The organism is Pseudomonas sp. V88_4 (assembly GCF_029967985.1).
GTDB lineage: Bacteria > Pseudomonadota > Gammaproteobacteria > Pseudomonadales > Pseudomonadaceae > Aquipseudomonas > Aquipseudomonas glycinae.
Window position 1 is genome coordinate 517,403 of sequence record NZ_JASCAF010000001.1, and the last position, 47,439, is coordinate 564,841.

42 protein-coding genes and 1 other RNA gene (1 of these 43 running past the window's edge) are annotated in these 47,439 nt (G+C 60.3%); 12 read left to right on the top strand and 31 right to left on the bottom strand.

Annotated elements, in window-relative coordinates:
- The 4 genes from QLG12_RS02330 to QLG12_RS02345 all read left to right on the top strand — a co-directional run.
- Window positions 1–375, top strand: the final stretch of a protein-coding gene (locus QLG12_RS02330) for a heavy metal sensor histidine kinase (protein ID WP_282473808.1). 990 nt of this gene lie to the left of the window's left edge; only the last 375 of its 1,365 coding nucleotides appear in the window; its start codon lies beyond the left edge, outside the window; the stop codon is at window positions 373–375.
- Between the two features lie 121 nt (window positions 376–496).
- Entirely contained in the window at window positions 497–718 is a 222-nt protein-coding gene (locus QLG12_RS02335; RefSeq protein WP_041475427.1) for a hypothetical protein, read from the top strand.
- A 196-nt stretch (window positions 719–914) separates the two neighbouring features.
- The gene (locus QLG12_RS02340) at window positions 915–2,231 is read left to right on the top strand and encodes an OprD family porin (RefSeq protein ID WP_282473809.1); all 1,317 of its coding nucleotides are present in this window, start codon (window positions 915–917) and stop codon (window positions 2,229–2,231) included.
- Between the two features lie 108 nt (window positions 2,232–2,339).
- Window positions 2,340–3,845, top strand: a complete 1,506-nt coding sequence (locus tag QLG12_RS02345) for a sensor domain-containing diguanylate cyclase (protein ID WP_282473810.1) — start codon at window positions 2,340–2,342, stop codon at window positions 3,843–3,845.
- Window positions 3,846–4,048: 203 nt separating this feature from the next.
- On the opposite strand, the gene lpxC is transcribed toward QLG12_RS02345, so the two are convergent.
- From lpxC to rsmI, 18 genes are all read right to left on the bottom strand, one after another.
- Complete coding sequence (lpxC, locus tag QLG12_RS02350; protein ID WP_007956752.1) at window positions 4,049–4,960, bottom strand: UDP-3-O-acyl-N-acetylglucosamine deacetylase; 912 nt, start codon at window positions 4,958–4,960, stop codon at window positions 4,049–4,051.
- Window positions 4,961–5,072: 112 nt separating this feature from the next.
- On the bottom strand, window positions 5,073–6,269 hold the full coding sequence (gene ftsZ / locus QLG12_RS02355) for a cell division protein FtsZ (protein ID WP_007956754.1): 1,197 nt from the start codon (window positions 6,267–6,269) through the stop codon (window positions 5,073–5,075).
- Between the two features lie 103 nt (window positions 6,270–6,372).
- Complete coding sequence (ftsA, locus tag QLG12_RS02360) at window positions 6,373–7,632, bottom strand: cell division protein FtsA (RefSeq protein ID WP_127799830.1); 1,260 nt, start codon at window positions 7,630–7,632, stop codon at window positions 6,373–6,375.
- A gap of 15 nt (window positions 7,633–7,647) precedes the next feature.
- Window positions 7,648–8,514, bottom strand: a complete 867-nt coding sequence (locus QLG12_RS02365) for a cell division protein FtsQ/DivIB (protein WP_007956757.1) — start codon at window positions 8,512–8,514, stop codon at window positions 7,648–7,650.
- A 4-nt stretch (window positions 8,515–8,518) separates the two neighbouring features.
- Complete coding sequence (locus QLG12_RS02370; protein ID WP_064383956.1) at window positions 8,519–9,493, bottom strand: D-alanine--D-alanine ligase; 975 nt, start codon at window positions 9,491–9,493, stop codon at window positions 8,519–8,521.
- Entirely contained in the window at window positions 9,490–10,950 is a 1,461-nt protein-coding gene (murC, locus tag QLG12_RS02375; protein WP_011335862.1) for a UDP-N-acetylmuramate--L-alanine ligase, read from the bottom strand. Before murC ends, QLG12_RS02370 begins: the two co-directional genes overlap by 4 nt.
- Window positions 10,943–12,013 (bottom strand): undecaprenyldiphospho-muramoylpentapeptide beta-N-acetylglucosaminyltransferase, encoded by a 1,071-nt coding sequence (gene murG, locus QLG12_RS02380; RefSeq protein WP_039766246.1) that lies wholly within the window; start codon window positions 12,011–12,013, stop codon window positions 10,943–10,945. The genes murC and murG overlap by 8 nt, the downstream gene beginning before the upstream one ends.
- A complete protein-coding gene (gene ftsW, locus QLG12_RS02385) occupies window positions 12,003–13,214 on the bottom strand; it encodes a putative lipid II flippase FtsW (RefSeq protein ID WP_197868572.1) in 1,212 nt (403 codons plus the stop codon). Before ftsW ends, murG begins: the two co-directional genes overlap by 11 nt.
- 2 nt (window positions 13,215–13,216) lie before the next feature.
- Window positions 13,217–14,563 carry a UDP-N-acetylmuramoyl-L-alanine--D-glutamate ligase gene (gene murD / locus QLG12_RS02390; RefSeq protein ID WP_282473811.1) on the bottom strand — a complete coding sequence of 449 codons (1,347 nt, stop codon included), beginning with the start codon at window positions 14,561–14,563 and terminating at the stop codon, window positions 13,217–13,219.
- Window positions 14,564–14,568: 5 nt separating this feature from the next.
- A complete protein-coding gene (gene mraY / locus QLG12_RS02395) occupies window positions 14,569–15,651 on the bottom strand; it encodes a phospho-N-acetylmuramoyl-pentapeptide-transferase (RefSeq protein ID WP_015096766.1) in 1,083 nt (360 codons plus the stop codon).
- On the bottom strand, window positions 15,651–17,018 hold the full coding sequence (gene murF / locus QLG12_RS02400; RefSeq protein ID WP_282473812.1) for a UDP-N-acetylmuramoyl-tripeptide--D-alanyl-D-alanine ligase: 1,368 nt from the start codon (window positions 17,016–17,018) through the stop codon (window positions 15,651–15,653). Before murF ends, mraY begins: the two co-directional genes overlap by 1 nt.
- Window positions 17,011–18,474 (bottom strand): UDP-N-acetylmuramoyl-L-alanyl-D-glutamate--2,6-diaminopimelate ligase, encoded by a 1,464-nt coding sequence (locus QLG12_RS02405; protein WP_282473813.1) that lies wholly within the window; start codon window positions 18,472–18,474, stop codon window positions 17,011–17,013. The genes murF and QLG12_RS02405 overlap by 8 nt, the downstream gene beginning before the upstream one ends.
- Window positions 18,474–20,213, bottom strand: coding sequence for a penicillin-binding protein 2 (locus QLG12_RS02410; protein ID WP_197868571.1), 1,740 nt, complete (start codon window positions 20,211–20,213; stop codon window positions 18,474–18,476). Before QLG12_RS02410 ends, QLG12_RS02405 begins: the two co-directional genes overlap by 1 nt.
- Window positions 20,213–20,506, bottom strand: a complete 294-nt coding sequence (gene ftsL / locus QLG12_RS02415; RefSeq protein WP_007956777.1) for a cell division protein FtsL — start codon at window positions 20,504–20,506, stop codon at window positions 20,213–20,215. The genes QLG12_RS02410 and ftsL overlap by 1 nt, the downstream gene beginning before the upstream one ends.
- Window positions 20,503–21,444: a 16S rRNA (cytosine(1402)-N(4))-methyltransferase RsmH gene (rsmH, locus tag QLG12_RS02420; RefSeq protein WP_197868570.1), complete on the bottom strand. Its 942-nt coding sequence runs from the start codon at window positions 21,442–21,444 to the stop codon at window positions 20,503–20,505. Before rsmH ends, ftsL begins: the two co-directional genes overlap by 4 nt.
- Window positions 21,445–21,446: 2 nt before the next feature.
- Window positions 21,447–21,902 carry a division/cell wall cluster transcriptional repressor MraZ gene (gene mraZ, locus QLG12_RS02425; protein WP_007917012.1) on the bottom strand — a complete coding sequence of 152 codons (456 nt, stop codon included), beginning with the start codon at window positions 21,900–21,902 and terminating at the stop codon, window positions 21,447–21,449.
- Between the two features lie 402 nt (window positions 21,903–22,304).
- Window positions 22,305–22,658: RNase P RNA component class A (gene rnpB, locus QLG12_RS02430), an RNA gene on the bottom strand.
- A 73-nt stretch (window positions 22,659–22,731) separates the two neighbouring features.
- On the bottom strand, window positions 22,732–23,637 hold the full coding sequence (gene rsmI / locus QLG12_RS02435; protein ID WP_197868414.1) for a 16S rRNA (cytidine(1402)-2'-O)-methyltransferase: 906 nt from the start codon (window positions 23,635–23,637) through the stop codon (window positions 22,732–22,734).
- Window positions 23,638–23,814: 177 nt separating this feature from the next.
- Between rsmI and QLG12_RS02440 the strand changes: the two genes are divergently transcribed.
- The 4 genes from QLG12_RS02440 to QLG12_RS02455 all read left to right on the top strand — a co-directional run bounded on the left by QLG12_RS02440 (window position 23,815) and on the right by QLG12_RS02455 (window position 27,258).
- On the top strand, window positions 23,815–25,626 hold the full coding sequence (locus QLG12_RS02440; protein ID WP_108563213.1) for a penicillin-binding protein activator: 1,812 nt from the start codon (window positions 23,815–23,817) through the stop codon (window positions 25,624–25,626).
- Window positions 25,626–25,988 (top strand): YraN family protein, encoded by a 363-nt coding sequence (locus tag QLG12_RS02445; protein WP_064383965.1) that lies wholly within the window; start codon window positions 25,626–25,628, stop codon window positions 25,986–25,988. The genes QLG12_RS02440 and QLG12_RS02445 overlap by 1 nt, the downstream gene beginning before the upstream one ends.
- Window positions 25,989–26,089: 101 nt before the next feature.
- Window positions 26,090–26,683, top strand: coding sequence for a phosphoheptose isomerase (locus QLG12_RS02450; protein ID WP_007928463.1), 594 nt, complete (start codon window positions 26,090–26,092; stop codon window positions 26,681–26,683).
- Window positions 26,680–27,258, top strand: coding sequence for a BON domain-containing protein (locus QLG12_RS02455; protein WP_064383967.1), 579 nt, complete (start codon window positions 26,680–26,682; stop codon window positions 27,256–27,258). Before QLG12_RS02450 ends, QLG12_RS02455 begins: the two co-directional genes overlap by 4 nt.
- A gap of 51 nt (window positions 27,259–27,309) precedes the next feature.
- Here QLG12_RS02455 and QLG12_RS02460 read toward each other — a convergent pair whose 3' ends face one another.
- The 7 genes from QLG12_RS02460 to rplM form a co-directional block, all read right to left on the bottom strand.
- Entirely contained in the window at window positions 27,310–27,723 is a 414-nt protein-coding gene (locus tag QLG12_RS02460; protein ID WP_197868412.1) for a ClpXP protease specificity-enhancing factor, read from the bottom strand.
- A 16-nt stretch (window positions 27,724–27,739) separates the two neighbouring features.
- Window positions 27,740–28,357 (bottom strand): glutathione S-transferase N-terminal domain-containing protein, encoded by a 618-nt coding sequence (locus tag QLG12_RS02465; protein WP_011335872.1) that lies wholly within the window; start codon window positions 28,355–28,357, stop codon window positions 27,740–27,742.
- A gap of 148 nt (window positions 28,358–28,505) precedes the next feature.
- Window positions 28,506–29,288: a cytochrome c1 gene (locus tag QLG12_RS02470; RefSeq protein ID WP_064383969.1), complete on the bottom strand. Its 783-nt coding sequence runs from the start codon at window positions 29,286–29,288 to the stop codon at window positions 28,506–28,508.
- Window positions 29,288–30,499: a cytochrome bc complex cytochrome b subunit gene (locus tag QLG12_RS02475; RefSeq protein WP_119427678.1), complete on the bottom strand. Its 1,212-nt coding sequence runs from the start codon at window positions 30,497–30,499 to the stop codon at window positions 29,288–29,290. The genes QLG12_RS02470 and QLG12_RS02475 overlap by 1 nt, the downstream gene beginning before the upstream one ends.
- Window positions 30,499–31,092, bottom strand: a complete 594-nt coding sequence (gene petA, locus QLG12_RS02480; protein WP_007917031.1) for a ubiquinol-cytochrome c reductase iron-sulfur subunit — start codon at window positions 31,090–31,092, stop codon at window positions 30,499–30,501. The genes QLG12_RS02475 and petA overlap by 1 nt, the downstream gene beginning before the upstream one ends.
- A 268-nt stretch (window positions 31,093–31,360) precedes the next feature.
- Window positions 31,361–31,753, bottom strand: coding sequence for a 30S ribosomal protein S9 (rpsI, locus tag QLG12_RS02485; protein WP_007956794.1), 393 nt, complete (start codon window positions 31,751–31,753; stop codon window positions 31,361–31,363).
- Window positions 31,754–31,767: 14 nt separating this feature from the next.
- A complete protein-coding gene (gene rplM, locus QLG12_RS02490; protein WP_003228062.1) occupies window positions 31,768–32,196 on the bottom strand; it encodes a 50S ribosomal protein L13 in 429 nt (142 codons plus the stop codon).
- Window positions 32,197–32,440: 244 nt separating this feature from the next.
- Between rplM and QLG12_RS02495 the strand changes: the two genes are divergently transcribed.
- Window positions 32,441–33,481, top strand: coding sequence for an NADP(H)-dependent aldo-keto reductase (locus QLG12_RS02495; RefSeq protein WP_085655282.1), 1,041 nt, complete (start codon window positions 32,441–32,443; stop codon window positions 33,479–33,481).
- Between the two features lie 105 nt (window positions 33,482–33,586).
- Here QLG12_RS02495 and QLG12_RS02500 read toward each other — a convergent pair whose 3' ends face one another.
- The gene (locus QLG12_RS02500; RefSeq protein ID WP_007956797.1) at window positions 33,587–34,723 is read right to left on the bottom strand and encodes an acyl-CoA dehydrogenase family protein; all 1,137 of its coding nucleotides are present in this window, start codon (window positions 34,721–34,723) and stop codon (window positions 33,587–33,589) included.
- Window positions 34,724–34,969: 246 nt separating this feature from the next.
- On the opposite strand from QLG12_RS02500, the gene QLG12_RS02505 reads away from it, so the two are divergent.
- Complete coding sequence (locus QLG12_RS02505; protein WP_170928984.1) at window positions 34,970–35,866, top strand: GlxA family transcriptional regulator; 897 nt, start codon at window positions 34,970–34,972, stop codon at window positions 35,864–35,866.
- 62 nt (window positions 35,867–35,928) lie between these two features.
- Here the strand turns inward: QLG12_RS02505 and zapE are convergent, their stop codons facing one another.
- The 3 genes from zapE to QLG12_RS02520 all read right to left on the bottom strand — a co-directional run bounded on the left by zapE (window position 35,929) and on the right by QLG12_RS02520 (window position 39,123).
- Window positions 35,929–37,023 (bottom strand): cell division protein ZapE, encoded by a 1,095-nt coding sequence (gene zapE / locus QLG12_RS02510; protein ID WP_011335877.1) that lies wholly within the window; start codon window positions 37,021–37,023, stop codon window positions 35,929–35,931.
- A 90-nt stretch (window positions 37,024–37,113) separates the two neighbouring features.
- Window positions 37,114–38,469, bottom strand: a complete 1,356-nt coding sequence (locus QLG12_RS02515; RefSeq protein WP_282473814.1) for a tryptophan--tRNA ligase — start codon at window positions 38,467–38,469, stop codon at window positions 37,114–37,116.
- 24 nt (window positions 38,470–38,493) lie between these two features.
- On the bottom strand, window positions 38,494–39,123 hold the full coding sequence (locus tag QLG12_RS02520; protein ID WP_197868569.1) for an alpha/beta fold hydrolase: 630 nt from the start codon (window positions 39,121–39,123) through the stop codon (window positions 38,494–38,496).
- 144 nt (window positions 39,124–39,267) lie between these two features.
- Here QLG12_RS02520 and QLG12_RS02525 point away from each other — a divergent pair, with 144 nt between their 5' ends.
- On the top strand, window positions 39,268–39,702 hold the full coding sequence (locus tag QLG12_RS02525; protein ID WP_039766275.1) for a DUF1043 family protein: 435 nt from the start codon (window positions 39,268–39,270) through the stop codon (window positions 39,700–39,702).
- 67 nt (window positions 39,703–39,769) lie between these two features.
- On the opposite strand, the gene QLG12_RS02530 is transcribed toward QLG12_RS02525, so the two are convergent.
- Both QLG12_RS02530 and QLG12_RS02535 read right to left on the bottom strand, forming a co-directional pair.
- On the bottom strand, window positions 39,770–40,501 hold the full coding sequence (locus tag QLG12_RS02530) for an OmpA family lipoprotein (RefSeq protein ID WP_007956806.1): 732 nt from the start codon (window positions 40,499–40,501) through the stop codon (window positions 39,770–39,772).
- Between the two features lie 113 nt (window positions 40,502–40,614).
- Complete coding sequence (locus QLG12_RS02535) at window positions 40,615–41,259, bottom strand: MBL fold metallo-hydrolase (protein WP_236195016.1); 645 nt, start codon at window positions 41,257–41,259, stop codon at window positions 40,615–40,617.
- A 197-nt stretch (window positions 41,260–41,456) separates the two neighbouring features.
- Between QLG12_RS02535 and QLG12_RS02540 the strand changes: the two genes are divergently transcribed.
- Window positions 41,457–47,439, top strand: a 5,983-nt coding sequence (locus QLG12_RS02540; protein ID WP_282473815.1) for a M10 family metallopeptidase, incomplete at its 3' end; no start/stop codon positions are given.

Here is a 47,439-nt window from a genome sequence, read left to right on the forward strand (position 1 = left end):
GCGCAGGTCCAGGTGCGGGTAAGCGGCGACGCGCGGGTACAGATCGAGATCGCCCATCTGCGCCGGGCCTTGATCAATCTGCTGAGCAACGCGGTACAACACACCGCGCCCGGTCAGGTTATCGAAGTGCAGATCGCGGTCGAGGAACATCAGGTCAGCATCGGCGTGGCCAACCCCGGTTCGCCGATTGCCAGCGAGCATTTGCCGCGCTTGTTCGAGCGTTTTTACCGGGTCGATGCGTCGCGCAGCAACAGCGGCAACAATCACGGGTTGGGGCTGGCGATCGTCAAGGCGATCGCGCTGATGCATGGTGGGGATGTGTTTGTGCGCAGTGATCGCGGGATGAACACTTTCGGGATCCACCTTCCGGTCTGAGGTCAGGGATCATTGCCATTCCCGCAACAGTCATTTATGAAAATCACGCTGTTTCCCAACGCCCGGCAACCTTATCTTTGCCCGCACCAAACAGCACTTGCCAAGCAAGAAGGTTTTCAAGATGTCCAACAGTATGGGTATTGCCAGCGCTTTCGTTTTGTCCTCATTGATCCTGTCGCCGCTGGCGATGGCTGAAGAATCGCAGACGTTCGTAGCGCAGAATGCCGCTCGCGCTCACGCATTCGAACAGCATCAGGCAGAAGTGATGGCCAAGGCTCAGGACGCTACGCAAGCCCCACAGGCCGCAACTTCGCAGGCTCAAGCTTCCGAGAAAGACAGCTGAGTCGCGCACCGCGCAACGTTTCCCTCGACGCGGTTGTTTGGCTCTTCCCGTTCAACCGTCGTCCTTGCAGGCCGCTGATATTCAGCGGCCTTTTTTCGTTGTGGTCTGAACGCTGTCTGGTTCGTCTTTAACAACTGGAAACATCCCGCACCTCAAGACATTGAAGTGTCAGTTGACCCAAGGAGCTTTACCGCACGTGCGTTACCCAGTTCGCTTCACCCCGCTGTTCATTGCAATTGCCGCAACGATTGCCCCCACTGCCCACGCCGCCGAATCCGAGAAACAGGGTTTCGTCGAAGGCGCGAGCCTCAACCTCAATGCCCGCAACTACTACATGAACCGCAACCGTCTGCAGCAGACGGACGACAACATCGAGTGGGGCCAGGGTTTCCTCGGCAAATTCGAGTCGGGCTACACCGAAGGTACGGTCGGCTTCGGCCTCGATGCCCACGCCATGCTCGGTCTGAAACTCGACGGCGGTGGCGGCACCGACAACTCCAGCATCCTGCCGGTCAGTGACGGTAGCGGCAAAGCGCCGGGCTCGTTCTCCACGGCGGGCGGCACCCTGAAAATGCGTGCGTTCGATACCGAGCTCAAGGCCGGCGACCTGTTCCTTGCCAACCCGGTGATCGCCGGTGGCGAGACGCGCATGCTGCCGCAGACCTTTCGCGGCCTCAGCCTGACCAACCACAGCTTCGATGGCTGGATGATCGAAGGCGGCCAGGCCAGTTTCACCAAACCCTACAACCAGAGCGGCCACAAACGCATCGGCACCTCTTACGGCACCCTCACCGACGGCGACAAGAGCCAGCACCTGAACTGGGTCGGCGTGGCCTGGAGCGGTGTCGAAGGCCTGACCAGCAGCCTGTACGCGTCCGAGCTGAAGGACATCTGGAACCAGTACTACTACGACCTCGACTACACCTGGGCGCTGAATGATCGGGTGACCCTCAACCCGGGTCTGCACTTCTATCACACCCAGGACACCGGCGACGCGCTGCTGGGCAACATCGACAACAACACCTACAGCCTGCATTTCACCGTGGGTATCGGCAGCCACAGCGTTACCGCCGCGTATCAGCGGGTCAACGGCAATACGCCGTTCGATTACATCAGCCAGGGCGACAGCGTTTACCTCGACAACTCGCAGCAGTATTCGGACTTCAACGGCCCGAACGAGCGTTCGTGGAAACTCAAGTACGCCTACGACTTCGCGGGTGCCGGCCTGCCGGGTCTGACCTCGTCGCTGTCCTACTCGCGCGGCACGCTGGACTTGACCAAGGTCGATCCGCACAGCAAGGGTTACGCTTCGTGGTACAGCGCTGAAGGTCGCAACGCCAAGCACTGGGAACGCGACATCGACCTCAAGTACGTGGTGCAAAGCGGACAGGCCAAAGACCTCGCGGTACGCCTGCAATGGGCGACCAACCGCGGCGGCAACGGTTATGGCGCGCTGGATACGGACACCGATGAATACCGTGTGATCATCGACTACCCGATCAACGTCTTCTAAGATCGCCGCTACAGTAGAAAGGCCAGCCGATGTGCTGGCCTTTTTCTTGCCTGTGCCAGCGAGCGGGTACAACTACGCTTAACAGAATCTCCTACCGAAAAGCGAACCATGATCGCGAGCCGCACCCCCTCCGTTCCCGGCACGACCGGACGCTCCGAGCTGCTGTTGATCTCAGGCAGCCTGCTGAGCGTGATCGCGATTGTGTGCATCGTCACGTTCCTGCTGATCCGTGAACGCGCCAACGCCCAGGAATCGGCGACCCGTAGCGCTACCACCATCGCCCAGTTGATCGATGCCGATGTGCTGCGCACCGTCGAACTGTATGACCTGACGCTGCAAGGGCTGATCGCCGCCGCCCAGCGTGACGACCTGAAAAGCGTGTCGCCGCAGATCCGCCATCTGGCGTTGTTCGATCGCTCCACCACGGCGCGCTTCAAGGGCGACATCCTGTTGCTCGACAAGTATGGCGACGTGATTGCTGACTCCTCGCGGGTCGATCCGCTGCCGGGCAATTTCGCCGACCGCGACTACTTCCTCGCCCATGCCCTCAAGCGCGACACCGGCATGTTCATCAGCCGTCCGTTCAAACCTCGTTGCGATTGCGATGACGCGGACCAGTGGCGGATCAGTTTCAGTCGGCGCATCTCGTCGGTCACCGGCGAGTTCCTCGGTGTGGCCGTGGCGTCGATGAAACTCGATTACTTCGATCAGCTGTTCAACAGCCTCGACATCGGCATCGACAGCACCCTCAACATCATCAATAACGACGGCATCCTGCTGGCACAGAAGCCTTATCTGCAGAGCGATTCGATCGGCAAGAGCTTTGCCGCGCGGCCCAATGTGGTGCGGATCCTGCGCGACAGCAACGGCAATGGCAGTTTCAACAGCATCTCGAGCATGGATCATCAGCAACGGCTGTATACCTACTCGCGGGTCGGCAATCTGCCGCTGACGGTAATCGTTGCCCTGTCCAGCGAGGAAGTGTTCGGCGCGTGGCGACGCACGGCGATCCTGATCAGCGGCGCCACCGGCGTGTTGTGTGCCGGCCTGCTGTGGCTGACCTGGCTGCTCGCCCGGGAGCTGCGCCTGCGGCAACGGGCCGAACACGAACTGGCGCAACTGGCGGCGACCGATGCCCTGACCGGGGTCGCCAACCGGCGGATGCTCGATCAGTCGCTGCGCCACGAGTGGTTCCGCGCCCAACGCTCGGGCCAACCCCTGTCATTGCTGATGATCGATGCGGACCACTTCAAGGCCTTCAATGACCGGCATGGACATCAGGCCGGGGATCAGGCGTTGCGTGAACTGGCCAAGGTAATCACCACCAACGTGCGGCGTCCGGCGGATCTGGTGGCGCGGTATGGGGGTGAGGAGTTTTCGGTGATCCTCGCGGAAACCGACAGTGCCGGGGCGCAACAGATTGCCGAGCATGTGCGGGCTGCGGTCGAGCAATTGCCACGCATGGAGGGCGATGAAATGCCGATGACGGTGAGCATCGGTATCAGCACCTGGACGGTGGCGAGTGAAATCAGTCTGGAACAATTGTTGTTCGCGGCGGACCGGGCGCTGTATCAGGCCAAGGAAGGTGGCCGGAACCGGGTCGTCGTGGCTTGATGGGTGTTTTGGCCTTTCCGGCCTCATCGCTGGCAAGCCAGCTCCCACAAAGTTTTGGGTGTATTGAGGATCTTTAGATAACTGGAGAACCTGTGGGAGCTGGCTTGCCAGCGATGAGGCCGGTACCGCCAATGCAAAAAACCAGCAGGCATAAAAAAAGGCCACCCAAAGGTGGCCTTCAAAAAACTAGAGAGGTTTTTTACTTACACCGCCGCAACCGGGCGCATGTAAGAGATTGGTGCAGTGCTGGCGTCTTCGAACGTCACGACTTCCCAGGCATCTTTCTGCTCAATCAACTTGCGCAGCAGCTGGTTGTTCAGTGCGTGGCCGGACTTGAAGCCCTTGAACTCACCAATCAGGCTGTTGCCCAGCAGGTACAGGTCGCCAATCGCATCGAGGATCTTGTGCTTCACGAATTCGTCTTCATAGCGAAGGCCGTCTTCGTTCAGTACGCCATCGGCATCAACCACGATCGCGTTTTCCACGCTGCCGCCGAGTGCGAGGTTGTGCTTGCGCAGGTACTCGATATCACTCATGAAACCGAAAGTACGGGCGCGGCTGACTTCTTTTACGAACGAAGTGCTGGAAAAATCCACGCTTGCACTTTGGGTGCGGTCCCGGAAAACCGGGTGATCGAAATCGATCTCGAAGCTCACCTTGAACCCTTCGAAAGGGACGAAAGTGGCGCGCTTGTCGCCGTCTTCCACTGTCACTTCACGCAGGATGCGGATGAATTTCTTGGCGGCGTCCTGTTCTTCCAGGCCAGCCGATTGAATCAGGAATACGAAAGGTCCTGCGCTGCCATCCATGATCGGGACTTCAGACGCGGAGAGCTCGACGTAGGCGTTATCGATGCCCAGGCCAGCCATGGCCGAGAGCAAGTGCTCCACCGTGTCTACCTTCACGTCACCGTTGACCAGCGTCGTCGACATGGTTGTCTCGCCGACGTTGGCCGCGCGAGCCGGTATCTCGACAACCGGATCGAGATCGGCACGACGAAAGACGATCCCGGTGTCGACAGGTGCAGGCTTGAGGGTCAGGTAAACCTTCTCCCCGGAGTGCAGACCTACACCGGTGGCACGGATAATATTTTTCAGTGTGCGTTGTTTAATCATGGCATGGGCCGCTTCAGCGCAAATTGCGAACTGGTATCAACAAAGGCTGGCGATGATAGCAGACCGAGCCTTTGCTGAACACCAATCACCTGAATACCCCTGATACATTTCATCAATCGGCCTGACGACGCAGGAAAGCCGGGATGTCCAGGTAGTCCAGATCATCTTGCGGATTCATCTTCGCGGCAGTCGCAGCACCGGCCTGAGCCTGGTTGCGCATGACGGTCGGACGGTCCAGGTCACGGTAGTTAACCGCTGGCTGTTCCTGACGAGCAGGCGCCGGTTGCTGCACCTGAGCAGCCGCCATCGAGGTGTGAACGGTGTTGTCGATGACCTTCACAGGCTTCTCGATTTTCGCACCCAGACCCGTGGCAACCACGGTCACGTGCAGCTCGTCGCGCATGTCCGGATCGATAACGGTACCGACCTTGACCATTGCGTGCTCGGAAGCGAAGGCTTCGATGATCGAACCCACGTCGGAGTACTCACCCAGGGACAGGTCAGGACCGGCAGTGATGTTCACCAGGATGCCGCGTGCGCCTTGCAGGTTCACGTCTTCCAGCAGCGGGTTGCGGATGGCCGCTTCGGTCGCTTCACGTGCACGGTTCGGACCGCTGGCGCAGCCAGTGCCCATCATCGCCATGCCCATTTCGCTCATCACGGTGCGTACGTCGGCGAAGTCGACGTTGATCATGCCCGGACGCTTGATGATGTCGGAGATACCGCGAACGGCACCGGCCAGTACATCGTCAGCCTTGGCGAAAGCCGACAAGAGGCTTGCGTCCTTGCCGAGGATTGTCAGCAGTTTTTCGTTCGGAATGGTGATCAGCGAGTCGACGCTTTCCGAGAGCATGCGGATGCCTTCGTCGGCGATCTGCATACGCTTGCGGCCTTCGAACGGGAACGGACGAGTCACGACCGCAACGGTCAGGATGCCCATTTCCTTGGCCACTTCGGCGATGATCGGCGCAGCACCGGTACCGGTACCGCCGCCCATGCCGGTGGTGATGAACACCATGTTGGTGCCGGCCAGCACTTCAGCGATGCGCTCGCGATCTTCCAGCGCAGCCTGACGGCCGACTTCCGGGTTGGCGCCGGCGCCCAGACCTTTGGTCACACCGGTGCCCAGTTGCAGAATGGTGCGCGCGCCGATGTTTTTCAGCGCTTGAGCATCGGTGTTGGCGCAGATGAATTCCACGCCTTCGATGTTGCTCTTGACCATGTGATTGACAGCGTTGCCGCCGCCACCGCCAACACCGATAACTTTGATTACCGGGCTTGCGGGGATGTTGTCTACGAGTTCGAACATTTTCCCTCTCCTTACATTCTCTAGTTTTTTCGCCTACTGCTGTTTGTTGCGGTGCATCTACTGCTACTGCTTGCCGCTCGAAGCTTGACGCTTCGAACTGCTCTTAAAAGTTGCCTTGAACCCACTTCTTCAAACGGTCCAGCAACGGCGCCTGCGGCTCATCGTTGCTGTAGCTGTCGCGGCTGCCGATGCCCGAGAACGAGATCCCGTCGGACTGCTTCTGCAGGCCGTACATCAACAAGCCAACGCCAGTGGAATAAATCGGGTTGCGTACCACGTCATCCAGACCTTTCACGCCATGCGGCACGCCCAGGCGGACCGGCATGTGGAAGATTTCTTCGGCCAGCTCGGTGGCACCTTCCATCTTCGAGGTACCACCGGTCAGCACGATGCCGGCCGGGATCAGGTCTTCGTAGCCGCTGCGACGCAGCTCGGCCTGGATCAGGGTGAACAGTTCGTCGTAACGCGGCTCGACCACTTCGGCCAGGGCCTGACGCGACAGTTCACGCGGCGGACGGTCGCCGACGCTCGGCACCTTGATGGTCTCGCCGGCACCGGCCAGTTTGGCCAGGGCGCAGGCATAGCGGATCTTGATCTCTTCGGCGTACTGGGTCGGGGTGCGCAACGCCATGGCGATGTCGTTGGTCACCTGATCACCGGCAATCGGGATCACGGCCGTGTGGCGGATGGCGCCTTCGGTGAAGATCGCGATGTCGGTGGTGCCGCCGCCGATGTCGACCAGGCACACGCCCAGCTCTTTTTCGTCATCGGTCAGGACCGAGTAGGCCGAGGCCAGTTGCTCGAGAATGATGTCGTCGATTTCCAGACCGCAGCGACGCACGCATTTTTCAATGTTCTGTGCGGCGTTGACCGCGCAGGTGACCACGTGAACCTTGGCCTCCAGACGCACGCCGGACATGCCCAGCGGCTCGCGCACGCCTTCCTGGTTATCGATCACGTAATCCTGCGGCAGGGTGTGCAGCACACGCTGGTCGGCCGGGATCGCCACGGCCTGGGCGGCATCGAGTACACGCTCCAGGTCCGCCGCGCTGACTTCGCGATCACGGATCGCGACGATGCCGTGGGAGTTCAGGCTGCGGATGTGATTGCCCGCCACGCCGACGAATGCCGAGTGAATGCGGCAGCCCGCCATCAACTGGGCTTCCTCGATCGCACGCTGGATCGACTGCACAGTGGACTCGATGTTGACCACCACGCCTTTTTTCAGGCCGCGGGACGGATGAGTGCCGATCCCGACGATATCGAGCGTGCCGTCGTCCGCAACCTCGCCGACCAGCGCCACCACTTTGGAGGTGCCGATATCGAGACCGACGATCATTTTGCCGCTTTGCACGTTTGCCATGGGTCCTGCCTCTTCTTAATTCTTTGCGACAGCGGGTTGGGCTGTCGTCGGCGCTACTGGTTCCCGCCAGCCAACAGCGAGGCCGTTGGCATAGCGCAGATCGATGCGCGCAATGTTCGTAATCTGTTCTTTGAGCGTCTTGTCATAGATGGCAATGAAGCGGCGCATCTTTTCCACCAGGTTGCCGCGTCCCAGCAGCAGCTCGATCCCGGGGCCGGAACTGCCGGCACCGGTGGTCAGGAACCAGCTGCCACGTTCACGCAGCTCCAGCCGCGCAATCGAGAAGCCCAATGGCCGGAGCATCTGGCTCAGCACCTGGTATTGCTGCATCACTTGCTGCTGGGCCCGCTGCGGACCGAACAGCTGCGGCAGGTGTTCGTAGTTCGCCAGTTCCTTGGGCGTGAACGCCTGGCCCTGGTTATTGAGCAACGACTCGTCGCCCCAGCGGGCCACCGGCAGTTGCTCTTCGAGGCGGATCACCACCTGGTCCGGCCACACCCGACGTACTTCGGCGTGGGCGATCCACGGCATCTGCTCAAGCTCGGTGCGCATGCTCGCCAGGTCGATGGTGAAGAAGCTCGACGCCACGTACGGGGCGATTCGCTGCTGCACCGCCTGCTGGCTGATGTAACTCAGGTCGCCCTGCACCGCGATCTTGGTGATCGGCCGGTCGGCGTACGGCAGCAATCGCTGCGCGCCTTCGTAAGTGCCGAACCCCAGGGCCACCAGCAGCACCGGCCAGAACAGACCTTTCAAAAAGCCGAAGTTGGCTTTTGGCAGGCGCGCGGACATCGGCTCTTTGGCCACCATTCGGCTGGCACCCCGCGGCACCGGCTTGCGGCCGGGTGCGGGTGGCTGATGTCTGAGCTGTGCGCCTTGCATGGTCTTAACCTCGCGCCTCTTTCTTGCCGTCGGCATCGACACTGGCGGCCAGAATGGCCAGGACCAGTTGCTGGAAATCCAGACCGGCCGCTTTCGCCGCCATCGGTACCAGGCTGTGATCGGTCATGCCGGGAGCGGTGTTGACTTCCAGGAACCAGAATTTGCCGTCGGCGTCCTGCATCACGTCCGCCCGGCCCCAACCGGCGATACCCAATGCCTCGCAGGCTTGCGCCGTGAGGTCCATGAGTTCTTTTTCCTTGGCGGCATCGAGCCCGCACGGAATCCGATACTGGGTATCGTTGGCGATGTACTTGGCGTCGTAGTCGTAGAACGTGTGTGGCGTACCCAGGGCGATAGGAGGCAACACCTGGTCACGCAGGGTGGCGATGGTGAACTCGGGACCGTGGATCCATTGCTCGACCAACACTTGCGAATCGTAGGTACTGGCCGCTTTCCATGCGTCGATCAACTCGGACGCGGAAGTCACTTTGGCCATCCCGATACTTGAACCTTCATGCGCCGGTTTGACGATCAAAGGGAAGCCCAGTTCCGTCGCCGCCGAAATACAATCGGCCTCGCTGCGCAGCACGGCGTGACGCGGCGTCGGAATCCCGAGCGTGTGCCAGACCTGCTTGGTGCGCAGCTTGTCCATCGCCAGCGCCGAAGCCAGGATGCCACTGCCGGTGTACGGAATGCCGGCCACTTCGAGCAGGCCTTGCATGCTGCCGTCTTCACCGCCGCGACCGTGGAGGATGATGAACGCACGGTCGATCTTTTCGCTCAGCAGCCGCTGCAGGATATCGGCGCCGACGTCGATGCCGAACGCGTCCACACCCGCGCTTTGCAGCGCGGTGAGCACGGCGTTGCCGGACTTCAGCGAGACTTCACGCTCGGCACTCAGGCCACCGAACAGCACGGCCACCCGGCCGAAGTCCTTCGGGGCAATGGTGGAGAACAGGTTGGCGTAGGCAGCAGTCATTTCAACTTCCCCTCGACCGACGCCGCCACGGCACCGGCGAACAACTCGCTTTTCAACAGTTTCGGTGCGAGGCCGCCGATATCACCGGCGCCCTGGCACAACAGAATGTCGCCGGCGCGCAGCAGCGGCTTGACCAGCGGCGCCAGATCGACGCCGCGCTCGATGTAGATCGGATCGAGCTGACCGCGCTGGCGGATGCTGTTGCACAGTTTGCGGCTGTCGGCCCCCGGGATCGGCTCTTCGCCGGCCGGATAGACTTCCATCAGCAACAGGACGTTGGCATCGGCCAGTACATTGACGAAATCGTCGTACAGGTCGCGGGTGCGGCTGTAACGGTGCGGCTGGTAGACCATCACCAGACGGCGCTCCGGCCAGCCACCACGCACGGCTTTGATGACTGCTGCCACTTCGGTCGGGTGATGACCGTAGTCGTCGACCAGCATCACGTTGCCGCCGTCCACCGGCAGTTCGCCGTAGACCTGGAAACGGCGGCCGACACCCTGGAACCCGGACAGGCCCTGGACGATGGCCTCGTCGCTGACGCCTTCGTCGGTGGCGATGCAGATGGTCGCCAGGGAGTTGAGCACGTTGTGATTGCCCGGCATGTTCACGGACACATCAAGAGGCTCGCGATCAGGGCGCAACACGGTAAAGAAGGTCTGCATGCCCTGCTGACGAACATTGATCGCGCGCACGTCGGCGTCTTCGCTGAAGCCATAGGTCACGGTCGGACGCTTGACCAGCGGCAGGATTTCACGCACCACCGGATCGTCCAGGCACATCACCGCCAGACCGTAGAACGGCAGGTTGTGCAGGAACTCGACGAAGGTTTTCTTCAGTTTGTTGAAGTCACCGTCGTAGGTCGCCATGTGGTCGGCGTCGATGTTGGTGACCACGGCCACCAGCGGTTGCAGATGCAGGAAGCTTGCGTCGCTTTCATCGGCTTCGGCGATCAGGTAACGGCTGGTGCCGAGCTGGGCATTGGTGCCCGCAGCATTCAGACGACCACCGATGACGAAGGTCGGATCCAGGCCACCGGCCGCGAACACCGAAGCGATCAGGCTGGTGGTGGTGGTCTTGCCGTGAGTACCGGCGACGGCGATGCCGTGGCGGTAGCGCATCAGTTCGGCGAGCATTTCGGCACGCGGCACCACCGGGATCCGGCGTTCCAGCGCAGTCGCGACTTCCGGGTTGGACGTGTTGACGGCGCTCGACACCACCAGCACATCGGCGGCAGCGGCGTTCTCGGCACGGTGGCCGATGAAGATCTGCGCACCGAAGGATTCCAGGCGCTCGGTCACCGGCGAAGCTTTCAGGTCCGAACCTGACACTTCATAGCCCAGGTTCAGCAGCACTTCGGCAATACCGCACATGCCCACACCGCCGATGCCGACGAAGTGGATGCGACGGATGCGGCGCATTTCCGGTTGCGGCATGGCTTTCTGATTCTCAACCATGGGCCACCTCCAGACAGGTATCGACCACGCTACGGGTGGCTTCGGGTTTCGCCAGACGGCGGGCCGCTTGGGCCATTTGTTCAAGTCGTTGCGGTTGCATCAAGACCTCTGTCAGGCGCGCGGCAAGGTCCGCGGCGCCAGTCGTTCTTTGCGGCATCAGGAAGGCAGCGCCTTCACGGGCCAAATAATCGGCGTTGCGGGTCTGGTGATCGTCGATCGCGTGGGGCAAGGGCACCAGCATCGAGGGCAGACCGGCGGCGGCCAGTTCGCTGATGGTCAATGCGCCGGCGCGGCACACCACCAGGTCAGCCCAGCCATAGGCCTGGGCCATGTCTTTGATGAACGGCTGCACCTGCGCGTCCACGCCGGCGGCGCGGTAGCGCTCTGCAGTCACTTCATCGTGGTTTCTGCCCGCCTGATGGAACACTTCCGGACGCAAGTCGGCAGCGACTTGTGCCAGGGCTTCAGGCAGCAACTTGTTCAACGGCTCTGCGCCCAGGCTTCCGCCCAGGATCAGCAAACGCGCCTTGCGTCCGGCCAAAGCCGGGCGCGGTGTTTCGAGGAACAGCTCGCTGCGCACCGGGTTACCGGTGGTACGGCGGCTGTCCGACAGGGTAAAGGTGTCGGGGAACGCTTCACACACCCGGGCGGCGAACGGCACCAGCAACCGATTGGCGGTGCCGGCCACGGCGTTCTGCTCATGAACGATCACCGGCACGCCGGCCAGTTTGGCGGCAAGACCACCGGGGCCGGTCACATAGCCGCCGAATCCGACCACGCACACCGGCCGCAAGCGGCGAATGATCGCCCGCGCCTGCCACACCGATTTCAGCAGCATGAACGGCGCCTTGAGCAGCGACAGCTTGCCCTTGCCACGCAGGCCAGTGGCGTTGATGCGGTGCAGTTCAATACCTGCCGCCGGCACCAGATCGTTCTCGATCCCGCGCGGCGTGCCGAGCCAGTGCACGGTGTAGCCGCGCGCCTGGAATTCGCGGGCACAGGCCAGCGCCGGGAACACATGGCCACCGGTGCCGCCGGCCATGATCAATACGTTAGCGCCCATGGTTCGGCTCCTCGGCGAAGTCGCTCTCATGGAATTCCATCTCTTCACTGCCCAGGTGGGTCCGGCTCTCCCACTCGATCCTCAGCAACAGGCCAAGGCAGGCGCAGCAGATCACCAGGGAACTGCCGCCGTAACTGAGGAACGGCAAGGTCAGGCCCTTGGTCGGCAAGAGGCCGACGTTCACGCCGATGTTGATCAGGAACTGGCCGATCCACAGGAACGACAGACCATAGGCAACATAAGCGGCAAAAAACTGTTTGGCTTTCTCGGCCCACAGACCGATGTACATGCCGCGAATACACACGAACACGAACAGCGCCACGGTGCACAGCGAACCCACGGCGCCGAGCTCTTCGGCCAGCACCGAGAACACGAAGTCGGTGTGCGCTTCCGGCAAATAGAACTGCTTCTGCACGCTGTTGCCCAGGCCGACGCCCAGCCACTCGCCGCGACCGAACGCGATCAAGGCTTGCGACAACTGATAACCGGCACCGAACTGGTCGGCCCACGGGTCGGCGAAGTTGGTCAGACGCGCCATCCGGTACGGCTGCATCTGGATCAGTAACACCACCGCCGCCACCGCCAGCACCACCATCAGCGAGAACCGGAACAGCCCGACCCCGCCAAGAAACAGCATTGCCGCCGCCGCGCCCATCATCACGACGGTGGCACCGAAGTCCGGCTCCATCAGCAACAGGCCCGCCATCGGCAACAGCACGATGAACGGCTTGAAGAAGCCCATCCAGCTCTCGCGCACTTCTTTCTGGCGACGCACCAGGTAACCGGCGAGGTAAATCACCACGAACACCTTGGCGATTTCGGACGGCTGCACGTTGAAGAAGCTGAAACCGATCCAGCGCATCGAACCGTTCACCTCACGGCCGATCCCCGGAATGATCACCATCACCAGCAGACCGAACGCACCGATCAGCATCATCCAGCCCAGGCGCTGCCAGGTGGCGATCGGGATCATCATCGTGACGATGCACGCACCCAGGCCGAGCACCACGTAGATCAGGTGACGAATCATGTAATACAGCGGGCTGCCCGACTGCACGGCCGCCACTTCGGTGGAGGCCGAGGCGATCATGATCAGGCCCAGACCGAGCAACGCCAGGCAACCGGCGAGCATCGGGAAGTCGAGGTCGATTCCGCGTCCGGTAATGAGCGGCGACGGGTATGGCTTGATGATGTTTCTCAAGCTCATGCCAGATCCTCCACGGCGCGGACGAACTGGTGACCACGGTCTTCGTAGTTCTTGAACATGTCGAAACTGGCGCAGGCCGGCGACAGCAGCACCACGTCACCCGGTTGGGCAGCGGCGCGGCATTGGGCGACCGCGTCGACCAGCGTAGTGGCGCGAATCAGCGGCACGGCATCGCCAATGGCTTCGCCGATCCTGTCGGAGTCGCGGCCCATCAGGATCACGGCGCGACAATGAGCCGCCACCGGATCGCGCAGGTCCTTGAAGTCGGCACCCTTGCCGTCGCCACCGGCGATCAGCACGACCTTGCCGTTGATGTCCGCGCCCAGGCCTTCGATGGCCGCCAGTGCGGCGCCAACGTTGGTGGCCTTGGAATCGTTGTAGTAACCGACGCCGTCCAGATCACGCACCCATTGGCAACGGTGTTCAAGACCGGCGAACGTGCGCAGGGCCGCGAGCATGGCGTCGAACGGCAGCCCGACCGCGTGGCCGAGCGCCAGCGCCGCCAGGGCGTTGGACTGGTTGTGGGCGCCGCGAATTTTCAGTTCACGCACCGGCATCAGGTTCTGGAATTCGAAGGCCAGGTATTTCTCGCCATTCTCTTCACGCAGGCCGAACGCCTTGAAATCCGGTTGGGTCAGGCCGAAGGTCCAGCACGGCTGGCCCTCGCCCATCAGCGGACGGGTCAATGCGTCCTGACGGTTGACCACGAACTGCTTCGCACCCCGGAAGATCCGGTGCTTGGCCAGGTGGTAGGCCGGCAGACCGCTGTAGCGATCCATGTGGTCTTCGCTGATGTTGAGCACGGTCGCCACTTCGGCGTTGAGCTGGTCGGTGGTTTCCAGCTGGAAGCTCGACAGTTCCATCACGTACAGCTCGACGTCATCGCTGAGCAGATCCAGCGCCGGCGTACCAAGGTTGCCGCCCACCGCCACGCGCTTGCCGGCCGCAGCCGCCATCTCGCCGACCAGGGTGGTGACAGTACTTTTCGCGTTGGAACCGCTGATGGCCACAATCGGCGCCTTCGCGTTACGCGCGAACAGCTCGATGTCGCCGGACAGCTTCACGCCACGGGCCGCGGCGGCTTGCAGGGCCGGGGTCGCCAGCGCCAGGCCGGGGCTCACGTAGAGCTCGTCGGCACGGCACAGGAACTCGACGTCCAGCTCGCCACAACGCACTTCCACGTGCGGATAGTCACGCTGGAGCGTGGCCAGTTCCGGTGGATTTTCCCGCGTGTCGGCCACGGCAAACGCCACGCCCCGGTTCGCCAGGAAGCGAACCAGGGACATGCCGCTCTTGCCGAGGCCGACAACGATGCGGAAGTGGTCAGAAGCGATCAGAGACACTCGTTCTACCTCAGCTTCAGGGTGGCAAGGCCGATCAGCACGAGAATCACGGTGATGATCCAGAAACGGACGATCACGCGCGGCTCGGGCCAGCCCTTGAGTTCAAAGTGGTGGTGAATCGGCGCCATGCGGAACACACGGCGACCGGTCAGCTTAAAGGACGCAACCTGAATGACGACTGACAGGGTTTCCATCACGAACACGCCGCCCATGATGAACAGGACGATTTCCTGACGGACGATCACCGCGATGGTGCCCAGGGCAGCGCCCAGCGCCAGTGCGCCGACGTCACCCATGAAGACTTGCGCCGGGTAGGTGTTGAACCACAGGAAGCCCAGGCCGGCACCGATCAGCGCGCCGCAGAACACGATCAGCTCGCCTGCGCCCGGTACATAAGGGATCAACAGGTACTCAGCGAATTTCACGTTACCCGACAGGTAGCAGAAGATGCCAAGGCCACCACCGACCATCACTGTCGGCATGATCGCCAGGCCATCGAGGCCGTCGGTGAGGTTGACCGCGTTGCTCGAACCGACGATCACAAAGTAGGTCAGCACGATGAAGCCTGCGCCCAGCGGAATGCTGTAGTCCTTGAGCATTGGCAGGATCAGGGTGGTTTCCACCGGAGTGGCAGCAGTCATATAAAGGAAGATCGCCGCACCGAGGCCGAACACCGACTGCCAGAAATATTTCCAGCGGCTCGGCAGACCACGAGAGTTCTTCTCGATGACCTTGCGGTAGTCGTCGACCCAGCCGATGGCGCCGAACAGCAGGGTCACCAGCAGCACGACCCACACGTAGCGGTTGCTCAGGTCAGCCCACAGCAAAGTGCTGACGCCGATGGACGACAGAATCAGCGCGCCACCCATGGTCGGCGTACCGGATTTGGACAGGTGCGATTGCGGGCCGTCGTTACGAACGGACTGGCCGATCTGACGGTTCTGCAGGGTGCGGATCATCCACGGGCCGTAGCACAGCGACAAGACCAGCGCGGTCAGCACACCGAGGATCCCGCGCAGGGTCAGGTACTGGAAGACCGCGAAGCCTTTGTAGAACTGTTGCAGATACTCCGCTAGCAGCAGCAGCATTAATGTTTCTCCAGACTGGTCCCGCACAGGGCCGCAACGATGTTTTCCATCGCTGCGCTGCGCGAACCCTTGATCAAAATGGTGGTGTTTGTGTCCTGCTCGGCGGCGAGGGCCTGGATCAGTTCGGCCTGTGTGCCGAAGTGATGCGCCTCTTTGCCGAATGCGTTCACGGCGTGGACCATGTTCGGCCCGACGGCGTATAGCGCGGAAACCTTGCCCCGGGCGTATTCGCCCACGTCGCGGTGCCCCTGCTCCGCCCAGTCGCCCAACTCGCCGATATCCCCGAGCACCAGAACGGTGCGGCCGGAAAAGCCGGCGAGTATATCAACGGCCGCGCACATCGAGGTGGGGTTCGCGTTGTAAGTGTCATCGATCACGCGCATGCCGTTTTTCGCCAGTTGCGCGACGGTGCGACCCTTGACCGGTTGTACCGCGCCAAGCCCGGTGGCGATGCCGAACAGCGACACGCCCAGAGCGTGGGCGGCAGCGGCGGCGGCCATGGCGTTGGCGACGTTGTGGGTGCCGAGCAGGTTCAGTTGAACCCGTTCCACACCTTCAGGACTGTGCAGGTTGAACGCCGGGCAGCCGCGGGCATCGGTGGCCAGGTCGCTGGCATGGAAGTCCGCCTGAGTGTTGCTCAATGCGAAAGTCAGCACTTTGCGACCGGCAGCGCGGGTCTTCCAGATACCAAACGCCTTGTCATCGAGGTTCAGCACGGCGACGCCATCAGCAGCCAGCCCTTCGATGATTTCGCCCTTGGCTTCGACGATTTTCTCCGGCCCGCCGAACTCACCGACGTGAGCGGTGCCGGCGTTGTTGAGGATCGCTACGTGGGGCTTGGTCAGCCCGACGGTGTAGGCGATTTCACCCAGACGCGAGGCGCCCAGTTCGATCACCGCCGCGCTGTGTTCCGGGGCAAGTTCGAGCAGGGTCAGCGGTACGCCGAGGTCGTTGTTCAGGTTGCCACGGGTCGCGTGCACCGAACCGCGCGTGCGCAGGATGCTCGCAAGCATTTCCTTGACCGTGGTCTTGCCGCTGGAGCCGGTAACGGCCGCGACCGGTTTGGTGAACGCGGCACGGTTCAAGGCACCCAGCTGGCCGAGGGCCTGACGGGTGTCCTTGACCAGCAATTGCGGCAGCGTGCTGTCGGCGACTTCGCGCTCGACCAATGCCGCAACGGCGCCTTTGGCGGCGACTTCATTCAGATAGTCATGACCGTCGAAACGCGGGCCGGTCAGGGCGATAAACAGTTGGCCAGCCTTGATCGCGCGGCTGTCGATGCTCACGCCGTCAAAACTGGCGTCGGCGCTGATCAGACGGGCGTCGAGCGCGTTGGTCAGTTCGCTGAGTTTCAGGGCCTTAAGCATGGGCCACCTCCCACGCGGTCAGGGCGTGATCCGCCTCGACCAGATCAGAGAATGCGTGGCGCTCGCCGTTGATTTCCTGATAGTCCTCGTGACCTTTGCCGGCCAGGACAATCACGTCGTCGGCCGAAGCGCCGGCGATCAGTTGCGCGATGGCCTGGCCACGGCCAGCCACGAACGTCACGTTATCCACAGCCGTGAAGCCGGCGCGGATGTCATCGAAAATCACCGCCGGGTCTTCGGTGCGCGGATTGTCGTCGGTCACCAGCACGCGGTCGGCCAGACGCTCGACCACTTCGGCCATCAGCGGACGCTTGCCGCGATCGCGATCACCGCCGCAGCCGAACAGGCACAGCAGTTGACCTTTGACGTGCGGACGCAACGCGGTCAGCACTTTTTCCAGGGCGTCCGGGGTATGCGCGTAATCGACCACCACCAGCGGCTGAGTGCCGCCGCCGAGACGCTGCATGCGTCCGGCCGGGCCTTCGAGTTTCGGCAATACCTTAAGAATTTCGTCGAGCGCGTAATCGAGACCGAGCAGCGCACCGACGGCGGCCAGCACGTTGCTCAGATTGAAACGACCGAGCAGCGTGCTGCGCAGATGATGCTCGCCCTGCGGCGTGACCAGCGTGGCTCGCACGCCATGGTCATCGAACTGCGCTTCACGCACATAAAGATAGGCGCTGCTGTCAAGCAGACTGTAAGTGATCAGTCGCGACTCACGTTTTTCAGCGGCAAGCTGCCGGCCGAAATCGTCGTCGAGGTTGACCACGCGGCACTTCAAGTCATTCCAGGCAAACAGCTTGGCCTTCGCTTCAGCGTAGGACTCCATGGTGCCGTGATAATCCAGGTGATCGCGGGACAGGTTGGTCATCACTGCGACGTCGAACGCCAGCGCGGTAACCCGTCCCTGATCCAGACCGTGAGACGAAACTTCCATGGCCACGGCTTTGGCGCCGGCCTTTTTCAGGTCGCCCAGGGTCGCTTGCATGGCAATCGGATTCGGCGTGGTATGCAGGCCGCTTTGCAGCGCGCCATGAAAACCGGAGCCGAGGGTGCCGACGATGCCGCAATGCTGGCCGAGCAGATCCAGCGCCTGCGCCACCAGTTGGGTGACGCTGGTCTTGCCGTTGGTGCCGGTCACGCCGATCAGGTTCAGGTGATGACTTGGCTCACCGTAAAAACGCCCGGCGATGTCCGACAGCTGCGCTGCCAGGCCTTTGACCGGAATCAGCGGCACTTCGGTGATCGGCAGCACGGTGGCGCCTTCCACTTCATAGGCCACGGCGGCAGCACCGCGCTGCAAGGCGTCGGCAATGTGCGCACGACCGTCGAACTTGCCGCCCGGCACCGCGAGGAACAGGTCCCCCGCGCGTACATTGCGACTGTCGAGCGCCAGTTCACGGATCAACAGATCGTGGCCGGCGTGGGGGAAAATCTTGTTCAGACTCAGAGACATCAGCCGCGCCCTCCATTGGCTTTCAGCGGAACGGCCGGGGTGGCGTTGGCCTGTTGTGTGGTCGGCAGGTTGTCCGGGGTGACGTTCATCAGGCGCAGGGTGCCCGACATCACACGGCTGAACACCGGCGCCGAGACCAGACCACCGAAGTAACCGGCCTTGGTCGGTTCATCGATCACCACGACGATTGCATAACGTGGATCGCTCATCGGGCCGAAACCGGCGAACAGCGAGCGGTAAGAGTTTTCGGCGTAGCCCTTGGTGCCGACCGACGTTTTACGCGCAGTACCGGACTTGCCGCCCACGTGATACGCCGGCACCTGCGCACGGAACACGCCGCGCGGGGCTTCGATTACTTGTTGCAGCATGCCTTGCATGGTCTTGGCGACGGCTTCCGGCAGCACCTGGGTGGTCTGCGGCGCCTTGTCGGTTTTGATCAGGGTCAGCGGTGCGAGGCGACCGTTGTTGGCAAGCGCCGAGAATGCGTGCACCAACTGGATCGCGGTCACCGAAATACCGTAGCCGTATGACAGCGTTGCAGTCTCGGCCTTGCGCCACTCACGGTAGTTCGGCAGGTTGCCGACACGTTCGCCCGGGAAGCCGAGGCCGGTGTCCTGGCCGAGGCCGACTTTCTGTGCGAGGCGGAAAATGGTTTCGCCGCCGATATCGAACGCGACCTTACTCATGCCGACGTTACTGGAATTGATCAGAATGCCGGTCAGGTCGAGTACCGGACCTTCCGTCTTCGATACGTCCTTGATGGTGTACTTGCCGATCTGCAGGGAGCCCGGGTACACCTCGACGGTGTCGCTCGGTTTCCAGCGGCCGGTTTCGATCGCGGCGCTCATCGAGATCGCTTTCATGGTCGAACCGGGTTCGAACACGTCGATCATCGCGCGGTTACGCATCATCGCCGGTTGCAGGTTGCGACGGTTGTTCGGGTTGTAGGTCGGCTGGTTGACCATGGCGAGGATCTCGCCGGTCTTCACGTCCATGATCACCAGACTGCCGGCTTTCGCGCCGTTCTCGATGATCGCGTTGCGCAGTTCGCGGTTGGCCAGGTATTGCAGACGCAGGTCAATCGACAACGCCAAGGGCTTGCCGGCCTTGGCGTTTTTGGTGACCTGGACATCCTTGATCAGCCGACCGCGCCGATCCTTGATGACTTGCCGCTTGCCGGGCACGCCGGCCAGCCATTCGTCGTAGGCCAGTTCGACACCTTCACGACCGTGGTCATCGATATCGGTGAACCCGACCATGTGCGCTGTCACTTCACCGGCCGGGTAGAACCGGCGGAACTCTTCGATGCCATAGACGCCCGGCACTTTCAGGTCGAGCACGGCCTGGCCCTGCTCGGGGGTCAGCCCGCGCACCAGATAAATGAATTCCTTGTTGGCCTGGGCTTCGAGACGTTCGGCCAGGGCTTTCGGATCCTGCCCCAGCGCGGCGGCCAGTGCCGGCCACTTCTCTTTGGCGGCCTGCATTTCCTTGGCGTTGGCCCACAGGGTGGTCACCGGCGTACTGACGGCCAGCGGCTCGCCATTACGGTCGGTGATCAGGCCACGGTGCGCCGGAATAGGAATATGACGAACGCTGCGCGCATCGCCCTGGCCTTTAAGGAAGTCGCGGTCCACCACTTGCAGGTCGATGATGCGCCAGCAGATCGCGGCCACCATCATGCCCAGCAGACCAACCACCAGACGGAAGCGCCACGGGAAGAGTGCCCCTTCGAGTTTCATCATGGCGCCACCATCTTCACGTCAGCCGCGCCGGGGATGTGCATCTTCAGTTGTTCGGTGGCCAGCACTTCAATCCGGCTGTGGGCGGTCCAGGTACTTTGCTCGAGGATCAGGCGCCCCCATTCGGCCTGCGCCTTGTCGCGCACGCTCAGTTCGTTGTACAGGGTGTTGAGCAACTGCCGATTCCAGTGGGCGCTGTAAGACACGCCGATGGCCGACACGAGCACGCCAATGAACAGGAGCAGCATGAAAAAGCTGCCGCCGGGCAATGGCTTGGCGAAAAGCTTGCTCACCGCAACTTCTCCGCGACACGCATGACGGCGCTACGAGAACGTGGGTTGGCTTTGAGTTCGGCGTCGGAGGCCGTCTGCGCTTTGCCATGGACTTTGATTTTCGGTTCAAACGCAACGTGGCGAACCGGCAGATTGCGCGGCAGGTTGTCGGCTTCGCCTTTCACCAGCTTGCGCATGAACAGTTTGACAATACGGTCTTCCAGCGAGTGGAAGCTGATCACGACCAGACGGCCGCCCACTTCCAGGCATTCGAGCGCGGCTTCAAGCCCTGCTTCCAGGTCGCCCAACTCATTGTTGACATGAATGCGCAGCCCCTGGAAAGCGCGGGTTGCCGGGTTCTTACCCTTTTCCCACGCCGGGTTGGCCACTTTCAGGACTTCGGCCAGATCGGCGGTGCGCTCGAACGGCGTGACATCACGGCGCTCGACAACGGCACGGGCCATGCGACCGGAGAAACGTTCTTCGCCGTACTCTTTGAAGACACGGGCAATTTCTTCCACCGACGCGGTGTTGACGAACTCGGCTGCGCTGATGCCACGGGACGGGTCCATGCGCATGTCCAGCGGGCCGTCGTTGAGGAAACTGAAGCCGCGCTCGGCGTCATCGAGCTGCGGCGAAGACACGCCCAGATCCAGCAGAATGCCGCTGACCTTGCCTGTCAGCCCCTGTTCGGCAACCACCGAACCAAGCTCGGCAAAGCTGCGCTGTACAACGACAAAGCGGCCGTCTTCGGCCGCTAGCGTTTGCCCGGTGGCAATCGCTTGAGGATCCTTGTCGAATCCGATGAGCCGACCGTCCGGCCCGAGCTTGCTCAGGATCAACCGGCTATGCCCGCCGCGTCCGAACGTGCCGTCCAGATAGCAACCATCAGGACGTACGGCGAGAGCCTCGACGGCTTCGTCAAGCAGTACGGTGATGTGGTTAAAGCCGCTATCAATAGTCACAGGATCAGATCACGCAGTTCGTCAGGCATGGCGCCCGGTTGTTGTATGGCAGCCAGGTCAGCGGCAGAAACCGCGTTCCAGGCATCTTCGTCCCACAGCTGGAACTTGTTCAGTTGGCCCACCAGCATCGCGCGCTTGTCGAGCTTCGCGTATTCGCGCAGACGTGGCGGCACCAGGAAACGCCCACTGCCGTCGAGCTCGAGGTCAACGGCATTACCAATCAATAAGCGTTGCAGACGACGGTTCTCTTCGCGAAGCGAAGGAAGCGCGCGCAACTTGGTTTCAATAATTTCCCACTCATCGAGCGGGTAGACACACAAACACGGATCAACGGCATCAATGGTCACGATCAACTGGCCGGAACTGCGCGAATCGAGCTCGTCACGGTACCGGCTCGGCATGGCGAGACGGCCCTTTGCGTCGAGACTGATAGCGTTAGCTCCGCGAAACACGTTTGCGTTTCTCCAATTTTTATCGTTTTGAGCTCAAAAAACCCACTTCATGCCACTTTCCGCCACTTGCGCACACTATAGGAATGCGCCCACCACACCGTCAAGGCGCGGATTAAAGGAAAACCCTTACAGAACGGAGATTTAGGAGCATAAAAGGAGGAGTAACGAGAATCTGGCGGATGCTTTTATCCAATAACTTGAAGCAGCACTGAAAGCTGCGCTCGAAAGTTAAAGTGATTTGTTAAGAGTAAGATTTTTTCGGTATTACAAAAGCGCTTCTGCTGTTGATTGAAGCAAGGTGGGAAATGGCTATTACTGCGCTTGCCGCTGCCGGTTTCCAGCGCAGGCCTGCTGATAATAAACAGCCCTGTCGCCTTTAATTCAAGCAGGGAAAAGAAAAAGGTGGAGAGTCGATCTGTAAGCCGGGTTCTGTCTTGAACAGTCATTCGTCTACGATGGCCATCACTGGACATCTTTAGCAACCTACCCGGTCCCAGCGCGGGCCACGCCTTGGGACCCTATTTGGTCTTGCTCCAAGTGGGGTTTACCTAGCCACGAACTGTTGCCAGACGTGCGGTGCGCTCTTACCGCACCTTTTCACCCTTACCGGCGCCGAAGCGCTTAGGCGGTTATTTTCTGTGGCACTTTCCGTAGGCTCACGCCTCCCAGGCATTACCTGGCACTTCGCCCTATGGAGCCCGGACTTTCCTCCCCCCCCTAATTTTCATAGAGGGCAGCGACTGTCCGATCGACTCTCCGCCGCGCAGGTTAACGGCAGAGCGGCCGAAGAACAAGCGCTAATAGCCCGCAAACCGGTCTGCGCGACGGGTTACGCGTCTTTTTGCTGATCCAGCGCAACCTGATACAGCACGTTTTTGCGCTCACCGGTGATTTGCGCCGCCAGAGCCGCCGCGCGCTTGAGCGGCATCTCTTCCAGCAACAGGTTGAGGATGCGCATCGCCTCGCCGCTGACAGCGTCTTCGGATTCCGGCGCAGTCCAGCCCGCCACCACCACAACGCATTCGCCGCGCTGTTGATTGCTGTCGGCCTCGACGAATGCCCGCAATTCACTCAGCGGTAATCCCTTGAGGGTTTCAAAAGTCTTGGTGATTTCACGAGCGAGCAATGCCGGACGATCAGCACCGAACACTGCCTCCATATCCTGCAGGCATTCCAGAATGCGATGCGGCGCCTCGTAGAAAATCAGCGTGCGCGGCTCTTCCTTGATCGCTTCCAGACGCGCCTTGCGCCCCACGGCCTTGGCCGGCAGAAAGCCTTCGAAGATAAAACGGTCGGATGGCAAACCGGCAGCCGACAACGCCGCGATCAATGCGCACGCACCTGGCACCGGCACCACATTGATCCCGGCGGCACGCGCCTGACGCACCAGGTGATAACCGGGATCGGAAATCAGCGGCGTGCCGGCATCGGAAATCAGCGCGACGTTGTCACCTGCCAAAAGACGGGTAATGAAGCGACTGCCTTCATCCCGCTCGTTGTGTTCATGACAGGCCGCCAGCGGTGTGGAGATGCCGAAGTGCTGCATCAGGCGCTGTGAGTGGCGCGTATCTTCGGCGGCGATCAGCGCCACCTCGCGCAGGATCTTCAACGCCCGCGCGCTGATGTCATCCAGGTTGCCGATGGGCGTCGCCACCACATAAAGCGAGCCCGCAGCGGAATTCAAAGGACCTGGAGCAGTCAAAGCGCACACCTCATGATCGGTAAAAGCCGCCATTGTAGCGCGTCGCGCGGCGGACGATGCGTCCGGGTCGGACACGGTTTGTCGCACCATTGTGAGGCTGCGCACTCTTTGTATCAGCTAAATTGACGGTTTCACGCCAGTAACATCGCGCCCCGGCCAGTGCTTGGGTACAATTCGACGCTAATTTGATCGAGTATCAGGAACACTTACATGATCGCTTGCCTGCGGCTGTTCACTGCCCTCTGCCTCGCTGCCTTGCTGGCGGCTTGCGCCAGCTCCCCTTCCTCCAGCCTTGGCGAACTTCCACGGACCCCGGATGCCACCATCGAGCAATTGCTCGAACAGGCTGCCCAGGCCAAATCGCCGGATAAGGCTGCACTGCTGCGCTTGAGTGCGGCAGACATGGCGTACCGCCAGGGCAATGCCGGACAGTCCGCGCAAATCCTGCAGCAAGTGCCGATGGAACAACTCCAGCCGGGCCAGCAGGCATTCGCCAGCACCCTGTCTGCCGAACTGGCCATGACCCGCAACCAGCCGAAAGCCGCGCTGACTGCCTTGAGCCATCCAAGCCTGCAACGCCTGAGCGAACTGTCCGTACCGCTGCAAGTTCGCGCCGGCACCGTTCACGCCCGCGCCCTTGAAGCCGACGGCCAGACCCTGGCCGCCGCCCGCGAGCGCATCTTCATCGCGCCGATGCTGGAAGGCGAAGCAGCCAGCAAGAACCACGAAGCGATCTGGACCCTGATTGCGTCGCTGCCGGCCGATCAACTGCAAGCGAACACCACCGATGACCTCGGCGGCTGGATGAGCCTGGCCCTGGCGGTGAAAACCGCTGGCACCCTGGAACAGCAGCAAGCCGCCATCGACAACTGGCGCAACCAGCATCCGAAGCACCCAGCCGCGATCAACCTGCCGCTGCCCCTGACCAAACTCAAGGAGCTGGCCAGTCAGCCCCTAAGCAAGATCGCCCTGCTGCTGCCACAGGACGGCCAGTTGGCCTCGGTCGGCAAGGCCCTGCGTGACGGCTTCATGGCCGCGCACTATCAGGCCCAGCAAGCCGGCCAGAAACCGCCGGCGATCGAGTTCTACGACAGCTCGAAACTGACCAATCTCGACGAGTTCTATCGCAAGGCCCAGGCCGATGGCGTGCAACTGGTCGTCGGCCCGCTGGAGAAGCCACTGGTCAAACAACTGAGCACTCGCCCGCAACTGCCGATCACCACCCTCGCTCTGAACTACAGCGAAGGCGATCAAGGTCCGGCACAGTTGTTCCAGTTCGGTCTGGCCGCTGAAGACGAAGCCCGCGAAGTCTCCCGCCGCGCCCGTGCAGACGGCCTGCATCGCGCCGCCATCATGGTGCCGAAAGGCGAATGGGGCGACCGCGTCCTGCGCGCCTTCAGCCAGGACTGGCAAGCGAATGGCGGCAGCATCGTCGCCACCGAACGCGTTGACCAGCCAGTACAACTGGCCCAGCAAATCGCCGACATGTTCCAACTGCGTCAGAGCGAAGCCCGTGCCAAGAGTCTGCAGAACGCCGTCGGCACCAACGTTGCCGCTCAGCCTTCGCGTCGCCAGGACATCGAATTCATCTTCCTCGCCGCGACACCGCAACAGGCGCAGCAGATCAAGCCGACCCTGAACTTCCAGTACGCCGGTGACGTGCCGGTTTACGCGACCTCCCACGTGTTCAGCGCCAGTGGCGACGTCAACCAGTACAACGACATGAACGGTGTGCGCTTCTGCGAAACCCCGTGGCTGCTGGAAACCAGTGATCCGCTGCGTCAGCAGGTCACCGCGCAATGGCCCCAAGCCGCCGGCAGCCTGGGTCGCCTGTACGCGATGGGTGTCGATGCCTACCGCCTGGCACCACGCCTGGACCAGCTCAAGGCACTGCCGGACAGCCGCATCGAAGGTCAGTCGGGCAGCCTGGGCATGACCCAGTCCCAGCGCGTGGTGCGTCAATTGCCGTGGGCGCAGTTCGTCAGCGGTCAGATCCAGCGCCTGCCGGACACTCCACGCTGATGCCCGACAGGTCACACCTGCAAAGCGGCAAGAATGCCGAGCGCCAGGCGCTCGAGCATCTGCAACACCAGGGTCTGCGCCTGCTGGCGCAGAACTGGTTATGCAAACGCGGTGAGCTTGATCTGGTCATGCTTGATGGCGATACAGTAGTATTCGTCGAAGTCCGCTACCGAAAGAACACTCAATGGGGTGGCGCACTCGACAGCATCGATGGGCGCAAACGGCAGAAACTGATTTTCGCCGCACAGTATTTTCTTCAGCGTGAATCACGTTGGGCCAATTCCCCCTGTCGCTTCGACGTGGTGGCTATCGACAGCCACCAGGGTCAGTTGAACTGGTTGCAGAATGCGTTCGACAGCTGACGCCTGCTCCGCCCCGGACACTTTCACTCAATACTTTTGCTCTTTGCTTTGCGGGCTGCACACTCATGTGCCGGACAGCCGCGCTAATTAAGGTCACACAGATGGACATGCAATCCCGAATTCGCCAGCTTTTCCAGGCCAGCATCGACACCAAGCAACAGGCGATGGACGTACTTGCACCGCACATCGAGCAAGCCAGCCAGGTGATGGTCAACGCCCTGCTCAACGAGGGGAAAATGCTTTCGTGCGGCAACGGCGGCTCAGCCGGCGATGCCCAGCACTTTTCCTCGGAACTGCTCAACCGTTTCGAGCGCGAGCGCCCGAGCCTGCCGGCGATAGCGCTGACCACCGATAGCTCGACGATCACCTCGATCGCCAACGACTACAGCTATAACGAAGTGTTCTCCAAGCAGATTCGCGCACTCGGTCAGCCGGGTGACGTGTTGCTGGCCATTTCGACCAGCGGCAACTCGGCGAACATTATTCAGGCGATCCAGGCCGCACATGATCGCGAAATGATTGTCGTAGCATTGACCGGACGCGATGGTGGCGGCATGGCTTCGCTGCTGTTGCCCGAAGATGTCGAGATTCGCGTACCGGCCAACGTCACCGCACGTATTCAGGAAGTCCACTTGCTGGCGATCCATTGCCTTTGCGATCTGATCGACAGCCAACTGTTCGGGAGTGAAGAATGACCCCTCATCGCCTTGGCCTTCTGGCCTTGACCCTGTGCCTCGGCATCAGCGGCTGCACCTCCGTGGTGAATGCCAGCCGTGAAGCGCCGATCGAAGACGACCGCGGCACCCGCACGTTCGGCAGCAAGATCGATGACTCGCTGATCGAAACCAAAGTTGGCGTTAACGTGGCCAAGGCCGATCCGGCCCTGGACAACGACTCGCACATCGTCGTCACCAGCTTCAATGGCGTAGTGCTGCTGGCCGGCCAGACCCCGCGCGCAGACCTCAAGGAGAAGGCCGAACAGGCCGCCTCCAATGTGCAACGCGTGAAGAAGGTTCACAACGAACTGCAAGTGTTGCAGCCCTCCTCCCTGCTGGCCCGCCAGAACGATGCCTGGCTGACCACCAAGATCAAGACCCAGATGCTCACCGATGCCAGCATTCCCGGCTCGCGCATCAAGGTCGTGACCGAGAACGGCATCGTTTACCTGCTGGGCCTGCTGACCAAACAGGAAGCGGCCCAGGCGACCAACCTTGTTCAAGGTGTTTCCGGTGTGCAGAAAATTGTGAAGCTGTTCGAGTACATCGACTGACCGCAAAATGCAGGCACAAAAAAAGGCGATCCAACCGGATCGCCTTTTTTATTACTTCACCACTTTCAGGCTCGGCCGACCGCTTGGGCGCGGTGGCTCACTGTCCGGTGGCGGAACGTCGTCGTCCTGCTCGATCTCGTCCTCGTCATCCATCGGCGAATCGAGATCGAACACCATTCCCTGACCGTTTTCCCGGGCGTAGATACCCAGGATTGCAGCAATCGGCACGTACAGACTGTGCGGGACGCCACCGAAGCGCCCTTCGAAGGTCACCACGTCGTTGTCCATGTGCAAGTGCCGCACGGCACTTGGCGAAATGTTCAGGACGATCTGCCCGTCACTGGCAAATCCCTGTGGCACCTGCACTGCCGGGTACTCGGAATTGACCAGCATGTGCGGGGTGCAATCGTTATCCACAATCCACTCGTAGAGCGCGCGGACCAGATAAGGTCGACTGGAGTTCATAGCGGCTCCTTAAGCCTTAGCGCATGTCGCGTTCGACACCAGACAGACTCGCCTGGAATGCCTCACGCGCAAACTGGCGCTCCATATAATCAAGCAGCGGCTTGGCGGGCCGCGGCAGTTCTATACCCAGAATCGGCAAACGCCAGAGTATTGGCAATAGGCAGCAATCCACCAGACTTTGTTCCTCACTGAGGAAAAACGGCTTGTCGGCAAACAGCGGCGACACGCCTGTCAGGCTTTCACGCAATTCCTTGCGCGCCACCGCACGCGCCGCTTCCTTGGTGCGCGAATCCAGAATCAGATCCACCAGACCACACCAGTCACGCTGAATGCGATGAATCAGCAGACGGCTGTTGGCACGCGCCACCGGGTACACAGGCATCAATGGCGGGTGCGGGTAACGCTCATCCAGGTACTCCATCACCACGGTCGACTCCCACAACGCCAGGTCACGATCAACCAGCGTCGGCAGACTGCCGTAAGGGTTCACCTCAATCAGTTTAGGTGGCTGACGACCAGCCTCCACAAAAATGATTTCGGCGCTGACACCCTTCTCTGCAAGCACGATGCGCACTCGGTGGGAATAGTGGTCGGCGGGGTCGGAGTAACAGGCCAACCGATTGGTCACGCCCATGGCGATCCTCCTCGCTTGTTGAAATAGTCGGAGCCGGAAAAACGCGCGCGCCCAGAGGGCGCCTCCCGCAACCGCTGGCGAACCAGACGTTGCGTTTTCAGAGGCGCCCTTGGGCGCGCGCGATTAACAGCAATTGCTTGAAGCGTTATCAGTGCACGTCTTTCCAGTATTCACGCTTGAGCAGGTAGGCGAACACAAAGAAGAACGCCAGGTACAGCAAGACGTAAGTACCGATGCGCTGATGTTGCAGCTTAACCGGGTTAGCCGAGTAAGCCAGGAAGGTTACCAGATTCTTGACCTTCTCATCGAACTGCTCTTCGTTGAGAGTTCCGGTTTTCGGCACGATGGTCAACTGATCGCACGCCTCATGAGTCAGAGGCGTACCGGTCAGCGGGTCATATTGCTTCTTGCCGTCCTCGACGATCTGTACCTGCTTGCAACCCACGACCTGACGACCTTGCAGGCCGACCAGCACGTTAGGCATGCCGACGTTCGGGAAGACCTTGTTGTTCACACCCCATGGCCGCGCAGGATCCTCGTAGAACGATCTGAGGTAACCGTAGAGCCAGTCGGTGCCGCGAACACGAGCCACCAGCGTCAGGTCCGGCGGCGCCGCACCAAACCAGGTCTTGGCGTCGGCCGGTTGCATGCCGATGTTCATGTGATCGCCGATCTTGGCGCCAGTGAACACCAGCTTCTCCAGCATCATTTCGTGCGGAACGCCGAGGTCATCAGCCACACGCTCGTAACGCTGGAACTTGGCACTGTGGCAGCCCATGCAATAGTTGGCGAAAGTACGCGCACCATCCTGCAGGGCAGCCTTGTCGGAAACGTCGATGTCGACCTTTTCCAGTTCCGGACCACCGTGTTCAGCGGCGAAAGACAGCACTGGCAGAGCAGCAAAAATCAGAGCAAAAAATAACTTTTTCATCAGCCAGTCACCCTTTCCGGAACCGGTTTGGTCTTCTCGAGCCTGGTATAGAACGGCATCAGAATGAAGTAGGCGAAGTACAGGAAGGTGCAGATCTGCGATACCAGCGTGCGCTCCGGCGTCGGGGCCAGAACACCCAGAATGCCGAGGATCACGAACGAAATGCAGAACACCACCAGCCAGATTTTGCTCATCCAGCCTTTGTAGCGCATCGACTTGACCGGGCTGCGGTCGAGCCACGGCAGGACGAACAGCACCGCAATGGCCGCCCCCATGGCGATAACGCCCATGAGCTTGTCAGGGACCGCACGCAGGATTGCGTAGAACGGAGTGAAGTACCAGACCGGTGCAATGTGCTCTGGGGTCTTGAACGGGTTGGCCTGCTCGAAGTTAGGCTTTTCGAGGAAGTAACCGCCCATTTCCGGGAAGAAGAACACAATGAAGCAGAAGATGAACAGGAACACCACGACGCCGACGATATCTTTCACGGTGTAGTACGGGTGGAAGGCGATGCCGTCCAGCGGGATTCCGTTTTCGTCTTTGTGCTTCTTGATGTCCACGCCGTCCGGGTTGTTCGAACCGACTTCGTGCAGCGCCAGGATGTGCAGCACCACCAGACCGAGAATCACGATCGGCAGCGCAACCACGTGCAGGGCGAAGAAGCGGTTCAGGGTAATCCCGGAAATCAGGTAGTCACCGCGGATCCACTGGGTCAGGTCGTTGCCGATGACCGGGATCGCGCCGAACAGCGAGATGATCACCTGGGCGCCCCAGTAGGACATCTGGCCCCATGGCAGCAGGTATCCCATGAAGGCTTCAGCCATCAGCGCCAGGTAGATCAGCATGCCGAAGACCCACACCAGCTCACGCGGCTTCTGGTACGAACCGTAGAGCAAGCCACGGAACATGTGCAGATAGACCACGATGAAGAACGCCGAAGCGCCGGTGGAGTGCAGCAGGCGCAGGATCGAACCGTACTCGACGTCGCGCATGATGTATTCGACGGAAGCGAACGCTTCTTCCGCCGACGGGGTGTAGCTCATCGTCAGCCAGACGCCAGTGACGATCTGGTTGACCAGAACGAGCAGCGCCAGCGAGCCGAAGAAATAGAAGAAGTTGAAGTTTTTTGGAGCGTAATACTTGCTGAGATGGTCTTCCCACATCTTGGTGGCGGGGAAGCGTGCATCAACCCAATCCATGAACTTGCTCATCACGCTTTCTCCGTATCGACGCCAATGACAATCAGGTCATCGGTCTCATAGGAATGCGGGGGTACTGGCAGGTTCAAAGGCGCAGGTTGCGACTTGTAGACGCGGCCAGCCAGATCGTAGTGGGAACCGTGGCAAGGGCAGAAGTAACCGCCTACCCAGTCTTTGCCCAGATCCGCGGGTGCCACTTCGGGACGGAAGGTCGGTGAGCAACCCAGGTGAGTGCAGATCCCGATCAGCAGCAGGATTTCCGGCTTGATCGAACGCACTTCAGGGTCGACATAAGTGGGTTGCGTGGAGTTTTTGGAGGTCGGATCGGAGAGCTGGCCCTCGATCTTCTTGAGATTCCCCAGGATTTCCTCGGTACGGCGGACAATGAACACCGGCTGGCCGCGCCATTCAGCAATCATCTGCTGCCCTGGCTCGATTTTGCTGACATTCACTTTCACCGGTGCTCCGGCAGCCTTCGCCTTGGCACTGGGAAACCATGACCCCACGAACGGGACCGCAGCCCCCACCGCTCCTGCAGCACCCACCACGGATGTGGCTGCTACCAAGAAGCGACGCCGGCCTGCATTCACGCCGTCATTGCTCATTCAGTCCTCTCCCATCAGCTTTGTGGCCTGTTAAATCAGGCGTCTACTAAATTGAAACTATGTACTTATAAAAATTTTGCCGAATGGTAATGAAAACCCCCAATTCTGACAAGGTAATTACCCGGAGGGCTGGCCCTCAAGCCTTGTAGTATAGGGGGTCTACGAATGTGGCAAGTTGTCACAGCGCAATTATTCAAGAAATCGCACGCATAAAAAAACGCCCGGTTCCGTGAGGAATCGGGCGTTCTTTTTGAACGTGGAAGCGAAATTAACGCTTCGAGTACTGCGGACGCTTACGCGCTTTACGCAGACCAACTTTCTTACGTTCAACTTCACGGGCGTCGCGAGTAACGAAGCCAGCTTTGCGCAGAGCGCTACGCAGGGTTTCGTCGTAGTCCATCAGAGCGCGAGTGATGCCGTGGCGGATTGCGCCAGCCTGACCACTTACACCACCACCGATGACGGTGACGTAGATGTCGAACTTCTCGACAGTCTCAGTCAGTTCCAGCGGCTGACGAACTACCATGCGGGCAGTTTCGCGACCGAAGAACGTGTCCAGGGAGCGGTTGTTGATGGAGATGTTACCAGTACCCGGACGCAGGAAAACGCGTGCGGTTGCGGTCTTGCGACGGCCAGTGCCGTAATTTTGAGTCGCCGACATAATGAACTATTCCGTTAAATCTTCAGTTCTTGGGGCTGCTGAGCAGTATGAGGGTGTGCAGCGCCCGCATAGACTTTCAGCTTACGGTACATGTCGCGACCCAGTGGGTTTTTAGGCAGCATGCCTTTAACCGCGGTCTCGATCACGCGCTCAGGGGCCTTGGCAATCAGCTTTTCAAAGTTGATCGACTTGATACCGCCCGGGAAACCGGAGTGGGAGTAGTACATTTTGTCAGTGGTTTTAGCGCCGGTAACACGGATCTGCTCGGCGTTGATTACGACGATGTAGTCGCCGGTGTCAACGTGAGGAGTGTACTCAGGCTTGTGCTTGCCACGCAGACGGCTCGCGATTTCGGTGGCCAGACGACCCAGGGTCTGACCAGCAGCGTCGACGACAAACCAGTCGCGCTTTACTGTTTCCGGTTTAGCAGTAAAAGTTTTCATTCTTTATAGCCTCAGGGGCCGCCTGTAAATAAGACGGCGGATCTTACTGAATAGTGCGTACTTTGACAAGTCAAAGGCAGCCGGATACAGACGCTTTCGGGGGCTCGGGTCGGCGCGTCCGTTCAACGGCAAGATTCTTCGGCGGCGGGGCATCACTTCCACTGCAGAAAGAGGTCGGCAATTATGCAGATTGCGAAAAAAATTTCAACCTGCTTTTATGCTTGTTTTGCCCAAGGAGCACCCGATGGACTATCGCCAGCTAGGCCGTACCGACCTGAACGTGAGTGCAATCTGCCTCGGCACCATGACCTGGGGCGAGCAAAACACTGAAGCTGAAGCCTTCGCCCAGATCGAACGGGCAAAAGAGGCTGGGATCAATTTCCTCGACACTGCCGAAATGTACCCGGTGCCGCCAAAAGCCGACACCTACGCCACCACCGAGCGCTACATCGGCAATTACTTCAAGAGCCGTGGCGACCGCGCCGACTGGATTCTCGCCAGCAAGATCGCCGGCCCCGGCAACACCATCGACTACATCCGCGACAAGAACCTGCGCCACAACCGCCAGCACATCACCGAGGCCGTGGACGCCAGCCTCAAGCGTCTGCAGACCGACTACATCGACCTCTACCAATTGCACTGGCCGGAGCGCAGCACCAACTTTTTCGGACAGCTGGGCTACAAGCACCAGACCGAAGCCAATCTGACTCCGCTTGAAGACACCCTCGAAGCACTCGATGAGCAAGTGAAGGCCGGCAAGATCCGCCACATCGGCCTGTCCAACGAGACGCCATGGGGCACCATGCGTTTTCTCGCCCTGGCCGAAGCCCGTGGCTGGCCGCGCGCCGTATCAATCCAGAACCCGTACAACCTGCTCAACCGCAGTTTCGAGATCGGCCTGGCGGAAATCGCCATCCGTGAACAGTGCGGCCTGCTCGCCTATTCACCGCTGGCTTTCGGTTTCCTGTCCGGCAAGTACGAAGGTGGAGCGCGCCCGCCAAAAGGCCGCCTGAGCCTCTACAGCCGCTTCAGCCGCTATTTCAACCCGCAATCGGAAGCGGCCTGCAGCCGTTATGTGGCACTTGCCCGTGAACATGGCCTGGATCCGGCGCAAATGGCCCTGGCCTTTGTGAACCAGCAACCTTTTGTCACCAGCAACATCATCGGGGCGACGACACTGGAGCAACTGGACAGCAATATCGCCAGTTACGAGCTGAAACTGTCGAAGGAAGTGCTGGAAGGAATCGAAGCGATTCACAAGGATCATCCGAACCCGGCGCCGTAATCCACGCCGGTGATCGCTCCCACGCTCTGTGGACTGCCCCCAAAGCGGACGCAGAGCGTCCAATTTGTCGGGGTCAGTCCAGAGCGTGGGAACGATCACGCTGCATTACAGCGACCGCGCAATAATCTCCTTCATGATTTCATTGGTGCCGGCATAGATCCGCTGCACCCGCGCATCCGCCCAGGCCCGGGCCACCGGGTATTCCCACATGAAACCGTAGCCGCCATGCAGTTGCACGCACTCGTCGAGCACCTTGCATTGCAGGTCGGTGCCCCAATACTTGGCCATCGCCGCCGTCGGCACGTCGAGTTTGCCTTGCAGATGCAGCTCCAGGCAGCGGTCGACAAACACCCGGCCGATCTGAATCTCGGTGGCCATTTCCGCCAGTTTGAAGCGGGTATTCTGGAAGTCGGCAATCGACTTGCCGAACGCCTTGCGCTCGCGGGTGTAATCCAGCGTCCATTGCAGCGCCGCCTCGGCTGAAGCCAGGCCGCCAATCGCCACGGTCAGACGTTCCTGCGGCAGTTCCTGCATCAGATAGGCAAACCCCGCCCCGGCCTGACCCAAGAGATTTTCCTTCGGCACGCGCACGTCCTGGAAGAACAATTCCGACGTGTCCTGAGCCTTCATTCCGACCTTCTCCAGGCGTTTGCCCTTGTCGAAGCCCGGTGTGTTCGCCTCCACCAGAAACAGGCTGGTGCCCTTGGCACCGGCCTTGGGATCGGTCTTGGCGACGACAATTACCAGATCTGCCAGGAAGCCATTGGTGATAAAGGTTTTCGAACCGTTGATCACATATTCGTCGCCATCCAGTACCGCCGTGGTCTTGACCCCTTGCAGATCGGAACCGGCGCCGGGCTCGGTCATGGCAATCGCGGTAACCATCTCGCCAGACACCAGTTTCGGCAGGTATTTCTGCTTCAGCGCCTCGCTGCCGTAATGCAGGATGTACGGCGCGACGATGTCCGAATGCAGTGAGAAGCCAATGCCGGTCAGACCCAGCCGCCCCACTTCCTCGATGACCACCGCACTGTAGAGAAAGTCCGCCCCCAACCCGCCGTATTCCTCCGGCAGGTGCGAGCACAGCATCCCCGCCTCCCCTGCCTTGTTCCACAGTTTGCGGTCGATGTAGCCTTGTTTTTCCCATTGCCCATGGAACGGCACGGCCTCTTTTTCGAGGAATGTTCGTACGCTGTCGCGGAACAATTCGTGCTCGGAGCTGAACAAGGTTCTGGGAATCATGCGTCACCTTTTCTTTGTTGTTGGAGGGATCAGACCTTCTGAGACTAAGCCTCGCTTCCGATACAGGACACTGGACACATCCGACAAAAAATAAGACGATCCAGCCGTCTGGTGACCACTTTCCCTTATAAAAACAAAAGTTGAATTATGTCCAAGCAAGTCTCCACGCCCTTGCGGCGCGTCAGCATCCTGGCGATCGACCGGGTTTTCGCTTCCACCCTCATGCAAGCCAAGGATTTCTTCCATCTGGCCAGCCTGCGTTACGGCAAACAACTGGGCCACGGCCTGACTCCGGCGTTCGAAACCCGCCTGGTCAGCCCTGACGGCAAACCGGTGAACAGCTTCAGTGACGTGATCATGCCGGTGGACGGCGGCCTGGAAAACGCCGACGTCATCATCCTTCCAGCCTTCTGGGACGATTTCGATACGCTGTGTCGGCGTTATCCACAGATCCTGCCGTGGCTACGCGAACAACACGCCCGTGGCGCAGTACTCTGCGGCGAGGCTACCGGGGTGTTCTGGCTGGCCGAAGCCGGCCTGCTCAACGGCAAGGAAGCGACCACCTACTGGCGCTTCTTCAACGCCTTCGCCGAGCGTTTCCCGCAGGTCTATCTCAATCAGGACAAGCACCTGACCGACGCCGACAACCTGTATTGCGCCGGCGGTACAACCTCGGCCTGCGATCTCTACATCTACCTGATCGAGCGCTTCTGCGGCGCCAACGTGGCTCAGGCTGTGGCCCGCGACATTCTCTACGAAGTCCAACGCAGCTACGCACCGGGACGCATCGGTTTCGGCGGCCAGAAGCTGCATCAGGACGTGATCATCCTGCAGATCCAGCACTGGCTCGAAGAGCATTTCGCCGACAAGTTCCGCTTCGAAGACGTGGCCCGCGAGCACGGCATGAGCATCCGCAACTTCATGCGCCGCTTCCAGACCGCCACCGGCGACAAACCGCTGCACTACCTGCAACGGCTGCGCATCGAGACCGCCAAGGGCTTGCTCTCAGGCAGTCGCAAGAGCATCAAGACCATCAGCTACGAAGTCGGCTACGACGATGCGAGCTTCTTCGCACGGCTGTTCCGCCAGCACACCGAACTGTCGCCGAACCAGTACCGGCAGCAGTTCCAGCAAGCGGCCTGACGATTCGACCAGACACAAAAAAGGGCCTGCATCTGCAGGCCCTTTTTGTTTGCTGAATCCGCTTAAGGCTTGTGCGCCCGGGACAGGAATTCGTGGGATTGCATCTCCAGCAGACGGCTGAGGGTACGCTGGAACTCGAACGTCAGACGCCCGCCGGTGTACAGGTCTTTCAATTCGACTTCGGCAGAAATGATCAGTTTGACGTTACGGTCATAGAACTCGTCGACCATGTTGATAAAGCGTCGGGCGATGTCGTCGGTGGTGACGCTCATCTGCTCCACGCCACTGAGCAGTACGGCGTGGAAGATCTTGCCCAGCTCGATGTAGTCGTTCTGGCTGCGCGGGCCGTCGCACAGTTCGCGGAAATCGAACCAGGCCACGTCATCGCAAGTACGCAAGGCACGGATTTCGCGGTTCTCGATGATCAGCACATCGTTTTCCACCGCCGCCGTGCACTCAGGCGTCAGCGCGCGGAAGCTTTTGCGCAGGCTTTCGTGGGCGGCTTCGTCCAGCGGATAGTGGAACAGCTCCGCTTGTTCGAGGTGGCGCAGACGGTAGTCGACGCCGCTGTCGACGTTGACGATCTCGGTGTTCTGCTTGATCAGCGCGATGGCCGGCAGGAAGCGCGCACGTTGCAGGCCGTCCTTGTACAGGCCGTCCGGCACGATGTTCGACGTGGCGACCAGGGTCACGCCGTTCTTGAACAGCTCTTCCATCAGCGTGCCGAGGATCATGGCATCGGTGATGTCGGAAACGAAAAATTCATCGAAGCAGATGACCCGCGATTCAGTCGCAAAACGCTTGGCGATGATGGTCAGCGGGTTTTTCTCGCCGCCGAGGGTTTTCATCTCTTCGTGCACGCGCTTCATGAAGCGGTGGAAGTGAGTGCGGGTCTTTTCCTTGAATGGCAGCGCTTCGAAGAAGGTGTCCACCAGGTAAGTCTTGCCGCGACCCACGCCGCCCCAGAAGTACAGGCCCTTGACCGGCGTCTGATCCTTTTTGCCAAACAGCTTGCCCAGCAAACCCGGCTTGTTCTGCTCGGCCGCGATCAGATCGTCGTACAGGCGTTGCAGATGACGCACGGCAGTTTCCTGCGCCGCATCATGGAAGAAGTCCGGGCGTTTCAGATCAGCTTGATATCGTTCTAGGGGCGTCATAATTCGTTAGCAAGGCAACAAAAACGGGCCGTCACTGTAGCGATGGCCCGTGGGAATGGCAATCGGCCCTTGGTCGGGCCGAGCCGTTGATTATTCCTGAACCGGTGTCAGAGCGATCCGCAAGGCCTCGACAGCCGCATCCCGCGCAGCCACGTCGGCGAACGCCGGGCTGTCGCCGACGCACTCGCCTTCCAGCCAGACGCTGAAACTCAGGTCTTCGCTGCGCACATCCAGCGCCTGACCCGATTGCAGTTGCTTGGTCACCTGACCGGCGGTTTTACCGTCGGCGAAGTTGCGCGACAGCAACAGTTGCTCGCCATCGGCCGCCAGCAGACGGAAGCGGAAGCTGCCGTCGTCTTCACGGAAGCTGACGAAACGTGCGGCTTTCGCGGCTTTCTTCTTGGTGGTCGCGGCCACCTGAACCTGATTGACGAACGAACGCAGGCCGACCGCTTCGCGCAGCTCGTTGAGGAACGGCGTCGCCACCGCACGGGCCTTCTTGGCGCCGTGTTGCAGGATGTCTTCCAGATCTGCCGGACGCTCGATCAACTGGTGATAACGCTCGCGGGATTCGCCCAGTTCGTTGTCGAGCAACTGGAACAGACGGCTCTTCGCCTCGCCCCAACCCAGACCGCCCAGCAGCTCGCTGCGGAACTCGTCGGCCTGCGCCGGTGTGGCGAACGCCTGGAACAGGGTGAACAGGTGCGAGTTGTCCGGATCTTTCGCTTCGCCCGGCGCTTTGGAGTCGGTAACGATCCGCGAGATCGCGTCCTTCATGTCCTTGGCGCTGGTGAACAGCGGGATGGTGTTGTCGTAGCTCTTGGACATCTTGCGACCGTCCAGGCCCGGCAACGTGGCCACGCTCTCCTCGATCAGCGCTTCGGGCATGGTGAAGAACTCCTTGCCCTGGCCGAACAGGTGGTTGAAGCGCTGGCCGATGTCACGGGCCATTTCCACGTGCTGGATCTGGTCGCGACCGACCGGCACCTTATGCGCGTTGAACATCAGAATGTCCGCCGCCATCAGCACCGGGTAGCTGTACAGGCCCATGGTGATGCCGGCATCCGGGTCTTCGCCGGTCTCGAGGTTCTTGTCCACCGAAGCCTTGTAGGCGTGGGCGCGGTTGAGCAGGCCCTTGGCGGCAACGCAGGTCAGCAGCCAGGTCAGCTCGGGGATTTCCGGGATGTCGGACTGACGGTAGAACGTCACGCGATCCACATCCAGGCCACCGGCCAGCCAGGTCGCGGCGATTTCCAGACGCGAGCGCTGGATGCGCAGCGGGTCATCGCACTTGATCAGGGCGTGATAGTCGGCCAGGAAGTAGAACGAGTCGGCGTTGCTGTCGCGGCTGGCGAGAATCGCCGGGCGGATGGCGCCGGCGTAGTTGCCCAGGTGCGGGGTGCCGGTGGTGGTGATGCCGGTGAGGATGCGGGTACGGTTCGTCATGGGTAATCGCTTGTCAGACTGCAATCAATTCGAGAGACGCGGCAGGATCAGATCCTTGAGATCGGTCAGCTTGCCATGAAAAAAGTGTCCGCATTCTGCCACTTTCAGCAGCTCATGGGGGCGCTGGAGTTTGTCAGACCAGTCGTAGACCAGCTGCGGATCGATCACTTCGTCGGTTTCCGGCTGGATCACGGTCAACTCGCCCTGCTGCGGCAGTTGATCCTGCTCGCCCAGGCGCATCACCGCCGGCGCGACCATGAACAGATGCTTGAGCTGAATGCCTTGGGCTTCGAGACGGCCGCCGAGACTTGCTGCAACAAATCCGCCGAAGGAGAAACCGAACAGGGTCAGCGGCAGATCCGGGTGTTTTTCCAGCAGCCATTCAGCAGCGGCCTGGGCGTCATCGACTTCACCGGTGCCCATGTCATGGGAACCGTCGCTGGCACCGACACCGCGATAGTTGAAGCGCAAGGTGATCAGGCCTGCGTCGCGCGCGGTGCGCTGCAGGGTCGAGACGACCTTGTTGAGCATGGTGCCGCCCTGCACCGGGTTCGGGTGGCAGATCAGCGCGATACCGCGAGGCTGCTCGTTGTCCAGATACAAAGACTCAAGTTGCCCCACCGGGCCATCAATCACTACAGGGGTTTCACGCATCAGCAAGGAAGGAACTCCGTGACCTCGGATCGGGTCGACTCGTCTAGCAAATTGTCTGTGCCAGTCTATTGCGAGTGAATCGCGGTATACAGCGCAGGTTCGAGCCGTTAACGTAAAGCAAAGCCGTTTATAGAGGAAGGACTCGTGGAACACTCGCTCTTAGTTTGGTTGTTACCGACTCTTGCCCTGGTTGTGGGTGTCGCCATTGGTTTCCTGATCGCTCGCGTTGCGCCGAACGCCGCGCCCAGCCGCACGCAGCGTCAACTGGACGATATTCAGGAACGTTTCGACAGTTATCAGAATGAAGTGGTGACCCACTTCAACAGCACCGCCAATCTGGTCAAGAAGCTGACCCAGAGCTATCAGGAAGTGCAGGATCACCTCGCCGAGGGTGCCAACCGCCTGGCCCTGGACGAACAGACCCGTCAACGCCTGCTGGCCTCGCTGCATTCCGAAGCAGCACAGGCTCCACGGGAACGTCTCACGCCACCACGGGATCAGGAACCGCCGCGTGACTACGCGCCGAAGACTCCGAACTCGCCGGGCATGCTCGACGAGCATTACGGTCTGAAGAAGTAATCAGCCTTCGCGCCAACAAAAAGCCCCCGGACAATCACTTGTCCGGGGGCTTTTTTGTACCCGACGGTTACGGGTACTGCTGAACCGTGCCCGGTTGTTGCTGACCACCGTACTGCTGGCCAGGGATGGCTTTGAGGTTGACCTCGACACGGCGGTTCTGCGCCCGGCCGTTGACGTCACCGTTGCTGGCAATCGGATTATCCGGACCGGCACCGCGGGCGCTCAGGTTGGCACCGCTGACGCCTTGCGAAGTCAGGTAGGTGGCCACGCTCTGCGCACGACGCTGAGACAGGTCCATGTTGTGCTGGCGGCTGCCGGTGCTGTCGGTGTAGCCGACGATTTCGATCTGGTTCTGGTTGAACTCCTTGAGGGAGTTGGCCAGGTTGTTCAGCGGCTGATAGAAGCTGGAAGCGATGTTCGCCGAATCGGTGGCGAAGGTGATATTGCCCGGCATGATCAGCTTGATCTGATCGCCCTGACGCTGCACTTCAACCCCGGTGTTGGCCATGCTGGCGCGCAGTTTTTTCTCCTGCTGGTCGGCGTAGTAGCCGTAACCGGCGGCCGAGGCACCGACGACGGCCGCGCCGATCAGCGCGCCCTTGCCGCGGTTGTTGTGGTCGATGGCGGCACCGGCCAGCGCGCCGGCCAGTGCACCGAGGCCACCGTACTTGGCGGTTTTGCTCATGCCCTGGGAGCCACCGTCGGCCTGACCCTGGTTGTCATACGGGTTGGGCGAGGCGCAGCCGGACAAAACGGCCACGGCAGTAGCGACAATAATCAAACGACGCGTGGTGAACATGGAGTGCTCCTACTTTTGCATTCTGTGGTGCAGCGGCCATTGGCAACTGGCCCGTGCGGGCGTTGGATCATGACAATGCACAAAAATTCCGCCGGGCACCCGTGACAAAATGTTTAGGCACGCACAAACGGGTTCTCACGCATTTCATCCCCCAGACGCGTATCCGGACCATGCCCGGCCACAACGGTCGCGTCTTCATCCAGGGTGTACAGCCGCTGCTTGATCGATCGCACGATGGTCGCCTGATCGCCGCCCCACAAATCCGTGCGCCCTACTCCGCGACGAAACAACGTGTCGCCAGCTATCAACAGCTTAGCCTCGGAAAACCAGAAGCTCATGGAACCTGGCGTATGCCCCGGCGTGTGCAGTGCCACGCCACAGCCGCAAGCCAGTTCTTCATCGTCGCTCAACCAGCGATCCGGCGACGGCACCGGAGTGTAGGGCACACCGAACATCTGGCATTGCATCTCGAGGTTGTCCCAGAGGAACTGGTCTTCCTTGTGCAGATGCAGGGTCGCACCGGTTTTCTCTTTCATCTGGCCGGAGGCAAGGAAGTGATCGAGGTGCGCATGGGTGTGGATGATGCTCACGACTTTCAGGCCCAGCGCATCGAGGCGCGCCATGATCAGATCGGGATTGCCGCCCGGGTCGACGACGATGGCTTTTTTGGTGATCGGGTCGCCGATGATCGTGCAGTTGCACTGGAGCGGGCCGACGGGGAAGGTTTCGCGGATAAGTGCCGGGGGGACAGAGGTCATGGTCAATCCTGATAAGCGCTGAAAAAGCAGGCTGCAAAGTCTACTTCAACGGCCGATACAGTTAGCCAATCGGATATCTGACGAATAACGTTAAAAAGTAATGGCAATATGATGCCAAGCGTATCCGTTCTGATGCAAAATCGACATTTTTGTAGCGGCCGCATTCAGGAAGGGCCTCATCATTCTCAGGAAATAAAATGCCTACCCCAACTGGTTCCACGCTTAGTTTTTATTCCTCGCTGACCGGCGTCAAACCTGTTGACAGCCTATTGTCCGGATCCTATTGGGCGGGATCCAATTGGCCACTGGGCGGGTCCACCAACCTGACCTACAGCTTCATGTCCGCCAGCACCTCCTACTTCGCGACCAACTACAGTGCCGACAATGAATACAACGCCATGTATGACCTGTCGACGTCGCAGCAAGGCGGAATCATCAGGGCGCTAGCCTCCTGGAGTTCGGTTGCCAATATCACGTTTACCAAAACCACTGACGACATTTCCAATGTCGGCGATTTGCGTTTTGGCGGTTATGCGTTGATGAAAGACCAGGCGGCGGCCTGGGCCTACACCCCATCCAACACACCCAAGGGCGGCGACGTCTGGATTGGTGATCCCGCCAACGAATTCCCGATCAATGGCTCTTACGACTATCTGACCTACATTCATGAAATCGGTCATGCCATTGGGTTGAAGCACCCATTCTCCCCCAACTCGCTGAACTCGACGATTCTCGACCCGTCGCTGGACGATGTCCGTTTCACCGTCATGAGTTACAACAACAACTACTCCTACCAGCCAACGACGCCGATGCTTCTGGACATCCTCGCGATCCAGGCACTCTACGGCGCCAATACCCAGTGGCAGGCCGGCGATACCGTCTACAGCTGGAAGCAGTACGACAAGATTTTCGAGACGATCTGGGACTCAGGTGGCAACGACACGATCGATGCCAGCAACCAGATGTCTTCGGTCAGCCTTGATCTGAATGAAGGTGCATTCAGTTCGATCGGCGTTGGCTTCTTCTACAACACGAACAACTTTTTCAACAGTGGCCTGGCCATTGCCTATGGTTCCAAAATCGAAAACGCCATCGGCTCGACGTTCAACGACCAGATTCGAGGCAATGCCCTGGACAACGTCCTGGATGGTCGTGAAGGCGCCGACTACATGGTGGGCGGAGCAGGTAACGATACCTACTACGTTGATAACAGAGGTGACGTGGTCGTCGAAACCGGTACGTCACCCACCGAAATCGACTCGGTGTTTTCAACGGTCACCTATGACCTGTTCGGCAGTCCAAACGTAGAAAACCTGACACTGCTGACCAACGCCAACCTCAACGCTTACGGCAACGCGTCGAATAACGTGATCGCAGGCAATGCCGGCAATAACATTCTCGATGGCCGCGAGGGTACGGACCTCTTGATTGGCGGTGCCGGTAACGACACCTACATTGTCGACAACGTCGGCGACGTGATTGTCGAATCCAGCACCCTCGCCACCGAGATCGACAACGTGCTGGCGTCGGTGACCTATACCCTTGGTGCCAACCTGGAGAACCTCACGCTAACCGGCAGTGCCAACATCAACGGCACCGGCAACACGCAGAACAACGTGATCACCGGCAACGACGGCAATAACCAGCTCGATGGTGGTGCAGGTGTCGACACCCTGATCGGCGGCAAGGGCAACGACGACTACAGTCTCGATCAGGCTGATGAACTGGCTCTGGTTCAGGAAAAGGCCAACGAAGGCAACGACACTCTGCACATCAGCTATGACGCCAACGCACAGACCAATGTCATCGACCTGAACCAGAACAACCTGGTGAACTTCGAGAACGTTCAGGTGCTGGGCAAGGGCGCGTTCAACCTCATTGGCAACAACCTGAACAACGTGTTGAGCGGCAACGACTCCGCCAACAATCTGCAGGGCGGTGCCGGCAACGATGTTCTGGACGGCGGAGCGGGGGCCGACACCCTGGTGGGAGGAACAGGCGACGATACTTACGTGATCGACCGCCTCGACGATACGGTCGTCGAACTCGCCAACGAAGGTCGCGACCTGGTACGCACGAGCGTCAGCTACACGCTCGGGGCCAATATCGAAGACGGCGAGCTGCTGGGCACAGCCTCGATCAACCTTACGGGTAACGAGTACAACAACGTCCTGACGGGTAACTCGGGCAATAACATCATCGATGGCGGCGTTGGCGCCGACACCATGCTCGGCGGCGCGGGCAGCGACACCTATTATGTCGACAACACCAACGATGTGATCATCGAGGACTGGTCCTACGACCATGACCTGGTCTATTCCTCCGTCAGCTACACCCTTGGCAACTACATCGAAACCCTGACGCTTACCGGCACGGCCAACCTTAACGGCACAGGTAACTTCAGTGACAACCGGATCAATGGCAACAGCGGCAACAACATTCTCGATGGCGGATCCGGTGCCGACTGGCTCTGGGGCGGCGCGGGTGATGACGTCTACATCATCGACGACATCAACGACCGAGTGATGGAGTTCAATGGCAATGGTCATGACGAAGTGCGCACGACGGTCACCTACACCCTCTCCAACTTTGTGGAAGACGGTGTGCTGCTGGGCTCTGCATCCATCGACCTGACAGGCAACGACCTGGTCAACGTACTGACCGGCAACAGCGGCAACAACGTACTGGATGGCGGTGCGGGTGCCGACATCATGACCGGCGGTGCCGGCAACGACACCTACGTGGTCGACAACGTTGGCGATGTGATCAACGAAACCAGCACCCTCGCCACTGAGATCGACACCGTTCGCGCTTCGATCGACTACACCCTCGGCGCCAATCTGGAAAACCTGACCCTCACCGGAACAGCCAACCTCAACGGCACCGGCAATGCGCTGAACAACGTCATCACCGGTAACGACGGCAACAACGTCCTCGACGGCGGCACGGGTGCTGACCTGATGGCAGGCGGGCTCGGCAACGATACCTACATCGTCGACAACGTCGGCGACGTGGTCAGCGAAACCAGCACCCTGGCCAGCGAGATTGACACCGTCAAAGCCTCGGTGGACTTCATCCTCAGCGCCAACCTGGAAAATCTGATACTGACCGGCAACGCCAATATCTATGGTATCGGCAACACCCAGAACAACGTCATCACCGGTAACGACGGCGACAACCAGCTCAATGGCGGTGCCGGTCTCGACACCCTGATCGGCGGCAAAGGCAACGACAGCTACTTCCTCGATCAGGCCGGTGAACTGGCGCTGGTGCAGGAGAATGCCGGCGAAGGCAACGACACGCTCAATGTCGTGTATGCCGCCACGGCACAAAACAGCCTGATCGACCTGGGCCTGAGCAATCTGCAGAACATCGAAAACCTCACAGTGCTGGGCAGCGGTGCGTTCAACGTGACCGGCAACGGTCTGAACAACACCCTGACCGGCAACGCCTCCGACAACATCCTCGATGGCGGTGCAGGGGCTGACCTGATGATTGGCGGTGCCGGCAACGACACCTACGTGGTCGACAACATCGGCGACGTGGTCAGCGAAACCAGCACTCTGGCCAGCGAGATCGACACCGTAAAAGCGTCGATCGACTACACCCTCGGCGCCAACGTGGAAATTCTCACCCTGACCGGCACTGCCAACCTCAACGGCACCGGCAATGCGCTGGACAACGCGATCAACGGCAACGCCGGTGACAACATTCTCGACGGTGGCGCCGGCGCCGACCTGATGGTGGGCGGGCTCGGCAACGATACCTACATCGTCGACAACGTTGGCGACGTAGTCAGAGAAACCAGCACCCTGGCCAGCGAGATCGACACGGTAAAAGCGTCGGTGGACTACATCCTTGGCGCCAACCTGGAAAACCTCACGCTGACTGGCAACGCCAATACCTATGGCATCGGCAACGCCCTGAACAACGTCATCATCGGTAACGACGGCGACAACCAGCTCAATGGCGGTGCCGGTCTCGATACCCTGATCGGCGGCAAAGGCAACGATGCCTACTTCCTCGATCAGGCCGGTGAACTGGCGCTGGTGCAGGAAAATGCCGGCGAAGGCAACGACACCCTCAATGTCACTTATGCCGCGACGGCGCAAAACAGCCTGGTCGATCTGAGCCTGAGCAATCTGCAGAACATCGAAAACCTCACGGTGCTGGGCAGCGGTGCGTTCAACGTGACCGGCAACGGCCTGAACAACACCCTGACCGGCAACGCCTCCGACAACATCCTCGATGGAGGTGCAGGGGCTGACCTGCTGATCGGCGGTGCCGGCAACGACACCTACGTGGTCGACAACATCGGCGACGTGGTCAGCGAAACCAGCACCCTGGCCAGCGAGATCGACACCGTAAAAGCGTCGATCGACTACACCCTCGGCGCCAACGTGGAAATTCTCACCCTGACCGGCACCGCCAACCTCAATGGCACCGGCAATGCCCTGGGCAACGCCATCAACGGTAACTCAGGTGACAACATTCTCGACGGCGGCGCCGGTGCCGACCTGATGGTGGGCGGTCTCGGCAACGATACCTACATCGTCGACAACGTCGGCGACGTGGTCAGAGAAACCAGCACCCTGGCCAGCGAGATCGACACCGTCAAAGCCTCGGTCGACTACATCCTTGGCGACAACCTGGAAAACCTCACGCTGACCGGCAATGCCAATACCTACGGCATCGGCAACGCCCTGAACAACGTCATCATCGGTAACGATGGCGACAACCAGCTCAATGGCGGTGCCGGCCTCGACACCCTGATCGGCGGCAAAGGCAACGATACCTACTACCTCGATCAGGCCGGTGAACTGGCGCTGGTGCAGGAGAACGCCAACGAAGGCATCGACACCCTGAGTCTGGTTTATGCCGCCACGGCTCAGACCCGACTCGTCGACCTGACCCTGAGCAATCTGCAGAACGTCGAGAACGTCTCGCTGCTGGGCGCTGGCGCTTTCAACATTACCGGCAACAGCCTGAACAACACCCTGACCGGCAACGCCTCGGACAATATTCTCGATGGCGGTGCGGGGGCTGACCTGCTGATCGGCGGTGCCGGCAACGACACCTACATCGTCGACAACGTCGGCGACGTGGTCAGCGAAACCAGCACCCTGGCCAGCGAGATCGACACGGTAAAAGCGTCGATCGATTACGTCCTCGGCGCCAACCTGGAAAACCTCACGCTGACCGGCAATGCCAATACCTACGGCATCGGCAACGCCCTGAACAACGTCATCATCGGTAACGATGGCGACAACCAGCTCAATGGCGGTGCCGGCCTCGACACCCTGATCGGCGGCAAAGGCAACGACAGCTACTTCCTCGATCAGGCCGGTGAACTGGCGCTGGTGCAGGAGAATGCCGGCGAAGGAAACGACACCCTCAATGTGGTGTATGCCGCGACAGCGCAAAACAGCCTGATCGATCTGAGTCTGAGCAATCTGCAGAACATCGAAAACCTCACGGTGCTGGGCAGCGGTGCGTTCAACGTGACCGGCAACAGCCTGAACAACACGCTGACCGGCAATGCTGACGACAACGTGCTCGATGGCGGTGCCGGCCTGGATACCTTGATCGGCGGTAAAGGTAACGACACCTACGTTCTCGATCAGGCAGGCGAACTGGCGCTGGTGCAGGAAAATGCCAATGAAGGCAGCGACACGCTCAATATCGCTTATAACGCCACGGCGCAGACAAGCCTGATCGACCTGACACTGAGCAATCTGCAGAACATCGAAAACGTCTCGCTGCTCGGCAGCGGTGCATTCAACGTGACCGGCAACAGCCTGAACAACCTGCTGACCGGTAACGCTGCCGACAACGTGCTCGATGGCGGTGTGGGCGCTGACCTGATGGTGGGCGGGCTCGGCAACGATACTTATATCGTCGACAACGTCGGCGATGTCATCCGGGAAACCAGCACCCTGGCCAGCGAGATCGACACCGTAAAAGCCTCGGTGGACTACATCCTCAGCGCCAACCTGGAAAATCTGATACTGACCGGCAATGCCAATACCTACGGCATCGGCAACGCCCTGAACAACGTCATCATCGGTAACGATGGCGACAACCAGCTCAATGGCGGTGCCGGCCTCGACACCCTGATCGGCGGCAAAGGCAACGACAGCTACTTCCTCGATCAGGCCGGTGAACTGGCGCTGGTGCAGG

What these genes read in the sequence shown, in the direction of transcription:
- QLG12_RS02335 (WP_041475427.1), top strand. Translation starts at nt 497, where the DNA reads ATGTCCAACAGTATGGGTATTGCCAGCGCTTTCGTTTTGTCCTCATTG.
- QLG12_RS02345 (WP_282473810.1), top strand. Translation starts at nt 2,340, where the DNA reads ATGATCGCGAGCCGCACCCCCTCCGTTCCCGGCACGACCGGACGCTCC.
- lpxC (WP_007956752.1), bottom strand. Translation starts at nt 4,960, where the DNA reads ATGATTAAACAACGCACACTGAAAAATATTATCCGTGCCACCGGTGTA.
- ftsZ (WP_007956754.1), bottom strand. Translation starts at nt 6,269, where the DNA reads ATGTTCGAACTCGTAGACAACATCCCCGCAAGCCCGGTAATCAAAGTT.
- ftsA (WP_127799830.1), bottom strand. Translation starts at nt 7,632, where the DNA reads ATGGCAAACGTGCAAAGCGGCAAAATGATCGTCGGTCTCGATATCGGC.
- QLG12_RS02365 (WP_007956757.1), bottom strand. Translation starts at nt 8,514, where the DNA reads ATGCAAGGCGCACAGCTCAGACATCAGCCACCCGCACCCGGCCGCAAG.
- QLG12_RS02370 (WP_064383956.1), bottom strand. Translation starts at nt 9,493, where the DNA reads ATGACTGCTGCCTACGCCAACCTGTTCTCCACCATTGCCCCGAAGGAC.
- murC (WP_011335862.1), bottom strand. Translation starts at nt 10,950, where the DNA reads ATGGTTGAGAATCAGAAAGCCATGCCGCAACCGGAAATGCGCCGCATC.
- murG (WP_039766246.1), bottom strand. Translation starts at nt 12,013, where the DNA reads ATGGGCGCTAACGTATTGATCATGGCCGGCGGCACCGGTGGCCATGTG.
- mraY (WP_015096766.1), bottom strand. Translation starts at nt 15,651, where the DNA reads ATGCTGCTGCTGCTAGCGGAGTATCTGCAACAGTTCTACAAAGGCTTC.
- murF (WP_282473812.1), bottom strand. Translation starts at nt 17,018, where the DNA reads ATGCTTAAGGCCCTGAAACTCAGCGAACTGACCAACGCGCTCGACGCC.
- QLG12_RS02405 (WP_282473813.1), bottom strand. Translation starts at nt 18,474, where the DNA reads ATGTCTCTGAGTCTGAACAAGATTTTCCCCCACGCCGGCCACGATCTG.
- QLG12_RS02410 (WP_197868571.1), bottom strand. Translation starts at nt 20,213, where the DNA reads ATGAAACTCGAAGGGGCACTCTTCCCGTGGCGCTTCCGTCTGGTGGTT.
- rsmI (WP_197868414.1), bottom strand. Translation starts at nt 23,637, where the DNA reads ATGGCGGCTTTTACCGATCATGAGGTGTGCGCTTTGACTGCTCCAGGT.
- QLG12_RS02440 (WP_108563213.1), top strand. Translation starts at nt 23,815, where the DNA reads ATGATCGCTTGCCTGCGGCTGTTCACTGCCCTCTGCCTCGCTGCCTTG.
- QLG12_RS02445 (WP_064383965.1), top strand. Translation starts at nt 25,626, where the DNA reads ATGCCCGACAGGTCACACCTGCAAAGCGGCAAGAATGCCGAGCGCCAG.
- QLG12_RS02450 (WP_007928463.1), top strand. Translation starts at nt 26,090, where the DNA reads ATGGACATGCAATCCCGAATTCGCCAGCTTTTCCAGGCCAGCATCGAC.
- QLG12_RS02455 (WP_064383967.1), top strand. Translation starts at nt 26,680, where the DNA reads ATGACCCCTCATCGCCTTGGCCTTCTGGCCTTGACCCTGTGCCTCGGC.
- QLG12_RS02460 (WP_197868412.1), bottom strand. Translation starts at nt 27,723, where the DNA reads ATGAACTCCAGTCGACCTTATCTGGTCCGCGCGCTCTACGAGTGGATT.
- QLG12_RS02465 (WP_011335872.1), bottom strand. Translation starts at nt 28,357, where the DNA reads ATGGGCGTGACCAATCGGTTGGCCTGTTACTCCGACCCCGCCGACCAC.
- QLG12_RS02470 (WP_064383969.1), bottom strand. Translation starts at nt 29,288, where the DNA reads ATGAAAAAGTTATTTTTTGCTCTGATTTTTGCTGCTCTGCCAGTGCTG.
- QLG12_RS02475 (WP_119427678.1), bottom strand. Translation starts at nt 30,499, where the DNA reads ATGAGCAAGTTCATGGATTGGGTTGATGCACGCTTCCCCGCCACCAAG.
- petA (WP_007917031.1), bottom strand. Translation starts at nt 31,092, where the DNA reads ATGAGCAATGACGGCGTGAATGCAGGCCGGCGTCGCTTCTTGGTAGCA.
- rpsI (WP_007956794.1), bottom strand. Translation starts at nt 31,753, where the DNA reads ATGTCGGCGACTCAAAATTACGGCACTGGCCGTCGCAAGACCGCAACC.
- rplM (WP_003228062.1), bottom strand. Translation starts at nt 32,196, where the DNA reads ATGAAAACTTTTACTGCTAAACCGGAAACAGTAAAGCGCGACTGGTTT.
- QLG12_RS02495 (WP_085655282.1), top strand. Translation starts at nt 32,441, where the DNA reads ATGGACTATCGCCAGCTAGGCCGTACCGACCTGAACGTGAGTGCAATC.
- QLG12_RS02500 (WP_007956797.1), bottom strand. Translation starts at nt 34,723, where the DNA reads ATGATTCCCAGAACCTTGTTCAGCTCCGAGCACGAATTGTTCCGCGAC.
- zapE (WP_011335877.1), bottom strand. Translation starts at nt 37,023, where the DNA reads ATGACGCCCCTAGAACGATATCAAGCTGATCTGAAACGCCCGGACTTC.
- QLG12_RS02515 (WP_282473814.1), bottom strand. Translation starts at nt 38,469, where the DNA reads ATGACGAACCGTACCCGCATCCTCACCGGCATCACCACCACCGGCACC.
- QLG12_RS02520 (WP_197868569.1), bottom strand. Translation starts at nt 39,123, where the DNA reads ATGCGTGAAACCCCTGTAGTGATTGATGGCCCGGTGGGGCAACTTGAG.
- QLG12_RS02530 (WP_007956806.1), bottom strand. Translation starts at nt 40,501, where the DNA reads ATGTTCACCACGCGTCGTTTGATTATTGTCGCTACTGCCGTGGCCGTT.
- QLG12_RS02535 (WP_236195016.1), bottom strand. Translation starts at nt 41,259, where the DNA reads ATGACCTCTGTCCCCCCGGCACTTATCCGCGAAACCTTCCCCGTCGGC.